Annotated in this window: 53 protein-coding genes (1 of these 53 only partly in view); 30 read left to right on the plus strand and 23 right to left on the minus strand. The window is 63.9% G+C overall.

Features of this window, described 5'->3' with window-relative positions; all coding sequences use genetic code 11:
- Positions 1 to 68: 68 nt before the first annotated feature.
- Entirely contained in the window at positions 69 to 536 is a 468-nt protein-coding gene (locus NX774_RS13605; RefSeq protein ID WP_370660434.1) for an Lrp/AsnC family transcriptional regulator, read from the minus strand.
- Between the two features lie 173 nt (positions 537 to 709).
- Here NX774_RS13605 and NX774_RS13610 point away from each other — a divergent pair, with 173 nt between their 5' ends.
- Positions 710 to 3520 (plus strand): TonB-dependent receptor, encoded by a 2811-nt coding sequence (locus NX774_RS13610; RefSeq protein ID WP_258822773.1) that lies wholly within the window; start codon positions 710 to 712, stop codon positions 3518 to 3520.
- Between the two features lie 190 nt (positions 3521 to 3710).
- Here the strand turns inward: NX774_RS13610 and NX774_RS13615 are convergent, their stop codons facing one another.
- On the minus strand, positions 3711 to 4685 hold the full coding sequence (locus tag NX774_RS13615) for a GlxA family transcriptional regulator (RefSeq protein WP_258822774.1): 975 nt from the start codon (positions 4683 to 4685) through the stop codon (positions 3711 to 3713).
- Between the two features lie 192 nt (positions 4686 to 4877).
- Between NX774_RS13615 and NX774_RS13620 the strand changes: the two genes are divergently transcribed.
- The gene (locus NX774_RS13620) at positions 4878 to 5516 is read left to right on the plus strand and encodes a cysteine hydrolase family protein (protein WP_258822775.1); all 639 of its coding nucleotides are present in this window, start codon (positions 4878 to 4880) and stop codon (positions 5514 to 5516) included.
- 48 nt (positions 5517 to 5564) lie between these two features.
- Positions 5565 to 6581: a zinc-dependent alcohol dehydrogenase family protein gene (locus NX774_RS13625; RefSeq protein ID WP_258822776.1), complete on the plus strand. Its 1017-nt coding sequence runs from the start codon at positions 5565 to 5567 to the stop codon at positions 6579 to 6581.
- A 23-nt stretch (positions 6582 to 6604) separates the two neighbouring features.
- Here NX774_RS13625 and NX774_RS13630 read toward each other — a convergent pair whose 3' ends face one another.
- The 6 genes from NX774_RS13630 to NX774_RS13655 form a co-directional block, all read right to left on the minus strand.
- Positions 6605 to 6826 (minus strand): retron Se72 family effector protein, encoded by a 222-nt coding sequence (locus tag NX774_RS13630; protein WP_258822777.1) that lies wholly within the window; start codon positions 6824 to 6826, stop codon positions 6605 to 6607.
- Between the two features lie 3 nt (positions 6827 to 6829).
- Positions 6830 to 8005: a reverse transcriptase family protein gene (locus tag NX774_RS13635; RefSeq protein ID WP_258822778.1), complete on the minus strand. Its 1176-nt coding sequence runs from the start codon at positions 8003 to 8005 to the stop codon at positions 6830 to 6832.
- Positions 8006 to 8037: 32 nt separating this feature from the next.
- A complete protein-coding gene (locus NX774_RS13640; RefSeq protein ID WP_258822779.1) occupies positions 8038 to 8232 on the minus strand; it encodes a hypothetical protein in 195 nt (64 codons plus the stop codon).
- Positions 8233 to 8596: 364 nt separating this feature from the next.
- A complete protein-coding gene (locus NX774_RS13645) occupies positions 8597 to 9370 on the minus strand; it encodes a glutaminyl-peptide cyclotransferase (protein ID WP_258822780.1) in 774 nt (257 codons plus the stop codon).
- 94 nt (positions 9371 to 9464) lie between these two features.
- Positions 9465 to 10904, minus strand: a complete 1440-nt coding sequence (gene hpnE / locus NX774_RS13650) for a hydroxysqualene dehydroxylase HpnE (RefSeq protein WP_258822781.1) — start codon at positions 10902 to 10904, stop codon at positions 9465 to 9467.
- A gap of 130 nt (positions 10905 to 11034) precedes the next feature.
- Positions 11035 to 11478, minus strand: coding sequence for an Lrp/AsnC family transcriptional regulator (locus tag NX774_RS13655; RefSeq protein WP_258822782.1), 444 nt, complete (start codon positions 11476 to 11478; stop codon positions 11035 to 11037).
- Between the two features lie 103 nt (positions 11479 to 11581).
- Here NX774_RS13655 and NX774_RS13660 point away from each other — a divergent pair, with 103 nt between their 5' ends.
- Entirely contained in the window at positions 11582 to 12613 is a 1032-nt protein-coding gene (locus NX774_RS13660) for a hypothetical protein (RefSeq protein WP_258822783.1), read from the plus strand.
- Positions 12614 to 12933: 320 nt separating this feature from the next.
- Positions 12934 to 14010 (plus strand): alpha/beta fold hydrolase, encoded by a 1077-nt coding sequence (locus NX774_RS13665; protein ID WP_258822784.1) that lies wholly within the window; start codon positions 12934 to 12936, stop codon positions 14008 to 14010.
- Positions 14011 to 14087: 77 nt separating this feature from the next.
- Here the strand turns inward: NX774_RS13665 and NX774_RS13670 are convergent, their stop codons facing one another.
- Both NX774_RS13670 and NX774_RS13675 read right to left on the minus strand, forming a co-directional pair.
- A complete protein-coding gene (locus NX774_RS13670) occupies positions 14088 to 15377 on the minus strand; it encodes a hypothetical protein (RefSeq protein ID WP_258822785.1) in 1290 nt (429 codons plus the stop codon).
- On the minus strand, positions 15374 to 17596 hold the full coding sequence (locus tag NX774_RS13675; protein WP_258822786.1) for a zinc dependent phospholipase C family protein: 2223 nt from the start codon (positions 17594 to 17596) through the stop codon (positions 15374 to 15376). The genes NX774_RS13670 and NX774_RS13675 overlap by 4 nt, the downstream gene beginning before the upstream one ends.
- Positions 17597 to 17947: 351 nt before the next feature.
- Here NX774_RS13675 and NX774_RS13680 point away from each other — a divergent pair, with 351 nt between their 5' ends.
- Entirely contained in the window at positions 17948 to 19015 is a 1068-nt protein-coding gene (locus tag NX774_RS13680; RefSeq protein ID WP_258822787.1) for a hypothetical protein, read from the plus strand.
- Here the strand turns inward: NX774_RS13680 and NX774_RS13685 are convergent.
- The 3 genes from NX774_RS13685 to ilvB form a co-directional block, all read right to left on the minus strand.
- Positions 18956 to 19741, minus strand: a complete 786-nt coding sequence (locus NX774_RS13685) for an alpha/beta fold hydrolase (protein WP_258822788.1) — start codon at positions 19739 to 19741, stop codon at positions 18956 to 18958. The genes NX774_RS13680 and NX774_RS13685 overlap by 60 nt on opposite strands.
- The gene (locus NX774_RS13690) at positions 19707 to 20366 is read right to left on the minus strand and encodes a dihydrofolate reductase family protein (RefSeq protein WP_258822789.1); all 660 of its coding nucleotides are present in this window, start codon (positions 20364 to 20366) and stop codon (positions 19707 to 19709) included. The genes NX774_RS13685 and NX774_RS13690 overlap by 35 nt, the downstream gene beginning before the upstream one ends.
- 83 nt (positions 20367 to 20449) lie before the next feature.
- A complete protein-coding gene (gene ilvB / locus NX774_RS13695; RefSeq protein ID WP_258822790.1) occupies positions 20450 to 22225 on the minus strand; it encodes a biosynthetic-type acetolactate synthase large subunit in 1776 nt (591 codons plus the stop codon).
- 75 nt (positions 22226 to 22300) lie between these two features.
- Between ilvB and NX774_RS13700 the strand changes: the two genes are divergently transcribed.
- Positions 22301 to 22786: an Lrp/AsnC family transcriptional regulator gene (locus tag NX774_RS13700; RefSeq protein WP_258822791.1), complete on the plus strand. Its 486-nt coding sequence runs from the start codon at positions 22301 to 22303 to the stop codon at positions 22784 to 22786.
- Between the two features lie 48 nt (positions 22787 to 22834).
- Here the strand turns inward: NX774_RS13700 and NX774_RS13705 are convergent, their stop codons facing one another.
- The 3 genes from NX774_RS13705 to NX774_RS13715 are packed head-to-tail and all read right to left on the minus strand — an operon-like array spanning position 22835 to position 24570.
- A complete protein-coding gene (locus NX774_RS13705; protein WP_258822792.1) occupies positions 22835 to 23626 on the minus strand; it encodes a hypothetical protein in 792 nt (263 codons plus the stop codon).
- Between the two features lie 37 nt (positions 23627 to 23663).
- Entirely contained in the window at positions 23664 to 24197 is a 534-nt protein-coding gene (locus NX774_RS13710; RefSeq protein WP_258822793.1) for an SRPBCC family protein, read from the minus strand.
- Entirely contained in the window at positions 24190 to 24570 is a 381-nt protein-coding gene (locus NX774_RS13715; protein ID WP_258822794.1) for an ArsR/SmtB family transcription factor, read from the minus strand. The genes NX774_RS13710 and NX774_RS13715 overlap by 8 nt, the downstream gene beginning before the upstream one ends.
- A 346-nt stretch (positions 24571 to 24916) precedes the next feature.
- Between NX774_RS13715 and NX774_RS13720 the strand changes: the two genes are divergently transcribed.
- Positions 24917 to 25294, plus strand: coding sequence for a DUF2750 domain-containing protein (locus tag NX774_RS13720; RefSeq protein WP_258822795.1), 378 nt, complete (start codon positions 24917 to 24919; stop codon positions 25292 to 25294).
- Positions 25295 to 25339: 45 nt separating this feature from the next.
- Here NX774_RS13720 and glmS read toward each other — a convergent pair whose 3' ends face one another.
- Complete coding sequence (gene glmS / locus NX774_RS13725; protein ID WP_258822796.1) at positions 25340 to 27169, minus strand: glutamine--fructose-6-phosphate transaminase (isomerizing); 1830 nt, start codon at positions 27167 to 27169, stop codon at positions 25340 to 25342.
- A 158-nt stretch (positions 27170 to 27327) separates the two neighbouring features.
- On the opposite strand from glmS, the gene NX774_RS13730 reads away from it, so the two are divergent.
- From NX774_RS13730 to NX774_RS13740, 3 genes are all read left to right on the plus strand, one after another.
- On the plus strand, positions 27328 to 27798 hold the full coding sequence (locus tag NX774_RS13730; RefSeq protein WP_258822797.1) for an Lrp/AsnC family transcriptional regulator: 471 nt from the start codon (positions 27328 to 27330) through the stop codon (positions 27796 to 27798).
- Positions 27799 to 27882: 84 nt separating this feature from the next.
- Positions 27883 to 28614: an ABC transporter ATP-binding protein gene (locus NX774_RS13735; RefSeq protein WP_258822798.1), complete on the plus strand. Its 732-nt coding sequence runs from the start codon at positions 27883 to 27885 to the stop codon at positions 28612 to 28614.
- On the plus strand, positions 28611 to 29435 hold the full coding sequence (locus NX774_RS13740) for an FtsX-like permease family protein (RefSeq protein ID WP_258822799.1): 825 nt from the start codon (positions 28611 to 28613) through the stop codon (positions 29433 to 29435). The genes NX774_RS13735 and NX774_RS13740 overlap by 4 nt, the downstream gene beginning before the upstream one ends.
- 27 nt (positions 29436 to 29462) lie before the next feature.
- Here the strand turns inward: NX774_RS13740 and glmU are convergent, their stop codons facing one another.
- Positions 29463 to 30839 (minus strand): bifunctional UDP-N-acetylglucosamine diphosphorylase/glucosamine-1-phosphate N-acetyltransferase GlmU, encoded by a 1377-nt coding sequence (gene glmU / locus NX774_RS13745; RefSeq protein WP_258822800.1) that lies wholly within the window; start codon positions 30837 to 30839, stop codon positions 29463 to 29465.
- Between the two features lie 30 nt (positions 30840 to 30869).
- On the opposite strand from glmU, the gene NX774_RS13750 reads away from it, so the two are divergent.
- From NX774_RS13750 to NX774_RS13765, 4 genes are all read left to right on the plus strand, one after another.
- Entirely contained in the window at positions 30870 to 31760 is an 891-nt protein-coding gene (locus NX774_RS13750) for a DUF6279 family lipoprotein (RefSeq protein WP_258822801.1), read from the plus strand.
- 131 nt (positions 31761 to 31891) lie between these two features.
- On the plus strand, positions 31892 to 32521 hold the full coding sequence (gene rsmD / locus NX774_RS13755; RefSeq protein WP_258822802.1) for a 16S rRNA (guanine(966)-N(2))-methyltransferase RsmD: 630 nt from the start codon (positions 31892 to 31894) through the stop codon (positions 32519 to 32521).
- 110 nt (positions 32522 to 32631) lie between these two features.
- A complete protein-coding gene (coaD, locus tag NX774_RS13760) occupies positions 32632 to 33120 on the plus strand; it encodes a pantetheine-phosphate adenylyltransferase (protein WP_258822803.1) in 489 nt (162 codons plus the stop codon).
- Positions 33121 to 33135: 15 nt separating this feature from the next.
- Complete coding sequence (locus NX774_RS13765) at positions 33136 to 33399, plus strand: YfhL family 4Fe-4S dicluster ferredoxin (RefSeq protein ID WP_258822804.1); 264 nt, start codon at positions 33136 to 33138, stop codon at positions 33397 to 33399.
- Here the strand turns inward: NX774_RS13765 and NX774_RS13770 are convergent, their stop codons facing one another.
- Positions 33400 to 33621 carry a ChaB family protein gene (locus NX774_RS13770; protein WP_258822805.1) on the minus strand — a complete coding sequence of 74 codons (222 nt, stop codon included), beginning with the start codon at positions 33619 to 33621 and terminating at the stop codon, positions 33400 to 33402.
- 14 nt (positions 33622 to 33635) lie between these two features.
- Between NX774_RS13770 and NX774_RS13775 the strand changes: the two genes are divergently transcribed.
- Complete coding sequence (locus tag NX774_RS13775; RefSeq protein WP_258822806.1) at positions 33636 to 34169, plus strand: DUF1003 domain-containing protein; 534 nt, start codon at positions 33636 to 33638, stop codon at positions 34167 to 34169.
- Positions 34170 to 34238: 69 nt separating this feature from the next.
- Here NX774_RS13775 and NX774_RS13780 read toward each other — a convergent pair whose 3' ends face one another.
- Positions 34239 to 34463 (minus strand): hypothetical protein, encoded by a 225-nt coding sequence (locus tag NX774_RS13780; RefSeq protein WP_258822807.1) that lies wholly within the window; start codon positions 34461 to 34463, stop codon positions 34239 to 34241.
- A gap of 153 nt (positions 34464 to 34616) precedes the next feature.
- Between NX774_RS13780 and NX774_RS13785 the strand changes: the two genes are divergently transcribed.
- On the plus strand, positions 34617 to 35570 hold the full coding sequence (locus tag NX774_RS13785) for a LysR family transcriptional regulator (RefSeq protein ID WP_258822808.1): 954 nt from the start codon (positions 34617 to 34619) through the stop codon (positions 35568 to 35570).
- 93 nt (positions 35571 to 35663) lie between these two features.
- Here the strand turns inward: NX774_RS13785 and NX774_RS13790 are convergent, their stop codons facing one another.
- Entirely contained in the window at positions 35664 to 36119 is a 456-nt protein-coding gene (locus tag NX774_RS13790; protein WP_258812939.1) for an Lrp/AsnC ligand binding domain-containing protein, read from the minus strand.
- A 214-nt stretch (positions 36120 to 36333) separates the two neighbouring features.
- Here NX774_RS13790 and putA point away from each other — a divergent pair, with 214 nt between their 5' ends.
- Positions 36334 to 39981 carry a trifunctional transcriptional regulator/proline dehydrogenase/L-glutamate gamma-semialdehyde dehydrogenase gene (putA, locus tag NX774_RS13795; protein WP_258822809.1) on the plus strand — a complete coding sequence of 1216 codons (3648 nt, stop codon included), beginning with the start codon at positions 36334 to 36336 and terminating at the stop codon, positions 39979 to 39981.
- 40 nt (positions 39982 to 40021) lie between these two features.
- On the plus strand, positions 40022 to 41137 hold the full coding sequence (gene ald / locus NX774_RS13800; RefSeq protein ID WP_258822810.1) for an alanine dehydrogenase: 1116 nt from the start codon (positions 40022 to 40024) through the stop codon (positions 41135 to 41137).
- Here ald and NX774_RS13805 read toward each other — a convergent pair.
- On the minus strand, positions 41107 to 41889 hold the full coding sequence (locus NX774_RS13805) for a 5'-methylthioadenosine/adenosylhomocysteine nucleosidase (RefSeq protein ID WP_258822811.1): 783 nt from the start codon (positions 41887 to 41889) through the stop codon (positions 41107 to 41109). The two genes, ald and NX774_RS13805, sit on opposite strands and share 31 nt — an antisense overlap.
- Before the next feature lie 661 nt (positions 41890 to 42550).
- On the opposite strand from NX774_RS13805, the gene NX774_RS13810 reads away from it, so the two are divergent.
- The 7 genes from NX774_RS13810 (at position 42551) to NX774_RS13840 (ending at position 49996) form a co-directional block, all read left to right on the plus strand.
- Positions 42551 to 44167, plus strand: coding sequence for a GMC family oxidoreductase (locus NX774_RS13810; RefSeq protein WP_258822812.1), 1617 nt, complete (start codon positions 42551 to 42553; stop codon positions 44165 to 44167).
- A gap of 142 nt (positions 44168 to 44309) precedes the next feature.
- Entirely contained in the window at positions 44310 to 45080 is a 771-nt protein-coding gene (locus NX774_RS13815) for an ABC transporter ATP-binding protein (RefSeq protein WP_258822813.1), read from the plus strand.
- Positions 45080 to 45787, plus strand: a complete 708-nt coding sequence (locus NX774_RS13820) for an ABC transporter ATP-binding protein (RefSeq protein ID WP_258822814.1) — start codon at positions 45080 to 45082, stop codon at positions 45785 to 45787. Before NX774_RS13815 ends, NX774_RS13820 begins: the two co-directional genes overlap by 1 nt.
- 42 nt (positions 45788 to 45829) lie before the next feature.
- A complete protein-coding gene (locus NX774_RS13825; RefSeq protein ID WP_258822816.1) occupies positions 45830 to 47035 on the plus strand; it encodes an ABC transporter substrate-binding protein in 1206 nt (401 codons plus the stop codon).
- Between the two features lie 131 nt (positions 47036 to 47166).
- Complete coding sequence (locus tag NX774_RS13830; RefSeq protein WP_258822818.1) at positions 47167 to 48051, plus strand: branched-chain amino acid ABC transporter permease; 885 nt, start codon at positions 47167 to 47169, stop codon at positions 48049 to 48051.
- 10 nt (positions 48052 to 48061) lie between these two features.
- Entirely contained in the window at positions 48062 to 49045 is a 984-nt protein-coding gene (locus NX774_RS13835; protein ID WP_258822819.1) for a branched-chain amino acid ABC transporter permease, read from the plus strand.
- A 114-nt stretch (positions 49046 to 49159) separates the two neighbouring features.
- Positions 49160 to 49996 carry an alpha/beta fold hydrolase gene (locus NX774_RS13840; protein ID WP_258822820.1) on the plus strand — a complete coding sequence of 279 codons (837 nt, stop codon included), beginning with the start codon at positions 49160 to 49162 and terminating at the stop codon, positions 49994 to 49996.
- Here NX774_RS13840 and NX774_RS13845 read toward each other — a convergent pair.
- Entirely contained in the window at positions 49978 to 51147 is a 1170-nt protein-coding gene (locus NX774_RS13845) for an iron-containing alcohol dehydrogenase (RefSeq protein WP_258822821.1), read from the minus strand. The two genes, NX774_RS13840 and NX774_RS13845, sit on opposite strands and share 19 nt — an antisense overlap.
- Positions 51148 to 51258: 111 nt before the next feature.
- Between NX774_RS13845 and NX774_RS13850 the strand changes: the two genes are divergently transcribed.
- The 4 genes from NX774_RS13850 to NX774_RS13865 form a co-directional block, all read left to right on the plus strand.
- Positions 51259 to 52020 carry a sulfite exporter TauE/SafE family protein gene (locus tag NX774_RS13850; protein WP_258822822.1) on the plus strand — a complete coding sequence of 254 codons (762 nt, stop codon included), beginning with the start codon at positions 51259 to 51261 and terminating at the stop codon, positions 52018 to 52020.
- A gap of 210 nt (positions 52021 to 52230) precedes the next feature.
- Positions 52231 to 54159, plus strand: coding sequence for a tRNA uridine-5-carboxymethylaminomethyl(34) synthesis enzyme MnmG (mnmG, locus tag NX774_RS13855; protein WP_258822823.1), 1929 nt, complete (start codon positions 52231 to 52233; stop codon positions 54157 to 54159).
- Positions 54159 to 54809, plus strand: a complete 651-nt coding sequence (gene rsmG, locus NX774_RS13860) for a 16S rRNA (guanine(527)-N(7))-methyltransferase RsmG (RefSeq protein WP_258822824.1) — start codon at positions 54159 to 54161, stop codon at positions 54807 to 54809. Before mnmG ends, rsmG begins: the two co-directional genes overlap by 1 nt.
- 118 nt (positions 54810 to 54927) lie before the next feature.
- Positions 54928 to 55497: the 5' portion of a ParA family protein gene (locus NX774_RS13865; RefSeq protein WP_258822825.1), read on the plus strand. The gene runs 201 nt beyond the window's last position; only the first 570 of its 771 coding nucleotides appear in the window; the start codon lies at positions 54928 to 54930; its stop codon lies beyond the right edge, outside the window.

Consider the following 55497-nt stretch of genomic DNA (forward strand, 5'->3'; position numbering starts at 1 on the left):
TCTCGAGCCCACGCTGTTGCACGTGCCGCGTGAAACCCGCGTGGGCTCGGGAGCCCCACCCTACAAAGTCACGCCGGTGGCAGAGGCGGGTTTGTGGTGGACTTCACCTCGCGCAGCACGAACGAGGTGTAGATCTCCTTGATGCCCGGCAGGCTGTTGATGTTCGCCTCGGCGAACTTGCCGTACGCGGCCAGGTCCTCGGCCACCACCACCAGCTGGTGGTCGTAGCGGCCCGAGATGCGGTGGCAGGCCAGCACCTGCGGAATGCCCATCACCGAGTCCTCGAACGCCTGCAGGCTCTGCGCGCTCTTCAGATCGAGCGAAATGTACACGAACGCCATCACCTGGTAGCCCAGCCGCTCGGGATCGATGCGCGCCTGGTAGCCGGTGATGACGCCTTCCTCTTCCAGCCGCTTGACGCGCCGCCAGCATGGCGAGGTGGTGAGCGACACCCGCTCGGCCAGCTCCGCGCTCGACAGCCGCGCATCTTCCTGCAGGGCCTCCAGGATTTTGCGATCGACCCGGTCCAATTTCACTCTTGGTGCATTCATCGCGTCTTTATCGAATTGGCGAAACGTTCATTGCATACATACGCGTATTTCTCATACAAATGTAGCAAAAATTTGCCGAGATGCATCGATATAATCGTCCGTTGTTGCCAGAAACGAACACTTTGTTCTTTTACCCACCAGCTAAGGAGCTGCAGTAGATGTCGTACCCCACCCTTAAAATCAAGAAATCCGTCATTGCCGTGTCAGCCGCCCTGGCGCCCATGCTGGTGGTATCGGGCCACGCTTTCGGCCAGGCGCAGGACGCGGACACGTCCAAGGTCCAGCGCGTGATCGTGACCGGCTCGTCGATCAAGCGCATCGATGGCGAGACCGCGCTGCCGGTCCAGGTGATGAAGCGTGAGGAAATCGAACGCACCGGCGCGACCTCGACCGAGGAACTGGTCAAGTCGCTGAGCTCGCTCTCGAGCGCCGGCTCCTCGACCACCGTGGCCAACGCCTCCGGTTACGGTGGCGGCAGCATCGCCACCGTGTCGCTGCGCGGCATGGGCAGCGCACGCACGCTGGTGCTGGTCAACGGCCGCCGCGTGGCGGTATATGGCGGCGGCTCGGCCGGCTCGGCCGGCTCGTCGGTGGACGTGAACAGCATTCCGCTGTCGGCCATCGAGCGCGTCGAGGTGCTCAAGGACGGCGCCTCGGCCGTGTACGGCTCGGACGCGATTGCCGGCGTGGTCAACTTCATCCTGCGCAAGGACTACCAGGGCGTCGAGGGCACCGCCAACTACGGCCAGACCAGCGACCACAAGGCGCGCGACCGCAAGGCCACCATCTTCGCCGGCTACGGCAGCATGGCCGAGCAGGGCTGGAACGTGACCGGCAGCGTGACGGTCCAGAACACCGACCCGCTGATGGGCATCGACCGCGACTATGCGCGCCGCCTGAACGCGGACCAGAAGAACGACATCACCTCGTCGATCGCCTTCCCGGCCAACGTGGTGCTGAACAACAAGGGCACGCTGGGCAACCCGGCGCTGCCGAACTGCGGCCCGGTGTCGGTGCTGTCGCCGTTCAACACCAGCCGCTGCAGCTACGACAACAGCCCGTTCGTGTCGCTGCAGCCGCACTTCGAGAAGGCCAGCCTGATGGCCAACGGCCGCCTGCGCCTGTCGGGCGAGACCGAAGCCTACTTCGAGTCCGGCTATACCAAGAACAAGATCACCTCGACCACGCAGCACGTTCCGCTCGCGTACAACTCGATCACCACCGCGACCAACCCCTACGTGCCGGCCTGGAACGCCCTGATCGCGCAGTATCCGGGCATGACCTCCAAGTACCCGGCCCTGGGCCGTGGCGGCTTTGTGCTGATCCCGAGCAGCCCGTACTACCCGGCGTCGTTCGCCGCCGCCAACGGCCTGACCGGCCTGCCGCTGCTGCTGAACTACCGCGACGTGGCCAACGGCCAGCGCAACACGCTGGACGTGTCGGAAAACGCGCGCTTTGTCGCTGGCGTGCGCGGCAGCTACGCGGGCTGGGATGTGGACTCGGCCTTCCTGTACAGCCAGAGCAAGGTGCATGAAGAGCTGTTGTCCGGCTACGCGCAGTACTCGAAGGTGCTGCCGATCTTCAATAGCGGCGTCATCAACCCGTTCGGCGCGACCACCGACCAATCGGCCATCGACGCGGTGCGCAACGCTGAATTCCGCGGCACCAGCTACGCCTCCAAGACCTCGACCACCTCGGTGGACCTGAAAGGTTCGCGCGAGATCTTCAACCTGCCGGCCGGCGCCGTTGGCCTGGCACTGGGCGCCGAACTGCGCCGCGAGAAGTTCGAATACAACCCGTCGGTGGCGATCCAGACCGGCGACATCGCAGGCCTGGGCGGCAACGCGTTCCCGGTCACCGGCGCGCGCAACGTCTCGTCGGTGTACGCCGAGACCAGCATCCCCATCCTGAAGAAACTGGATGGCGACGTTGCCGTTCGCTACGACAACTACCAGGGCGTGGGCCACACGGTGAACCCGAAGGCGTCGATCCGCTGGCAGCCGACCGAAACCCTGCTGCTGCGCTCGGCCGTTGGCAAAGGCTTCCGCGCACCGTCGCTGACCGACCTGTACACCCCGCAGGCAACCAGCATCACCGGCAACGGCACCCGCGACTACCTGCGCTGCCCGAACCTGGCCACCGGCGCCCCGCGTGACTGCAACAACCAGTTCACCACCGTCACCGGCGGCAACCCCAACCTGAAGCCGGAGAAATCGACCTCGATCACCGCCGGCATCATGTGGGAGCCGGTCAAGAACGCCTCGATCGCACTGGACGCCTTCCGCATCAACCTGAAGGATGCGATCGTGGTGGGCGGCCTGTCGTCGACCTACTTCATGGCCAACGCGGCGCGTGAGCAGCTGTACGCCAAGTTCATCAACCGCGGCGCACCGGACGGCAATGCCTCGGGCCTGGGTCCGATCGAGTCGATCACCCAGACCAACGCCAACCTGTTCAAGACCCAGGTGGCAGGCGTGGACCTGGACGCGATGTACCGCCTGCGCTTTGGCGACGGCAACCGCCTGAACTTCCGCCTGTCGGGCACCTACATGGCCAAGTACGACGTGCAGGGTCCGGACGGCAACTACACCAGCTCGCTGGACCAGGCGCTGTCGGCCTCGGGCGGCGTGGTGCTGCGCTGGAAGCATAACGCCAGCGCAACCTGGGAAAACGGTCCGTACGCAGTGACCCTGCTGCAGAACTACCAGAAGGGCTACACCGACGTGCTGGCCAACCTGATGCCGACCGGCTCCACGCCGCGCAAGGTTGACGCGTATGCCACCTACGACATGCAGCTGGCCTACACCGGCATCAAGAACACCAAGCTGTCGCTGGGTGTGAAGAACCTGTTCGACCGCGATCCGCCGTACACCAACCTGACCTCGAACTTCCTCGGTGGTTACGACGTCAGCTACGGCGATCCGCGCGGCCGCTACATCTACGTCACGGCGAGCTACGCCTACAAGTAACGCGGCCCCTCCCGCGCCGGCCCGGCATGCGCAAGCCTGCCGGGCTTTTTCTTTGGGTGTTCGTGGTGTGCGTGGTGTTCGTGGTGTGCGTAGGGTGGGCAGGGAGAGGCTGGGCAATGCCCAGCCGAGCGCCCACGCGTTCAAGCGGCGCCCGCACTGACTGAACGCGTGGGCGGGAGACCCGCCCACCCTACGCCCCCCGGAACTCGCGCCGGTAGGCCGACGGCGTCGTGTCCAAGCTCTCAGCAAAACGCAGCCGCAACGACAGCGCGCTGCCAAAGCCGGCCTGCTGCGCCACCTGCTCGATCGCCAGATCCGTGGTCTCCAACAAGCGCTGCGCCAACGCGATGCGCTGCCCATTGATCCACGCGTTGTAGCTGGTCCCGGTACGCTCGCGAAAGCGCCGCGTGAAGGTGCGCCGGCTCATCGCCGCCCGCTGCGCCAGCTGGTCGATCCCCGGTGCGTCGTCCAGGTGGCCGATCGCCCATTCCATTGCCTCGCCAAGCCGGTCGCCACGCGCCGCGCGCGGCAGCGGCTGCTCGATGAACTGCGCCTGCCCGCCCTGCCGGTGCGGCGACACCACCAGCCGCCGCGCGACGCGGTTGGCCAGCTCCGGCCCGACCTGCGCGCGCAGCAGGTGCAGGCAGCAGTCCAGGCTGGCGGCGGTGCCGGCGGAGGTCACCAGGTTGCCGTCCTCGACATACAGCACGCCCGGGTCCAGCGCCACCTTGGGAAAGGCCTCGGCAAACGCGCGCGCCCAGCGCCAGTGCGTGGTGGCCCGGCGCCCGTCGAGCAGCCCCGCCTGCGCCAGCACGAACGCGCCCAGGCACAGGCCAACCACGGTGGCGCCACGCGCGTGCGCGGCGCGCAGCGCCTCGAGCAGGGCCGGCGGCGCCGGTTCCAGCGGATCGCGCCACGAGGGCACGATCACCGTGTGCGCGTCGGCCAGGCGTTCCAGTCCATGCGCCACGGCGATCGAAAAGCCGGCCGTGGTGGGCAGCATGCCGGGCGTGTCCGCGCACACCAGCACGTCTGGCCGGGGAATGCCGTCCTCGCGCCGATCTTCCCCGAAGACGAGGCAGGGCACGGACAGGTGGAACGGGCTGATGCCCGCGAAGGCCGCAATGGCCACCCGCTGCGGCGCGGTGTTGGATGTGTTTTTCATATTGGCCCGATTTTAACGAAAGCAGGCTCGCGGGCCAATGGCCGGCCAGCCCGCCCGGCGCAACAATGACGGTCACGACAACCGGAGAACCGCATGCAAACCGCAAAAATCTTCGCCTTCGCCGCCGCCCTGCTATTGAGCGCCTGCGCGGCGGCCCAGTCCAGCAACTTAACCATTGAAAGGAAAACGACCATGAACAAACCGCACCGCGCGCTGATCGTCATCGATGTGCAGAACGAATACGTGACCGGCGGCCTGCCGATCGAATACCCCGGCGTCGATGGTTCGCTCGCCAACATCGGCAGGGCCATGGACGCGGCACGCGCGGCCAAGGTGCCGGTGGTCGTGGTGCAGAACACGGCGCCGGCTGGCGCGCCGATCTTCGACAAGGGTTCGCATGGCTGGGCGTTGCACGAGGTAGTGGCGAGCCGTCCACGCGAGCACTTCATCGAAAAACGCCTGCCGAGCGCGTTCACCGGCACCGACCTGGCAGCCTGGATCCGCCAGCACGGCATCGACACGCTCACCGTCGTCGGCTACATGACCCATAACTGCGTGGCCTCGACCGTGTTCGAGGCTTTGCATGCCGGCCTGGCCGTGGAGGTGCTCGATGATGCGACCGGCTCGGTCCCCTACGCCAACCGCGCCGGCGCCGCGAGCGCGCGCCAGATCCACGACACCTTCATGGTCGTGTTCCAGTCGCGCTTTGCGGCGGTGCTGCCGACCGCGGAATGGATCGGCGTGCTCGCCACCGGCGCGGCCCCGGAACGCGATACGATCTACGGCTCGAACCAGCGCGCCCGCTCGGCCAAACCGGGCGCTGCGCTTTGACGGCGGCGCGGTAGAATCGCCGTGCGCCGGCGATTCTAGGAGAAAACAATGCTCAGCTATCAGATACTTCCTGGTGAAAACATCGACGGGCTGCGCTGCGTCGATCTGCCCGACCGGTCCCTGGGCACCGGCGAAGTGCGCGTGAAGATGCACGCGGTGGCGCTGAACTACCGCGACCTGATGGTTGCGAGCGGCAATTACCTGGTCAACGTGGACGACCCGATCATCCCATGCTCCGATGGCGCCGGCGAAGTGGTGGAGGTGGGCCACGGCGTGACGCGCGTGAAGCCGGGCGACCGCGTCGTCGCGTCGTTCTTCCCCTGCTGGCACGACGGCATCACCTCGCAGGACAAGATCAAGCACGCGCTGGGCGGCGACGTGGACGGCATGCTGGCGCAGCAGGTGCTGCTCGACCAGGAAGCGCTGGTCAAGATTCCGCCGCACATGGAGTACGTGGACGCGGCGACGCTGCCGTGCGCCGGCGTGACTGCCTGGAACGCGATTTTCGTCTCCAGCAACCGGCCCAGGCCGGGCGACACGGTGCTGCTGCTGGGCACCGGCGGCGTGTCCGTGCTGGGCCTGCAGATGGCGTGCGCCGCCGGCATGCGCACCATCATCACCTCATCCAGCGACGAAAAGCTGCGACGTGCGCACGAGCTGGGCGCGCACCACACCATCAACTACCGCACCGTGCCCGAGTGGCACGAGGAAGTGCTGCGCGTGACCAACGGCAGCGGCGCCAACGTCGTGCTGGAGGTGGGCGGCAAGGGCACGATCAACCGCTCGCTGTCGGCCGCGAGCATGGCCGGCACGGTGGCGATCATCGGCGGCGTGAGCGGCTTTGGCGGCGAGGTCAATCCGGCGGCGCTGCTGTCGGGCGCCAAGCGCATGGTCGGCATTTTCGTGGGCAGCCGCGCCATGCTCGAGGATGTGGTGCGCTTCGTGGACGCGGCGCGCATCGAACCGGTGGTGGACCGCGTGTTCCCGTTCCACCAGGCGCAGGAAGCCTATCGCTACATGGAATCGGGCTCGCACTTCGGCAAGGTGGTGATCGCGGTCAGCTAAGCCCAGAGATCATTTTGTATTGACTAGTGAGCACTTCCCACTTTCTTGATAGTTATCGCCTTCGGCCCCTTCTTCCCTGGGACAGTCGAAAAGGTCACTCTATCACCCACATCAACCTTGGCGTCCCCTTCCGCGAGGTCGTTGTAGAAAAAGAAAACGTCGCGACCCTTGCTTCTGCGAATAAAACCATAACCTTTTAGGGCGAAATATTCGTTAACGACACCCTCTTCAACAATTGCTTCCATTTTTTAGCTCCAATACTCTTTTATCGTAGGTAAAAAAGCATGTTTTTCCGCGAGCTCTCGCCTTAGTGACTTAGCAAGACGCGTTTCCGTCCTTGCCAATATGCCAAGTGAATAATGCGCACGGTTTACCCGCTCTATAAAGCCAATACGCTTTGATGACGCAGTTGGTTTTGCGCACAGTGTTTTAATCTCCTTGATGAGGAGATTTTTGTCGTGTTCATCGAAAACAGGAAGAATATTATGCAACCTCTTCCGCAAATCAAGTGCTTCTGCGTGCTTAAGTCTGGTCAGCTTGGCCACCTTTCCTGAAACCATGTTCCAGAATTTGTGATATTCCTGAGAGCAGCGGTCGGTATCGAATTTCTTCTCGCATACGTAGACCAATTGCCGGACGTACCGCCGCTCGTGTCGCCGTAGCTTTGGGACCCCATGTGCGACCCATACACCGGTTACGTGTAAATTTGCGATCCCGTGATCGCGATGGCTGACCCTCGTTTTCTTATTGTTTAGCTTGAGACCATATTTAGTGCACATGGCCGCGATTTCCTTGATCGGGGAGACAAGGTCGGCCATCGCGACCGACGACGAAAGCGTAATGTCGTCCAAAAGCCGAGAATAGCGCCATCCGTTTTTTCTCAATTTTTGTACAAGTTTGTACTCGTCCGCGTAAAATACCAAATTGGCAAGGTAAGAGGAACAGCAGCCCCCTTGAGGAACCCGTCCATTCAGCGTGGTTAGATCAGCGAGGAGATTAGAAACCCCAGGTTCAAACGCGAATAAGTTTTGGAACACGTCGACAACTAAATCCCTCTTAATGTTGGGGTAAAAGTTTTTTATGTCGAGGTTCACTAATACTTGGGGTTTGGCGTGGATGCCGGAATTGTTGATATAATCCCGGCTATTTTTCTTGTCTTTGATTCCGCCTTGTAGATATATCGGATACTGGACGTGTTCGAGGAAGCGAGAGTTTATTTTCTTCTGCAGCTTCTTAAGCTCATGCTTTGGCTCACAAACCGTGCGGCTAGAAGCCGGGTCGCTCTTCTTCGGAATCGCAAACGAGGTGTAAGAGCTTTCAACCTTCGACGCAATATCCACAAGCAAATCGCGATGTACGTCTAACGCCTTTGCGAGCGACTCGATCGAGCCGATACCGGGATTGGGATAAAACGGTTTATCCATGAAGGGATGAAATGCAAAGTACTAGGGGTCAGTTACAGCCAATGGTCCAGCACTACTGCGCTGAACCGTACAACCGCTGCAACCAAGGAGATAACAGCCAAATACATGGTCAGTTTCTTACCTTTGTCCATTCCAACTTGCTTATCAGTTTCACCCAGACCGCTCTGGATGTCTTGATTGCTCTTCTTCTCAAACGAGAACGTCAGTTTGTAACGCGTGCTGCTCATGGTACTTCTCCTTTCGCTGGTGGTAAATGCCAGACCAAGCTGAGGGAGAGTGGGGATATTTTGGATCAGAATGGACAGACCCCTTAGTACTAACGCCAGACAACGGTCGCTAATTAGCAGTCGATGTCAGCGGCGCGCCGTTGACGTTCCGCGAACGCGGAACAACGGGCAGCGTGCCGGTCAAGACCCTCTCGGGTCGCCTCGTACGAAGCTTCGATTCCCCAAATGACGGAAATAAAGAGCAAAAGCAAACAGGCGAAGTACACCTGCCGAACGGAACTTTAGCTCAAAGTTTTCCATCCGACAAGATACCAAAAGAAATATTTTGGTTTTGATGAACTAGGACAATAAGGGGGAGAAATCTCTAGTTCCGGATCTGCACGAGCTCGATCTCGAACAGCTTGGGCCACAGCTTGCCGGTCACGAACAGGCGGTGGTGCTTGGCGTCGTACGCGATGCCGTTCAGCACCGCGTCCATCGAATCGGTGCCGCGCTGCGCCGGCGGCAGCAGGTTGGTCAGGTCGATCCAGCCGACCACGTTGCCGGTGGTGGGGTCGATGCGAGCGATGATGTCGGTGCCCCAGACGTTGGCGTAGATCTGGCCGTCCACCACTTCAAGCTCGTTGAGCCGGTTGACCGGCTTGCCCTCGGCCGTCACCTGGATGCGGCGCACTTCTTCCAGCGACTTGGGATCGAGCACGCGGATCGCGTTGCTGCCATCGCTCATGTACAGGCGCTGCGCGTCGCTGGCCAGGCCCCAGCCTTCGCCGGCGTAGTTGAAGCGGCGCTTCAGGCCGAAGGTCTTCTGGTCGTACACGAAGCCCACGTGCGAGGTCCAGGTCAGGCTGACGATCTCGTTGCCGACGGCCGCCGATCCTTCGCCAAAGAATTCGCTGGCCAGCTCCTTCTTCTGCAGCACCTTGCCCGTGTTAAGTTCCACCTTGCGCAGCGTGGAGCGGCCCTGCAGGCCGGTGGTCTCGTACAGGTGGCCGTCCTTGAAGAACAGGCCCTGCGTGAAGGCCTGCGGGTCGTGTGGATAAGTGTTCTTGACCACGAAACCGTACACGGGAATGGCCGCCTGCGCGGCACTGCATGCCAGCAGCGCGGCGCCAAGGGCCAGGCTAGCGATCTTCTTCAACGTATTCTCCTGTTCGAAAGCGGCGCGGGGACGTTAGCCCGGCACGCCAGCCGAAACGCTATCACATCGGCGCTGTACGCGGTGTAAAGACCGGTCAAGGCCGGCGCGGGAACGTGCGCCGGGGCGCGGCCAGCGGCCGCACGATCGCGCCCAGCCCATCGTAAGCGCGCGGGGGGACCGCAATGGCGGCAGGGCGCCCGAGGTCCGCCAGCACCTCCTGCGCGGCCGTAAAGCCGGACTTGACCGCGCCTTCCATGGAACAGGGCAGGTGGGTACGCGTCCAGTCGCCGGCCAGGTACAGCCCGTGCACGGGCGTGCGCGCGGCCGGGCGCAGGCGCTCGAAGCCGACGATCGGGCAGGGAATCGCCATCGGGATGTGGTGCACGGCCGAATGGACCACGCGCGCCGCTGCGGCCTGCGGCGCGATCTCGGCCAGCTCGCGCACCGTGGCCTGGACGATCTGCTGGTCGCTCATGCCCTTGGCGCGGTGGCTGTAGATGATGTTGCTGGCCGTGATGGTCGGGCGTCCTTGCCAGCCGTGGCGTATTTGCGTCAGGTCGTAATAATCGTAGTTGAGCCGCGCGGGCGTGCACAGGTGCGATGCAAAGCGCGGCATGTCGATGTGGCGGTCGAACCAGAGGTACACCGATACGTAGGGGCTGGGCTCGATGGTGGCAAGGATCTCGAACGCGCTGTCGCCGCGCCAGTGGTCCGGCAGCAGGGGCCCGAGCGCCTGCGGGGGCACGGCGCACACCACGCGGCCAGCAGGCAGCTCGGCGCCATCCGCCAGGCGCACGCCCTGCATGGCGCTTTGGCCGAGCAGCAGCGTGGCCGGCCTGCCCACCAGCACGCGCCCGCCCGCAGTCTCGATCGCGCGCACGGCCTGGCTCGCGTACAGCTCGCACAAGCCGACGCTGGCAAAGCCGAAGTGCAGGCCGCGGTAACTGCTCAATTGGGCGTGGATGCGCATCAGCGACGCCGCGGAGGAGCGGTCGAGCGGCACGTTGGTCACAACCATGGCGGCAAAGCGCCACCACCAGTCGATCATGCGTGGGCTGACGCCCTCGCGGCGCAGGAAATCGTAGGCGGAGATCCTGTCGAGCTCGTCGATTTCTTCCTCGCCAAAACGCATCACGTGCAGGGACAGGCGCGACATTGACATGAGGTCCGCCAGCGACAGCCCGGGCGCCCCGACCATCGACGGCATCAGGCTCAAGGGCGGCGGCAGGGGGCCATGGCGCAGGTGCACCGGCGCCGGTTTGCAGGCAATCGTCAGTAGCGGATCGCGCTGCCAGCACACCAGGCGGCTGGTGCCCAGGCGCTCCAGCAGGGCGAGCATGTTGCGGTATTCGGAGTGCAAAACGTGGGGGCCGATGTCGACCGTGTCGCCGGTGGCGGCGTCGGTCCAGCTGGCGGCGCGGCCGCCCAGGCGCTCGCCGCCCTCCACCACGGTGACGCGCACACCGCGGTCGGCCAGCGCCACGGCGCACGCAAGGCCGGCAAGGCCACCTCCGATGACCACGATGTCGCTCACGTCTTCGCTTTCGTCAAGGCGCCAGCGGCGCGGTCGTGAACGGGCGCTGGCGGCCCGCGCGAAAGCAATCTTCGGTCACGCCGGCGCGTGCATCGGTGCGCACGCGCACGCTGCCACGGTCGCCGTGGCGTCAGCGCAGCGCGCCGCTGCTCAGGTCGATTTCCTTGAGCACCATGCGGCTCTGGGTGTCCTGCACGTGGCCGCTGGCGCGCAGCGATTCCATCACGCGCACGAAGTGCTCCTGGTCCTTGCAGGCCACGCGCAGCAGGTAGTCGTGGCTGCCGGTGAGCAAGGTGGCCGAGACGATGCCGGGGATCGAACGAAGCATCGCCTCGAAGTCGAGCGCACTCACGCCCGGCTTGAGCTTGACGTCGGCCAGCGCCTGGAAACCCATGCCCAGGGCCGCCATGTTGACGGCGGCATGAAAGCCGACCAGCACGCCCTCGGCCACCAGCCGCCTGACCCGATCGGCTACGGCGTTGGCGCTGAGAAACACGCGCTCGCCCAGCTCCTTGTAGCTGAGCCGGGCGTCCTTGGCGAGCAATTCGACAATTTCTCGGTCAATCCGGTCCATGGCTGCGTTTTTCGCTGTAAATACCCGATGTTAGCACGCAGATCAGGAGAAACGGATGTGCCCGGTTTGATAGCATCAGGTTGTTATTGTCTTTACTGCAACCATGAAAGCACGCACCGTACTCTTTGCCGGCCTGTGCGCCGCCGCGCCCGCATGGGCTGCCGACCCGTTTGGAAACCTGCTCAAACAGAGTGTCAACAGCGCGCTCCAGCAGGCGGCCAACCGGGCCATCAACCCTTCCACCGCGCCCGCGGCCCCTGCAGCGCCAGTTGCCCGGCCCGACAGCCAGCCGCAAACGCAGGGCGGCGCCGAGCTGCGACAGGCAGCGCAGCCCGTGGCCAGCGGCATGCCCTACAAGGCTGGCACCTACAAGTTCGACTACGACTTGCCGTTCTACGCGGATTACATCGCCAATTACTGGCGCGATCCCAACGCCTCCACCCGCGGCGACACGCCGTCGGAAGATGCGCCCGGTGTCGTGGTCACCAAGCTGGTGTTCACCGGCAACCAGAAGGAGCCCGGCGTGCCCGAAATGCGGCGCAAGCTGGAAGCCTTGTTCCCGATGGTGCTGGCGCATCCCGCGCTGAAAGATATCCGCGGCTCGAGCCTGACGGTGGGCGGCAGCTTTGGCAACGAGCTGGGCCAGCAAATCGACCCGGTCGTGGTCGGCCGGCTGTCCATCGGCGCCGAGCCGATCCACCTGGACAACCCCAAGACCATCCGGCTCAAGGACGGCACCTATGCCACCTACATGCACGACCGCCTGCCGCTGGAGATCTCGGTGAACGATACCCGCGTGCTGGAAGGGCGCAGCCCGATCGGCACGTGGAACGGCATGACCGTGGTCTCGCGCGGCGGCGGCTACATGCTGGTCATCCCCAATACCGACCGGCCGCTCTACCTGGCCCAGGGCAGCGGCAGGAGCACCATGTACACCGTCAACCCGCAGCTGATCGATGCCAGCCGGCCCAAGTCCGACATCCAGTTCATGACGGTCTATGCCGGTGCCCCTTCGCACATCTCGTCGGCGATTGCGCACGGCAAGGAAAAGCCGACCAGCGCGATCGGCAGGCTGCTCGGGACGGAATTCACCATGGACTGGCCCGCAGTGTTGAAAGAAATCAACAACAAATAGAAACCCCGAAAGTACGGGATGAAAACAGAATATACGGTTTATAAGGTATAAAATATTTATACTGAATAAACCGTATAAACCTGTGTGTTCATGCTGGATTTTTAAGCGCGGAAAGTTCGCCCATTTTTCCCGGCCAGACAGCCGTTTTTTACCGCTTTTCCACCCTATCCGCATGCTCGTTTTTCCCTTGCGCCATTAGCCCTCGGAAAACACCCGCCTAACATTGATCCCGGCCAATTGGCTGCCAAAGCACGATTGGAAACGCTGGTTGATCGGCGTACAGTGGCTCGTCATTCGCATTCGACCAACCACCGATCGCCATGAACGCCCACACCTTCCACGCCACCAATCCGTTCAACGTGTACGCGCTCAAGCAAATGGACCGCATGCGCCAGGCGCGCGGCAAAATGCTTGACCGCCTCGGCTACGGCCCGCAGGAGACCCCGTACACCGTGCTGCACACCGAGCCCGGCCTCATCCTGCGCAAGTACGACCAGGCCAATGCCGACGCGCCCGCCGTGCTGCTGGTGCCGGCGCCCATCAAGAAGGCCTACATCTGGGACCTGCTGCCGCAGGTGAGCGTGGTGCGGCGCTGGATGGAGCACGGCTACAAGGTGTACATGGCCGAATGGACGCCCGACACCGGCCCCAACTATGGGCTCGAGGATTACGGCGACCGCTTGCTGTCGGCCTGCAGGCAGGCCATCGAAGAGGACAGCGGGGAGGAGCAAGTCACGGTGGCCGGCCACTCGCTGGGCGGCATCCTGGCGGCGATTTTCGGCTGCACCAACGCCGACGCGGTGCGCGCCGTGGTGCTGCTGGAGTCCCCGCTGCACTTCCGGCACGACCTGGGCTGCTTCGCCAACCTGGTCCACACCACGCCGGACGCGCGCCCGATCGCGCAGGCGTTCAGCGAAGTGCCGGGCGTGTTCCTCAACATCGTCAGCGCCATGGCCGCGCCGCACGCCTTCCAGATGGAACGGCTGATCGACCGCGCCATGTGCATGGGCAACCCGGAGGCCCTCGGCACCCACATGCGCGTCGAGCGCTGGACCCACGACGAATTTCCGCTGCCGGGCAAGCTGTTCACGGAGGTGGTGGAGTCCCTGTACCGCCACGACGAACTCATGCGCGGCAAGCTCAGGGTGGGCGAGCGCGAGATCGGGCCGCAGGACCTGAAGGCGCCGCTGCTGACCGTGGCCGACCCGCGCAGCGCCGTGATCCCGCTGCATTCGATGCAGGCGTTTTACGACGCGGCCGCAAGCGAGCACAAGCAGATGCTGCACTACGAGGGCGACATCGGCGTAAACCTGCAGCACGTTGGCGTGCTGGTGGGCAAGAGCGCGCACCAGCGGCTGTGGCCGGCCATCTTCGACTGGCTCAATTCAGTCGAATAAACGAACGGCTGTCGTCCCGGCGAACGCCGGGACCCATGCCGAGCCAGCAGTACCGCGCACGGTACGGGCAGCCGCGATCAGCTGCCAATCAACACCACCGTGTAGCCACCCACCACCGTGCCGTTCATACGCTGCCGCACACGCAGCACGGCCGCCTCGCCACGCTTGATGTCCGCAATGCTGGCGTGGAACGGGATGGCTTGCGGATCGCAGCCACGGCGCACCTTTTCCACCCGCTGCAGCAAGCCCTGGCGCAGCTCGAATGGCAGCGCCGCCAGCTGCTGCAGGCGGCTTTCCGCCACCACCGCGGGCGACAGGCCGTAGCTGACCGGATTGGCAGGCAGTTGCAGCCCGGGATCGGCACGGCCGGTGTACAGCTTGAGCCACTGCATCGCGTCCGGCGCGTCGAGCACCGCCTCCACCTCCGCATTGCCGGGCTGGCCAACATAGCCCAGCTGCAGGGCCAGGTCGATCGCCGCCGGGGACGCCGAAGGCACCACCGCAATGTTGCGCTGGGCGACATGGCGGTCGGCCGCGGCCGAGAACTGGTCCGGGGGGACCGCATCGAGCATCGGTTCGTGCACGCGCACCACCAGGCACTCGTGGCCGCCGTTGACCACGCTTGGCACCCAGGTTTCCGGGCACTTGACGATGGCGTGGCAGCCGTGGCTCAGGTAGCGCCCGCTCGGGCCATCCACTTCGCGCCATTCGGTGGCGTTGTTGAAGCGGTTGCCCAGATCGACCCAGGTCGCGCCGATGAAGTTGGCGTCCGCCCGCGAGATCCCGAGCGAGGGATTGAACCAGTAGAACTCGACCCGCACGCGGTAGGCGGGCGCCTTGCCCAGGTTCCAGACGTGCGCGTACAAGGTGTTGGGCCCGTTGGCGCGCGCCACGCCGCCGGTGCTGGCTGGCTGCAGCGGCGCAGTCGATGCCTCCTGGCCGGGCACGACGTAGATGTCGGGCGACTCCCAGAACACGTCGTTCAGCGGCCGGGCGCCGCTGTCGCCGGCGTTGGCACGCACGAACAGGAAGGGCAGGAACTCGTCCTTGCGCGGCCCGAAGGTCGGCCCGTCGCGCAGGATGCCGCCCAGCTGGCCGCGGAACCACGGGATCTCGCCGGCGCTGCCCAGCGGCGGCCGGCCGACCGTTTCGGGCCGCTGGGGCGCCGTCTTCACCTTCGGCGGCGGCTCCTGCTGCGGCAGCTCCACGGTGCCCGGGAACGGGCAGTGCTCGGGCGGCGGGCAGGTCGGCTGGCGCGACGGGCCGCAGCCATGGGCATCGCAGCAACGGTCGCATGGCTGGTGCGCGTGGCCGCCCTGGTCGTGGCAGCTGCAGCGGCAGGGGTGGGCTTTGCCTGGCGTTTTCATGCTGTCCCCTTGTCGGTATCGGGTTGAACCACAGGCTGCGCGGGTTTGCGTTTGGCGCGCGCAAGGGACGCCTGGATCCCGGCCAACCCGATCACACCGCCGCAGCCGGGGTCGGGCAGGCCCAGGCCGGTCCAGTGCAGCTGCAAGGGCAGGTTCGGGTTGTAGAGCGCGTCATACGGCGGGTCGGCCTGCGACGGCCAGGTGCACGGCGGCTGGAACTTGTAGCCTTCGGGATCTTCCACGCCCTCCGCATTGGCGTTGCGGTTCCAGTCCCAGCAATGGTAGCCGTAGCCGCGGTCGGCATCGAGGTTCCAGTCCACCAGCGGCACCGGCGTACCCTGCGGCTGCGGGTTGGTGCGCGATTCGAGCCAGATCAGGTAGCTGGAAAAGCCGACCGCATCGCCCAGGTGCCGGTTGGCGCGCAGCAGCGGCCCGACCGCGTTGACTGCGTCCTGGTCGGGCGCGGTTTCCAGCCGGTCGCGGATGTCGGCATCGGTCGGCGTGTTCTGGAACAGCACGTCCGGGTTGGCGCGGCGCGGGTAGGGGCCGGACCAACTGGCCGGCAGTTCGCCTTTCTGGTCGAACGGGTACTTCCACGGATGCTTGTATTCGTCCTTGGGGTGCAGGCGCGGGAAGCTGGGGTCGCGGAACGGCCGCTGGTCGAGCGCAATCGGCTCGAAGCCCGGGAAGATGTTGCCCACATCGTCGAGCGCGCTGCGGAAGGCCTGCGCGTCCGGAATGCCGACGGCCACCAGCCCGATCGCGATCTCGTCCTTCATCGGCACCAGGTAGCCGGACATGACCAGCACGGCGCGGAAGTTCTTCAGCAGGTGGAACAGCGGCAGCTCCAGCGCGTAATACAGGCCCAGGCGCAGCGGATAGGTGACGAGGTCGGCCAGGATCGCCCACGGCAGCGTGGCCAGGTAGATCGCCACCTCGACAATGTAGGCCAGCACCTTGATGACCGACAAGATGAAGTCCAGCACATCGTCCCACCAGCTGCCGTCGTCGCTGCCGCTGCCCGGCGCACCCTCCTGCGGGTCGCTCATGGTCGGGAACTGCAGGTTGGGGAACACCTCGGGCGGCTCGGGCGGTTCGTGCGCAAAGCCGTCCACCGTGGTCAGCTTGAGGAACTGGTACAGCAAGCGGTAGGTTTCGGCGATCAGCTGGGCGTTGGGCTTGCCGTCGTCGTCGCGCAGGATGCGTGGGTGCTTGCCTTCCTTGTAGTACACCGCCGTGATGGTGTTGTAGAGCAGATCGCCGATCGGGTCGGCCAGCTCGGAATCGAGATCGAGCAGGCGGCGCCGCGTCCAGTTCTCGCGCAGCGTGCCGCCGGTGGGGTAGGCCGGGCGCGGCACGGCGGACTGGTCGTCCTCGTTGAAGGCAATGTCGTAATAAAGCGCCGACTCGGTCAGTTGCGGGTACTGGTCGCCGTGGCGCGGGCCAGTCTGGTCGCGCAGGTAGCGGAACGCGTCCATGTGGTTTTCGACCAGGTGGTGGCGTTGCCAGTGCAGCCGGAACGGGCCGCCCGAGATGGCGTTCACCAGTGCGTGGCCGGTGACGTCGGTCGCCACGTGGGTCATGTAGCCCAGCGCGTATGCGCGCGCCCGGTCGCGCTGGTCCCCGTCTTCGAAGGTGCCGGCCTGGTTCCACAGCTCGCGGCCGAACTGGCCGGTCTGGCGGTAGTGCAGCATGTCCGACCACAGGAAGGCCTGTTCGTCGAAGCCCTTGTTCAGGCCCAGCGAAAAGTACTCGAAGATGTCGCCCTGCTGGGTCACGAAGTCTTCCAGTGCCGTGATCAGGATGCCGGACAGCTCGCCCGCGATGTCGCCCACGATCTCGGACAGGCCCCCCGTCAGGCGGCTCATCTCCTCGGCGGTGTCCTCCGAGATCGGCCCCAGGTAGCGCTCGTACTTGCTGATGTAGGGGTCGATCGCGTCGTAGATCTTCTGCAGGTAGTGCGACACGTTGACCAGCACGCTGGACAGCGGCAGCGGCCCCTGGTCGCGAAAGTCGGGCAGGAAGAAGAACAGGTCCGGCCCGATCGCGCCAAGGCTGGCGAAATTGGGGTGGCGCTGCATCAAGCGCGCCAGTTCCGCGGTGTCCGCGCCAACCCACTGCGGGTCGATGCGCTCGCTGCGCACCGGCGTGAACTTGCCACGGCTAAGGGCCAGCGCGGTGGCGCGCATGGCATTCAGGTGAATGTAGGGTCCCGGCATGGCGCCTCCGACAATGGCGAGCAGTTGTGCTCGCTCCATTGCTCACGATAAGCGCGGGAACTGATGGGTGTTTGATTTATGTCAATACATCGGCGGGTGGGGTGAACTTTCGAGGCTGCGCTGTGACGCTGCAGTGCCCACGTCAGCGACCGGGTTCCAATCGCCCTTGCATATCGCAGAGACACCGAGTTGATATTCCTCAACGTCTGTTCAATATCCGGTCTGCAACTCCACCGATCACGCTAGCATGCGCTCTCGTAGACGTGGGCACAGCTTGATTATCACTGGGGAGGGAGAGGAATGGCTACCGGAACTGGCTCGATAGCATCATGGTTACACCCGACAATCGTCATGGCTTTCGCAACAGTCGTGACCGGCTGCGGCGGCGGGGAGCGTGCAGCGGTAACGGCCGGCACACCCCAACTGAAATCGCTACTGGTCGCCTGCGACCAGGCGAGCAGTCAACGGTACCAGCTGACCCTGCTCGATTCGCTGGGCGGTCGAGGTGATTGGGCGAACGCGATCAATAATGACGGGCAGGTGGCAGGAGCGTCGAGCACCCCCGATGGCAGTGGCTGGCACGCGGTGGTGTGGAATGGCACAGCCCTGACGGACCTTGGCGCCGCCGGCGTGGGCAACAGCATCGCCTATGACATCAACGAGGCAGGGCAGGTCGTTGGCCTGCAGGACACGGCTTTCGGCTGGAGCGCGATACGCTGGTTCCAGGGCGGCGCCACCTATCTCCAAACCCAGCCGGGCGGGACCAGTTTTGCATCCGGCATCAATAACGCGGGCCTGATTGTCGGGGAGAGCGAACCGACCATGAACAGCCTGTCCCACGCCAGCGTCTGGAAGAACGGCGAGCTGGCGACGATGAGCACGGTGGGCGGAACGGGCCTGGGAGTTGCCATGAGGATCAACGACGCAGGAGAAATCGTCGGCAAATCCGCAAATGCCAAGGGCGAGGAGCGCCCGACCTTATGGAAAAACGGCAGCCCGGTCGACCTCGGCACCTTGGGTGGACCGAACGGAACCGCCGGCGCGATCAATAGCCGCGGACAAATTGTCGGCGCCAGCGACGCGGTGTATGGGAGTGGCTTTGCGATCCGTGCAACACTCTGGGATGGCGGCAAGGTGACCGAACTGGCCACGCTGGGCGGGCCGTTCAGTGCGGCTAACGCGATCAACAATTCCGGCCAGATCGTCGGGTGGAGCGCCGACGCCGGCGAGCACTACTACCCGGTCGTCTGGCGCAGTGCCAGCGCAGCGCCAGTGGCCATCAGTTCGCTGGTCGATGTTCCCGCCGGCTTGCAGGTCAAAGAACTAACCGCCATCAATGACCGCGGACAGATCGCCGGATCAGCGATGCAGGGCGGAACGACTCGCGCAATCGTGTTGACGCCCACCGGTTGCAATTGAGCCAGCGAGGGAGCCCAGCCACTGGCTGATGGTCTCGGCCAGCAGTTCAGGCTGCTCCAGCGGGAGCATGTGGCCGGAATGCGCAATCGTCTTCAAGGTTGAATGGGGGATCGCTGCGGCCAGCTCTTGCGCTTCCTCGGCGCTTCGCAGCGGGTCGTCGGCAGCGGCAATGACCAGGGTGGGGCAAGTCAGTGTGGCTGCGGCAATCCCGCCTCGGTCAAGATTCGACTGCACCACCATCGCCTGGTAGCCAAGGCGATTGCCCATTTCCCTGATCCGGGCAACCAGTTCCTTGTCGCCCCGGCGGTCCGGGTGAAGCGAATGGGCAATCGAGTGCATGCTCAACCCGCGGAAGGTGGCCGGGTTCAGGGCTGCGATCACGTCCTGCCTGGCCTTGGCGCGCTCCTCGCTGTCGACCCGCAACGAGGTGGCAATCAAGACCAGCGCCACCACGCGCTCCGGGAACAATTCCGCCACTTTGCGGGCAATGTAGCCGCCAAGCGAAAAGCCGATCAGGACGAAGCGCTCGGGCGCGGCGTGCGCCACCCCGGCCGCGATCTCCTCGGTGGTGGCGCCGGGCGCAAGCGGCAGGCAACAGATGGGGGCGTCGTACCGGAGCCGGCTGAGGACATCGTCCCACAAGGACTGATCCAGCATGAAACCCGGGAGCAGAACCAGCGGGAATGTCGAATCAGCCACCGCGGGCTTGTCGGCGCAAGACGACATGCGTCGCCTTCTCCGACCCTACACATTGCACGCATTGGTATCCCAGGGCCGGCAAGTCGATCCCTTCGAACAGCGGTTCGCCCCGGCCAAGCAGGATCGGCGCGATGGCAATGTGCAGTTCATCGATCAGGCCCTCGCGCAGATACTGGCGGATTGTGTTCGCGCCACCGCCGATCCTTACGTCCTTGCCGGCGGCGGCTTCGCGTGCACGGTCGAGCGCCTCGCGAATACCGCCTGTGACGAAATGGAAGGTCGTACCGCCTTCCATCTCGATGGGGGGACGAGCATAGTGGGTCAGGACAAAGGTGGGAACATGATACGGCGGATTGTCCCCCCACCAGCCTTTCCAGTTCTTGTCCGGCCAGTCCCCGCGATTGGGGTCGAACATGTTCCTGCCAAGGATCCAGGCTCCCATGTTCTCGAACCCACGGGCGGCGAACTCATCGTCCACCCCGGTCGTACCGCCGTCCTTGCCGAACAGGGTGCGTTGGAACGTGCGTGTGGTGACCAGCCATTGGTGCAAATCTCTCCCGCCCACGCCGAGCGGGTTGTTGATGTCCTGATTGGGTCCCGCCCCATAGCCGTCGAGCGAGACGGTAAAGCCCTCAACGCGAACTCGTGTCATCGTTTGCCTCCAGTTAGACGCCTGACTTCCCAGCTGGCCGGTCCAGCTGCTGTTCATTATGCCGGGTTTTTCCAGGCTCGCCATTATCGATCGAACATCCGATCTTTCGACAGCATGACCTCATCGTGCCCCCTCCCGGCCGGGATCATGGGGAAGCAGTTCTCGGTCCGTTCGACGGCCACGTCGAGCAAATACGGCCCGCGGCTCGCCAGGCATTCCTCGAGCGCGCCATCCAGATCGCCGGGTTGGTCAATCCTGCGCGAACGCCACCCGAATGCACGCGCTAACGCAACGAAATCGGGGAGCGCTTCCAGCCAGCTGTGGCTATACCGGCCGCCGTGGTGGAGCTCTTGCCACTGGCGCACCATGCCCATGCAGCCATTGTTGGACAAGATGAGCTTGACCGGGCAGTCATGCTGGATCGCCGTCGCTAGCTCCTGAATATTCATCAGGATCGAAGCGTCGCCGCTGATGCAGATCACTGGTCGATCCGGATGGGCGATCTGGGCGCCGATCGCGGCCGGCAGGCCGTAACCCATCGTGCCGGCGCCGCCGGATGTCAGCCAGCGGTTAGGCTTGTCGAAGCGCAGGTATTGGGCTGCCCACATCTGGTGCTGGCCCACGTCGGTCGATACGATCGGATCCTTGCCGGCGAGCTGCAACGCGATTGCATGCATCAACATTTGAGGCGAAATGGCCGGCGCAGCAGACGGGAAGCGCAGGCAGTCGACGCTTCGCCACTGGTCGATCTGGCGCCACCATTCCTCGGTCGGGGCCGGGGGTGCGCCCGAGGCGTCCAGTGTCCTCTTCAACTGGGACAGGATCGCAAAACAATCGCCGCGCAGTCCCACATCCGCTTTCACCAGCTTGCTGATCGACGCCGGGTCGACGTCGATATGAATGATTTTTGCCTGCGGAGCGAATCGGTCGAGGCGTCCCGTCACCCTGTCGTCGAAGCGGGCGCCGACGCAGACGATCAGGTCAGCCGCGTGCATCGCCATGTTTGCTTCAAGTGTTCCGTGCATGCCCAGCATGCCCAGCCATCGCGGATCGGAGGCAGGGAAGGCACCCAGCCCCATCAAGGTCAGGGTACACGGAGCGTTCCTGTCCCGCACTATGCGGGTGAAGATGTCGCAGGCCGCGCCGCCCGAGTTGATCAAGCCGCCGCCGCCATAGAAGACCGGGCGCCGCGAAGCCTGGATCAATGCTGCTGCCTCCTCCAGCTGCAGCGCCAGCGCTGGCCCAACCGCATGAGGAAGCGCCGCGGACGGCGGTGCGGCCGTCGTGTTGCAACGCACAGCGCATTGTCCCGCTTGAATATCTTTTGGTATATCGACCAGCACCGGGCCGGGTCTTCCTTGGGTCGCCCGCTGGATTGCCTCGCGGACAATGTCCGCGATCTCGCTCGCATTTCTGATCTGCGCATTCCATTTGGTGACCGTGCGCGAGATCCCCAGCGCGTCGCATTCCTGGAAGGCGTTGGTGCCAATGAGGTTCGAGGCCACCTGCCCGCTGATGCATAACACGGGGATCGAGTCACACAAGGCGTCGAGCAGGCCCGAAGTCGTGTTCGCAATGCCAGGCCCCGACGTCACGAACACAACGCCCAGCCGGCCTGTCGAGCGGGCATACCCTTCAGCGGCATGTACAGCGGCTTGTTCATGCCTGACCAGCACGTGGCGCAGGCGCGGCTCATCGTACAGCGCGTCGTACAGCGGAAGCATGGCGCCGCCGGGGTAGCCGAACACGGTATCAACACCTGCCTCGATCAGCATATGAAGCAAAACCTGTGCTCCCGTGAGGACGCTACCGGTGTCGGGAGAAACGATGGGAAAATCTGGATCGGTGCGGGTATTCATGGGGAAATGTTATCGGCAAACCCGCTGAAAGTGCTTCATAATTTCATTCTTATACGCGCCAATTCTGAAAAATTTATGCAGATAATCGATGACCAAGGAAAATTGTTCGACCATCAGGATCTGGCGATACTTCGCATCTTGCTGGCGGACTCGCGCACGCCGTTGCAGGAGATCGGCAAGGCGGTCGGATTGTCCACGACCTCCTGCTGGAACCGCATCAAGCGTATGACGGATGCGGGGGCGATCGAAGGCTATACGGTGAAGGTCGACCTCGCAAAGATTGGCTACCAGGACTCGGTGATCGTTCAGGTCACGCTCGGTAGTCATAACCAGGAGACACTGGATGCGTTCGGACAGGCGCTTCAGTCGATTCCCGAAGTCCTGGAGGCCTTTCTCATTTCCGGGGACTATGACTACTTCATCAGAATCGCGGTGAAGGACACCCGTGACTATGAACGCCTGCTGCGGGAAAAGCTCTACATGATCCCAGGCATTCGCCACAGCAAGTCCAGCTTCGTCCTGCGCACCCTCAAGAAAGAAGACACCCCGCTCACTTGCTAACGCGCACCCGCCGCGACTTGCCTTCCGGGCGGCCTGGGGTCGAGGTCCTCAGTGCTGCTTGTGCTCAAGGCAAAGCAGCTTTCGATAGGCGCACAGGTCCTCGATGAGTTGCTTTTCGCTAGCCAGGATCTTGGCCTTTTCCGCATCCCCGACCATGTGGATGATGTAGCTCTGCTCGGGAATGCCTTGTTGATCGATGAACGGATACCTCAAGCTATCTGGCTGGGCAAGGTCAGGAGCCGCACCAATATCGCTGTTCGTGACGCCAGGCGCGTAGTACATCAGGTGTGGCATCACCATGGTGTGCACCTTCATGTCCGGTGGGCCGACCGTGCGCATGACAGGAGCAACCATATACGACACGCCTGGCTTCTCCGGCACCTTGTACGTCTTGTCCCGGAAGCGGCGCGCGATTTCCGCATGCACCTGCGCCGCGCTCTTGCCCTGCGCGCGCAGCGCGGCCGTATCCATGATCACCTGCAAATAGGTCCTGGTCCCGGCGGCGTCGTAGCACAAGGGGATGTAGATGTCGTTTCGGAAGTCGGCCAGCTCCCACGCGGTGCGCTCGACGAGGCATGCGACGCCGCTGCTTCCTTGGCGCGACAGTTGATACCCGTTGCCCGGTTCCAGCAGATACACGGTCGCACGGTCCCGCAATGCCGGCGGCAATGCGCTCAGCGCGAACCGGGTTTCGAGCTGGGGTGGCATCCGGTCGACGCTCGTCTCGGCCGCGCGGGCCAGCTCCCCTCGCGCTCCCGCGAGTGCGCTGACACCGAGCATAAAGGCCAGCAGCGCGAGCGAGCGGCCGCGGCGCCGGTTGATTGAAGTGCGGTTCAGCATTTGTGCTCCTCCTTGCAAAAGGGGTATCGCAGATCCATCAGGCCGGCAGGCGCTCGTCGTATTCCTTACGCAGGCGGGTCCAGCCGTCCCAGAACGGCGCGGGCTCCTCGCCGGTGACGCGGGCCACAAGGATGTCCAGATGCATATGCCAGCCGGCACCCACCATGACAGTGACGTCACGGTTGGGCAGGCGACGGTGGATCACCTTGAGCAGCACCTTGTCGCCCGCCGGCTTCAGTTCGAACACGACCTCGCCGCCGCCGTCCCAGGTGATCCCGAGCTTGCGGGGCGGGTCGAGCTCCGTAATCTGGCTTAGCATGCGATTTTCTTCCGGGAAGCCGTCGGGGCGCCGCCCGGACATCGGTGTCAACTCGTCGTTTCGCCAAACGAGCTCTACCGGCGTTCCGACTTGCATCTGCATGTGCCCCGCAGCCAACCACTGGCGTCGCAACTCGCTGTCCGTGAGGTAGGCCCAGACGCGTTCGATCGGGCCGGGCAAGAGGCGCTGGATTTCCAACGTCGCAGGTTCCGTCAACACGCCGAACGCGTTGAGATTGGCAAGATCATTCATGCGATTTCCCTTTTTTTGAGGTGGGCGAGGGGACGGTTGTATGGCGCGCATCCTCGCGCAGCAGTTGGTCGAGCACATCCAGGCGGCTGGTCCAGAAGCGCTCGTAGAAGGCCAGCCATTCTTTCGCGCTCGCGAGAGGGCCGGGATCGAGGCGACACAGATGGGTGCGCCCGCGGATTTCGCGCTGGATCAGGCCGGCATTCTCCAGCACCTTGACGTGCTTGGAGGCAGCCGCGAGCGACATGTCGAAGGGCTCGGCCAACTGGCTCACCGTTCTTTCGCCGGCGGCGAGTTCACGAAGCATCTGCCGGCGGGTCGCATCGCCAAGCGCGTGAAAGACCTGATCAAGAGGGGTGGATTCATATTTAACCATGTGGTTGATTATCGGCTTCCAAATCCGAAAAGTCAACCGATTGGTTGAATTATTTGCGGTGCTGCTTGGCAGGTCGAGCTCAAAGGGCGAGTCAACCCAGTCGCCCTGTGAATAACCGTGTAGAAAACCAGTGAACACAGGCGGGAAAACCGGTTGAGAAGGTGCCGGGAACTGTGGATATCCTGCTGCGGGCCAGCCATCGGCGCAGCAAGATTCCTGATTCCGCTACTTGATGCGCTACAGAAGGCCAGTCAGCGGCATCCGGAAGGCGTTACAGTGACAAGCACTCGAACTTAGCAACTGTTCAACTGCGGGATGACATGTGGGAAAGGAAGTGGGGACAATAATGCATCCGAAACAACTTGCGGCAGTATTTGCCCTGCCGGCTAGCGAACGCTTCGAACACTTCGTGAAGGTGGTTGCAGATCGCGAGAAAGCGTGGGGTCTCTACCGGGATGGTTGGGCCATGGCAGGAACAGATGGAGGAAGATCAGTTCTTCCGGTTTGGCCCTACAAGGAATATGCCGAGGCATGCGCGGTACGCAATTGGACCGGATGCGAGCCCAAGGAAATCTCACTGGACGACCTGATGACAGTGGTGCTTCCACAGTTAAAAGCTGAGGGCTCTTTACTGGGTGTCTTACCAACACCCGAGGGCCACGGTGCGACGCCACCAATCGACGAGGTGATAGCGGCCTTAGTCGAAGAACTGAAGCGATATTAACCGCTCGTGGAGCGAAGGTCAGCCGCACCTCAGGCCCGATTCACATCACTCCACCGTCACCGACTTGGCCAGGTTGCGCGGCTTGTCCACGTCCGTGCCGCGCGCCAACGCCGTGTGATACGCCAGCAGCTGCAGCGCGGCCACGTGAAGGATCGGCGACAGCAGGCCGTAATGCTCCGGCAGGCGGATCACGTGCACGCCGTCGCTCGAGGTGATGCGGGAGTCCACGTCCGCGAACACATACAGCTCGCCGCCGCGGGCGCGCACTTCCTGCATGTTGGACTTGAGCTTTTCCAGCAGCGCGTCGTTGGGCGCGATCGTCACCACCGGCATCTCCTCGGTCACCAGCGCCAGCGGGCCGTGCTTCAGTTCGCCCGCCGGGTAGGCCTCGGCGTGGATGTACGAGATTTCCTTGAGCTTGAGCGCGCCTTCCAGCGCGATCGGGTAGTGGATGCCGCGGCCCAGGAACAGGGCGTTTTCCTTGCGCGCGAATTCTTCCGCCCAGGCGATGATCTGGGGCTCCAGCGCCAGCACGGCCGACAGCGCGACCGGCAGGTGGCGCATCTGCTTCAGGTAGATGGCTTCCTGCGCGTCGTCCAGGCGGCCGTTGACCTGCGCCAGCGTCAGCGTCAGCAGGAACAGCGCGGCCAGCTGGGTGGTGAAGGCCTTGGTCGACGCCACGCCCACTTCCACGCCAGCACGGGTGATGTACGCAAGTGAGCACTCACGTACCATGGCGCTGGTGGCCACGTTGCAGATGGTGAGGGTGTGGTGCATGCCAAGGCTGCGGGCGTGCTTGAGCGCGGCCAGGGTGTCGGCCGTTTCGCCGCTCTGCGAGATCGTCACCACCAGGGTCCTGGGGTCCGGCACGCTCACGCGGTAGCGGTATTCGCTGGCGATTTCGACATTGACCGGCACCTGGGCCACCGATTCGATCCAGTACTTGGCGGTCAGGCCGGCGTAGTAGCTGGTGCCGCAGGCCAGGATCAGCACGCGGTCGATCTGCTTGAACACCTGGTAGGCGCCGTCGCCGAACAGCTCGGGCATGATGCCGGTGACGCCTTCCAGCGTATCGCCGATCGCGCGCGGCTGCTCGAAGATTTCCTTCTGCATGAAGTGGCGGTACGGGCCCAGCTCGGCCGCGCCGGTGTGGGCGTGCACGGTCTTGACCTCGCGGTTCACCTGGCGCCCTTCCGCATCCACGATCCAGTAGCGCGCCAGCTGCAGGTCGACCACGTCGCCTTCTTCCAGGTAGATGATCTGGTCGGTGGTGCCGGCCAGCGCCATGGCGTCCGAGGCGACGAAGTTTTCGCCGTTGCCCACGCCCACCACCAGCGGCGAGCCCTGGCGCGCGGCCACCACGCGGTGCGGCTCGTCGCGGCAGAACACGGCGATCGCATACGCGCCGTGCAGGCGCTTGACGGCCTGCTGCACGGTCTCGAACAGGTCACCGTTGTACATGTGGTCCACCAGGTGGGCGATCACCTCGGTGTCGGTCTGGCTCTGGAATTGGTAGCCCAGCTCCGTCAGCTCGCGGCGCAGCTCGTCATGGTTTTCGATGATGCCGTTGTGGACAAGTGCGATGCGGGCGTTGTCTTCGCTCGGGGAAAAATGCGGGTGCGCGTTGTGCGAGGCCGGCGCGCCGTGCGTGGCCCAGCGGGTGTGCGCGATGCCGGTGAAGCCCTCGAGCTCGGCACTCTTGACCTGGGTTTCGAGGTCGGCCACGCGCGAGGTGCTGCGCGAGCGGCGCAGCGCGCCGTTGACGTACAGCGCCACGCCGCAGGAATCGTAGCCGCGGTATTCCAATCGTTTCAGGCCTTCAATCAGAATTGGTGTAATGTTGCGTTGCGCTACGGCTCCGACGATTCCGCACATAATCTGTCCTCGTGAATAGGTTGTGATGCGCTTACTGTAGAGCAGAGCCAATGAAATATGCGTTCAGTGCGCGCCGTTTTTTGTTATATTATTTCAAGCAGCATCGAAGCTGAAATCTTATTTCATATCCTCCAAGATTCTTTTCGAATCTTCCAAAAATGGCCGCCGAGTACCCTTTGGACGATCTCGATCGTCGCATCCTGCAAGCGCTTCAGCTTGACTCATCTCACACCAACGCCGAGCTGGCCGAACTTGTTCATGTGTCACCACCAACCTGCCTGCGCCGGGTCAAGCACCTGACCGACAGCGGCGTGATCCAGAAACAAGTTGCCATCCTCGATCCCGTCAAAGTCGGTTCCAGCCTCACGGCTATCGTCGAGATCACGCTCGACGTGCAGGCCGCCGAGCGCATGGACGAGTTCGAGCGCCTGGTGGCGCAGGAGGCCGCCATCCTGCAGTGCTACCGGACGGCGCCGGGACCGGACTTCATCCTGGTGCTGCAGGTAAAGGACATGCCGGCCTACCACGAACTGGCGCACCGGATATTCGCCACCCACGCCAACGTGCGCAACGTGCGCACCTATTTCTCGACCTTCCGCAGCAAATTCGACACGCGCATCCCGATCTAAAAGTTGCCGTTGAGTAACGTCAACCGTGCCGCCTGCGAATAGATGTCTACTGGAAACATCCAGCGACTTCATAGCGAGGCGGAAGTGGTTGCGAATGCTCATAGCGCACTTGTAGAACTGTCCGGCGTCCATCGCCGCTTCCGGACCGGGAAGGTACTGGTCCACGCCCTCTACGACATCAGCCTGCGGGTCCAGCCGGGCGAGATCCTCGCCATCTGCGGCCCCTCGGGGCACGGCAAGACCACGCTGGCCAGCCTCATCGGCCTGCTGGACCCGCCCAGCGAAGGCAGCCTCTGGTTCGACGGACTGGCCACCGAATCGCTGGCCGAGGGCGCACGCAGGCAACTACGCACGGAAAAGATCGGCCTCGTCTTCCAGCACTGCACGCTGGTGCCTGTCCTGTCTGCACAGGAAAACGTGATGCTCCCGCGGCTGCTCAATGGCAAACGGCCCGACGACGCCGGCGAGCTGGCCGCCGAACTGCTGGCGCGCCTTGGCCTGGCCGCGCAGGTCCGCCAGTTGCCGACTGCGCTGGACGCGAGCCAGCGCCAGCGCGTCTGCATCGCGCGCGCGCTCGTCACCCGCCCGGCGCTGGTGGTGGCGGACGAGCCAACCTCGCGCCTGGACAGCGGCAGCGTGCGCATGGTGATGGACCTGTTCAGCGCCTTGCAACGCGAACGCGGCACCACGTTCGTGATCGCCACACGCGACCAGCGCCAGTTGCTGCGCGCCGCGCGGACCTTGCAGCTGAGCGAAGGCCGCCTGCTGGGCGCCCCGGCCGACACGCCCCGTCTCGCTTGCCGGGCGCTGGCATGAACAGCCTGCAGCTTGCGCTGCGCAACCTGCTGCGGGCACGTCGACGGACGCTGGGGCCGGTCCTGCTCATCGCGCTGGCCCTGTGCGGGCTCGACCTGTTTTTCGGCTGGGAGGGCGAAGCGCTGCGGCAAGCCGAGCAGGAAGCGGTGTTTGGAGAACGCCTGGGACACCTGGCCATCCTGCCGCAAGACGCGCCTGCCTTCACGACTCGCCAGGCGCAAAGCCTGCGCGAGCTCGCGCAGCGAACACCCGGCGTGGTCCTGGTGGCGGACGCCCCGGCCGCCATCGCCGTCTATCTTGCCAACCCAATCGACTGGCAAACGCGCAGCGCCGCACTGGACGCGGGCCTGCGCGCGGCCGGCCTGCGGGCAAGCCTGCATCGCGGGGCAGACTTGTCCCGCACCTACCGCGCCGCCCGCGCCACCCATCGCTGGGCGCTTGCCGGCGTTACCGTCGCGGCGCTCGCGGCCATCATGGTGGTGGTTTTCTCCACAGCCACACTCAACCGCGTGGAGCGCCGGCGCGAGTTTGCGCTGCTACGCGCCCTCGGGCTGGCGGACAGGGCCGTGCTGGCGCACATGCTTGCCGAAGCGCTGCTGGTGACGCTGTGCGCCGTGGTGCTGGGCATGGCCGCCAGCACGCTGCTCTGGTCGATTGCGCAGGCGGTCCCCGGCTGGCACCTGGTGCTCGAGCCGGCCCCGCGGCGCCAGCTGGCCGCGCTGCTGCTGGTGTTCTTGGCGGTATCGGTGGCGGTGCTGGTGCCGGCCCTGCAAACGCTGCGGGACGATGTGGCGGAAGGATTGGCGGGCGCCGGGCACTAGCGCGCCCGCCTGTGGAGAAGCTGTGGATTACTTCTTGACCTTGACCGGGCGCTGCCAGCCTTCGATGGTCATCTGCTTGGGACGGGAAATGGTCAGCTTGCCGGCCGGCGCGTCCTTGGTCAGCGTCGTGCCGGCGCCGAGCGTCGCGCCCTTGCCCACAGTCACCGGCGCCACCAGCTGGGTATCGCTGCCGATGAACGCGTCGTCCTCGATGGTGGTGCGGAACTTGTTGGCGCCGTCATAGTTGCAGGTGATCGTGCCCGCGCCGATGTTCACGCGCGAACCCACGTCGGCATCGCCCACATAGGCCAGGTGGTTGGCCTTGCTGTGCGCCGCCACCTTGCTGTTCTTGATCTCGACGAAGTTGCCGACATGGACATCCTCGGCCAGCTCGGTGCCCGGACGCAGGCGCGCGTACGGTCCGATGATCGATTTCCCGCCCACCACCGCGTCCTCGATGTGGCAGAACGGCTTGATCTGCGCCCCGGCCGCCACCTTCGCGTCCACCAGCACGTTGTGCGCGCCCACGTTCACGCCATCGCCCAGCTCGACACGGCCCTCGAACACGCAGCCGACGTCGATCGTCACGTCGCGACCGCAGATCAGTTCGCCGCGCACGTCGATCCGCGCCGGATCCAGCAGGGTGACGCCTTTTTCCAGCAGCGCATTGGCGATGTTGAGCTGGTGGCGGCGCTCGAGCTCGGCCAGCTGCACCTTGCTGTTCACGCCCGCCACTTCCCATTCCGCCGACGGCTGGGCCGACACGACCTCGACCCCGTCCGCCACCGCCTGCGCCACGATATCGGTCAGGTAGTACTCCCCCTGCGCATTGTTGTTCGACAGCGCAGCCAGCCATTTCTTCAGGTGGCGGGTGGGAATGACCATGATGCCGCTGTTGATCTCGCGAATCTGGCGCTCGGCCTCGGTGGCATCCTTTTCTTCCACGATGCGCACGATGCGCCCGTTGTCGCGCACGATGCGGCCCAGGCCGAACGGGTTGGCCATCTCCACCGTCAGGATGCCCAGCTTGTCATCGCCTGCCGCCTCCACCAGCTTGCGCAGCGACGCGCTGGACGTGAGCGGCACGTCGCCGTACAGCACCAGGGTCGGCACGCCGTCGTCCAGTTGGGGCACCGCCTGCATCACCGCGTGGCCGGTGCCCAGCTGGGGCTCCTGCAAGGCGGTGTCGATCACGGCATGGGTGCGCTCGGCCAGTTGCCCGACCATGGCAGGCACCGCTGCGCCGCCGTGCCCGTAAATCACGCATAATTTGCGTGGTGCAAGGCCACGCGCCGTCTCGATCACATGCTGCAGCAGCGGCTTACCGGCCAGCGGATGCAACACCTTTGGCAGCGCGGACTGCATGCGCTTTCCCATGCCGGCGGCGAGGATGACTACGTTCATATGCCGTTTTTCGCAAAAAGAGTTGAAGAGATGAAAAAGTTTAGCACGCACCCCTGGTGGTACCGCGTACGCTTGCTGTTCCTCATTGCAATGGTCGCGGCCGCCGCAGGGTGCAGCACCATCAAATTCACGTACAACCACGGCGACACTCTACTGTACTGGTGGCTGAACGCGTACGTCGATCTGGACAGCGACCAATCGACCTGGGTCAAGCAGGACATCGACAAGCTGTTCCTGTGGCACCGGCAGACCCAGCTGCGCGACTACGCCGGCCTGCTAACCAACATGCAGCGCCAGCTCGCCGGTAACCCGACCCAGGCCGACCTGCTGTCGGACTACCGCGACATCAAGGCGCGCACCGAGCTGCTGGCGTTCAAGGCCCTGCCCGAGCTGGCCGACCTGGCAATGTCGATGCGCCCGGACCAGATCGAACAGATGCAGAAGAAATTCAACAAGAACAACGCGGATTTCCGGCACAAGTACATGAGCGGCGATGTCGAGCACCAGCACAAGGTCCGCTTCGACAAATCGATGGACCAGTTCGAGCTGTGGTTCGGGCACTTCTCGCGCGACCAGGAAGCCGTGCTGCGGCGCGCCTCGGACGCCCGGCCGCTGGACAACGAGATCTGGCTGCAGGAACGCATGATGCGGCAGCAGAAGATCGTCAAGCTGCTGCGCCGGGTGCAGCAGGAAAGGCTGAACAAGGAACAGACGATGGCGGCGATCCACACCCTGCTGCGCGATTTCTTCGACCGCTTCGACGCGCCGGACCGCAAGGCATTCTTCGACGCCTATGTGGACAGCACATCGAAATACATCCTGACCGCGATCCGCCTGGCCACGCCGGAGCAGAAGGCGCATGCGCACAAGCGGATGCAGGGGTGGATCAACGACTTCAACGCGCTGGCCGCCGGCCGCTAGAACCGTCGTCCCCGCGAAGGCGGGGACCCCATAGGTCGCCTGAATGGCCATGGCGTAGACCGCAGGTACCCAAGCTCGGCATGGGTCCCCGCCTTCGCGGGGACGACAGGCCGCGTGATATAGTGCGCGCCATGCAAAACAAGCACGCCAAACGCTACAACCGTCCCCAGGCACAACAGGTCCGCATCATCGGCGGCGCCTGGAAACGCACCCCGCTGCCCGTGCTGGACGCGCTGGGCCTGCGCCCGACTCCCGACCGCGTGCGCGAAACCGTGTTCAACTGGATCACCCACCAGATCGACGCCGGCTGGGACGGCATCGACTGCCTCGACCTGTTCGCCGGCAGTGGCGCGCTGGGCTTCGAGGCGGCCAGCCGCGGCGCCCGCTCGGTCACGATGATCGACACCCACCCCGCCGTGATCCGCCAGCTCGAACAAAACAAGGAAAAGCTCAAGGCCGGCAACATCAGCGTGCAACGCGCCGACGCGCTGGCCAGCGCGCGCGACCTGGGCCTGCGCGGCCAGCGCTTCGGCCTGGTCTTCCTCGACCCGCCTTACCAGCAAGATTTCCTGAGCCAGAGCCTGCCTCTGTGCAAAACCCTGCTGGCCTCAAACGGCCTGGTCTATGCGGAGTCCGGCATGCCGCTGCCGTTTGACGAGGCCGAACGTCCCGACTGGCTGGCCGGCTGGGAACCGGTCAGGCAGGACAAGGCCGGCATGGTCCACTACTACTTGCTCAAGCTGCACGAAAACGAAGCCTGACGCGACAAAACCGCCCATAAACCGTGCAATCCTTGCCCTGACTTAGGGCGGCAGACTGGATTTCAGGCATAATGCGCGTTCTGTAAGCACGTCATCTCGCAGGAGCCGCAATGGTTGTAGCCGTTTATCCAGGGACCTTCGATCCGCTGACCCGCGGGCACGAGGATTTGGTGCGCCGCGCATCGGGTCTGTTCGACACGCTGGTGGTCGGGGTCGCGGACAGCAAGAACAAGCGGCCCTTCTTCTCGCTCGAAGAGCGGCTGGAGATCGCCAACGAGGTGCTGGGCCACTACCCCAACGTGAGGGTCGAAAGCTTTTCCGGCCTGCTCAAGGATTTCGTGCGCCAGCACGACGCGCGCGTGATCGTGCGCGGCCTGCGCGCCGTGTCCGACTTCGAATACGAGTTCCAGATGGCGGGCATGAACCGCTACCTGCTGCCCGACGTCGAAACCATGTTCCTGACCCCGTCCGACCAGTACCAGTTCATCTCCGGCACCATCGTGCGCGAGATTGCCCAGCTTGGCGGCGACGTGTCCAAATTCGTTTTCCCCTCGGTGGAACGCTGGTTGCACAAGAAACTGGCAGCGCCGAAAGCATAGGTCCCAGGCAGTACCATGGCTTTATTGATCACCGACGATTGCATCAACTGCGACGTGTGCGAGCCCGAGTGCCCGAACGAAGCGATTTCGATGGGCGAGGACCACTACCTCATCGACCCGAACAAGTGCACCGAATGCGTCGGCCACTACGACGAGCCGCAGTGCCAGCAGGTGTGTCCGGTTTCGTGCATTCCGTTCAACCCCGAATGGCGCGAAACGCGCGAAGAGCTGCAGGCCAAGTACGAACGGCTGATGCGGGAAAAGAAGGCCGCGGCCTGATCAGTCGACCGGCTCCCATTTGCCGGTTTTTTCGTTCTTGCGGTATTTCTTCTTCACCGCCGCCCACGCGACCTTGAAGGCGGTCTCCTCGCGCCCCTCCGGCCCGCGCTCGGCATATTCGTCGAAGGCGCTGTTGAACGCTTCCTGGAAGATCTCCTGTGCGTGACGGGGCAAGACGTCGCGCACGTTATCGGGCAAGTCGTTAATCGATTTATAAGCCATGCTATGCTGTCCTTATGAGCGCCGACGCCGACCAGAACGCCAAGCTTCCGGATTCCGTCCACGAAAACATCGGAACGATTGCGGAGTTCTACGCGCGCCACGAAGAACGCTTGTCGCTACCGCAGGCGATAGTCGAACGGATCAGCCTGTTCTTCGGCAGCCCGGGCTACGTGGCCGGCAGCGTCGTGTTCGTAGTATGCTGGATCGTCGCCAACCTTGTCGCACCCAAGTACGGCGGGCCGCAGATCGACGAACCGCCGTTCTTTTGGCTGCAGGGCATCATCACCCTGAACGCCTTCATCATCTCCACCACGGTGCTGATCCGCCAGCACCGCATGTCCAAGCTGGCCGAACACCACGCCCACCTCGACCTCCAAGTCAACCTGCTGGCCGAAGAAAAGAGCAGCAAGATCATCGCCATGCTCGAGGAACTGCGGCGCGACCTGCCCACCGTGCGCAACAAGACCGACCATGAAGCCGAGGAAATGGCCAGGCCAGCCGACCCCAAGGCCGTGCTGTCGGCCATCGAGCGCGAAAACCAGGAGTAACAGGTAAAAGAAAACGCGGCGCCGGATCACCGGACACCGCGTTTTGGCGGGGGAGGGGTATAAACTGGATCAGCCGCGGGCAGCCAGGGCGCGCTCGGCGTGAAGCGTGCGGCGCTGCGCCAATTCGGCGCGGGCCAGAATGCGCTGCTGCACCAGCAGGGCAGCCGCACGGCCAATGCCCTTGAGCAACGGACGGAAGACCAGCAGCGTGCCGACAACGATCGACACCACCAGCAAGCCGCGCAGGGCTTCGGCGATCGACAGGCCGTGGATCATGGTTTCAGTAAAAGACATTTCTCACACTTTATTCGCTAGTTGACAGTCGGCACTATAGTGCGTTGCAACATATAAATCTAATTCTGTTTCCTAATGGTGATCATTTCGTTTGTGAATGGAAATCGAGTACACTTCCGGTAACTCCATAAATGCCCCTGCCGAACAGTTCCGATGAGCTTCCTCACGCTTGACCTCAACCTGCTGCGCGTGTTCGACGCAGTGATGACCGAACAAAACCTCACGCGCGCGGCCGGCCACCTGGCCATGACCCAGCCGGCCGTGTCGAACGCGATCAAGCGCCTGCGCGAGAGCCTGGGCGACGAGCTGCTCATCCGCACCGCCTACGGCGTCAAGCCCACCCCGCGCGCCGAGGCGATGTGGCCGTCGGTGCGCGCCGCGCTGGCGTCGATGGAGGCGGCGGTGATGCCCGAGACCTTCGACGTGTCGAAGGCGCAGGCCACCTTCCGCATGGCGATGGCCGACGCCACCGCCGCGTACTGGCTGCCCTCGCTGATGCGTTCGATCGAGCGCGAGGCGCCGGGCGTGAACATCCGCATGGTGCCGCTGACCACGCGCGAGCCGCGCCCGCTGCTGCTGCGCGGCGACATCGACCTGGCGGTCGGCTTCTTTCCTGGCGTGGCGGCGCAGCTGTCGTACGAAGTCGGCTCGCCGATCCGGCACGAGCGGCTGTACTCGGGCGAATACGTGTGCGTGATGCGCAAGACCCACCCGCTGGCCAAGGCCAAGCTCGACATCGACGCCTATTGCAGGGCCAACCACCTGCTGGTGAGTTTTTCCGGCCGCGCGCACGGCCTGGTGGACGAAGCGCTGGCCCAGCTGGGGCGCGAGCGGCGGATTTTGCTGACGGTGAACCAGTTCTTCACCGCGGGACGGGTGGTGGCCAACTCGGACCTGGTGACGGTGCTGCCCAAGCACCTGATGGTCGCCACCGGCATGACCGATGCGCTGGTGTGGCGCGAACTGCCGTTCGCGATGCCGGCCGTGCACCTGGACATGCTGTGGCACGAACGCGACGGCCGCAGCCCGGCACACCGCTGGCTGCGCCAGAACCTCGAAAGCATGGCTGCCAACGCGCAGCCGAAGCCGGAAAAGAAAGTCGCCTGATCCGTAGGGTGGGCTCTTGAGCCCACGCGCCTCACACGTGCCGCGTGCGCACCGCGTGGGCACAAGTGCCCACCCTACGAAATGGTAGCTCGGCTACTTGATCGGCAACTTGGTCGTGTTCTTGACCTCTTCCATCACCGCATACGTGTGCGTTTCGCGCACGCCCTTCTGCAGCAGCGTCTTGCCCAGGAATTCGCGATACGCGGCCATGTCCTTGACCCGCGCCTTGACCAGGTAGTCGAACCCGCCCGCCACCATGTGGCACTCGAGCACTTCGGGAATCAGCTGCACGCTCTGTTTGAACGCATCGAACACCTCCGGCGTGGTGCGGTCCAGCACCACCTCGATGAACACCAGCAGCGACACATCCAGCAGCTGCGGATTGAGCTGCGCCGTGTAGCCCATGATGTAGCCGGCCTCGTGCAGCTTGCGCACCCGCTCCAGGCAGGCCGCCGGCGACAGGTTCACCCGCGCCGCCAGCTCGACGTTGCTGATCCGCCCGTCACTCTGCAGTTCGGCGAGGATCTTCTTGCTAATCTTGTCCAGCATCCCGTTCTCTCTCGGCTTGTAAATATTATTTGGCCAAATTCTCTCACCAAAAACTATCTTTAGCCAGTCTTCTGTAAAAACAGAATTAATCCAGACAATTTCCCTCTACAATCCAAATCATCTATTAGCGCTTGACATCGCGCCTGGCAGCCACAAGCAGCCCGGCGCGTTTTTGCGCCGTGTTCCATCCGATCATTCTTTTTGAAGAGTCCACATGCAGATTGCCGCTTCCCCGGGAGCCCTGTTCGTCCCGTTCGATGCACTCCAGGCTGAAATCAAGCGCGAGCAAAGCCCGCTGCGCGCTGCCATCACCGCCGCCTACCGCCGCGACGAGGGGCAAGCCGTCGAATGGCTGCTGGCGCAGGGCGCACGCCCGAGCAGCGATGCCTACATGCTGGCACACCGGCTGGTGTCGAGCGTGCGCGAAAAGCGCACCCGCGCCTCTGGCGTGGACGCGCTGATGCACGAATTCTCGCTGTCGTCGGAAGAAGGCGTGGCGCTGATGTGCCTGGCCGAGGCGCTGCTGCGCATCCCGGACACCGCCACCGCCGACCGCCTGATCGCCGACAAGATCAGCAAGGGCGACTGGAAGCGCCACCTGGGCGAGTCGCCGTCGCTGTTCGTGAACGCGGCCACCTGGGGCCTGCTCATCACCGGCAAGCTGGTGTCGACCAGCAGCGAAGGCGGCCTGGGCACCGCACTCACGCGCTTGATCGCCAAGGGCGGCGAGCCGCTGATCCGCAAAGGGGTGGACGTGGCGATGCGCATGCTGGGCAACCAGTTCGTGACCGGCCAGACCATCGACGAAGCGCTCAAGAACAGCCGCGAGAACGAAACCCGCGGCTACCGCTATTCCTACGACATGCTGGGCGAGGCGGCGCTGACCGAAGCGGACGCGAAGCACTACTACGCCGCCTATGAAATGGCGATCCATGCGATCGGCAAGGCATCGAACGGGCGCGGCATCAAGAACGGGCCGGGCATCTCGGTCAAGCTGTCGGCCCTGCACCCGCGCTACAGCCGCGCGCAGCTCGACCGGGTGATGGGCGAACTGCTGCCGCGCCTGAAAAGCCTGCTGCTGCTGGCCAGGCAGTACAACATCGGCCTGAATATCGACGCCGAGGAAGCGGACCGCCTGGAAATCTCGCTCGACATGATGGAGGCGCTGGCCTTCGATCCCGAGCTGGCGGGCTTCGACGGCATCGGCTTCGTGGTGCAGGCCTACTCCAAGCGCTGCCCGTTCGTGATCGACTACCTGGTCGACCTGGCGCGCCGCAGCGGCCGCAGGTTCATGATCCGCCTGGTGAAGGGCGCCTACTGGGACGCCGAAATCAAGCGTGCGCAGGTCGACGGCCTGCCCGGCTTCCCGGTCTATACGCGCAAGGTGTACACGGACGTGTCGTACCTGACCTGCGCGCGCAAGCTGCTGGGCGTGACCGACGTGATCTACCCGCAGTTCGCCACCCACAACGCGCACACGCTGTCGGTCATCTACACCTGGGCGCGTGCAGAGAACATCGACGATTACGAATTCCAGTGCCTGCACGGCATGGGCGAAACGCTGTACGACCAGGTGGTCGGCAGCGAGAACCTGGGCCGCGCATGCCGCATCTACGCGCCGGTGGGTTCGCATGAAACGCTGCTGGCCTACCTGGTGCGGCGCCTGCTGGAAAACGGCGCCAACACCTCGTTCGTCAACCAGATCGTGGACGAGAACGTGCCGATCGATACGCTGCTGGCCGATCCGTTCGAGACCGCGCGCGCCTACAAGGGCAAGCCGCATCCGTCGATCGCGCTGCCGCCGGCGCTGTTCGGCAAGGAGCGCAAGAATTCGGCCGGTACCGACCTGTCGAACGAGGACAGCCTGCGGCTGCTCGCGGTCGAACTGGGCAAGCAACGTTCATACAACGCCGGCCCGCTGGTCGCAGGCAGCACCGAAGCGGGCGCGCCGCTGAACGTGGTGAACCCGGCGCAGAACGCCGACGTGGTCGGCCAGGTGCGCGAAGCATCGCGCGCGGACGTCGAGACCGCGCTGGCCGCCGCCGCGGCGTTTGCGCAGGAGTGGCAAGACACGCCGGCCGCAAAGCGCGCCGAGCTGCTCGAGCGCGTGGCCGACCTGTACGAGCGCGACCACGCCGAGCTGATGGCGCTGGCCGTGCGCGAGGCCGGCAAGTCGCTGCCCAACGCGATCGCCGAAATCCGCGAGGCAGCGGACTTTCTGCGCTACTACGCCCAGCAGGTGCGCGCCACGGCGCCGGCACAGGCGCTTGGTCCCGTCACCTGCATCAGCCCGTGGAACTTCCCGCTGGCGATCTTCACCGGCCAGGTGGCGGCAGCACTGGCCGCCGGCAACGTGGTGCTGGCCAAGCCGGCCGAGCAAACCCCACTGATCGCGCACCGGGCCGTGGAGCTGTTCATCGAAGCGGGCATTGCGCCGGCCGCGCTGCAGCTGCTGCCGGGCCGGGGCGAAGTGGTGGGCGCCGCGCTCACGGCCGATGCGCGCATCAAGGGCGTGATCTTCACCGGCTCGACTGAAGTGGCGCAACTAATCAACCGCACGCTGGCCGAACGCGGCATCAAGGAAGGCTGCGACATTGCACTGATCGCCGAAACCGGCGGCCAGAACGCGCTGATCGTCGATTCGTCGGCGCTGCCCGAGCAGGTGGTGAACGACGTGCTCACCTCCGCCTTCGACAGCGCCGGCCAGCGCTGCTCGGCGCTGCGCGTGCTGTTCCTGCAGGAGGAAATCGCCGACAAAACGATCCGCATGCTCAAGGGCGCAATGAGCGAACTGCGCGTGGGCTGCCCGGACCGGCTGTCGACCGACATCGGCCCGGTCATCGACGCCGAAGCGCAGCGCAACCTGCTGGGCCACATCGAGCGCATGAAGGCCTCGGCCAGGGACCACTTTGCGCTCGAGCTGCCGGAAAGCGTGAACGCGCAGGGCACCTTCGTGCCGCCGACGGTGCTGGAAATCGATTCGCTCGCGCAGCTGACGCACGAGGTGTTCGGCCCGGTGCTGCACGTGGTGCGCTATCGCCGCGACGACCTGGGCAAGGTGGTCGACTCGATCAACGCAACCGGCTACGGCCTGACGCTGGGCGTCCATTCGCGCATCGACGAGACGATCGATTTCATCACCGCGCGCGCCCACATCGGCAACATCTACGTGAACCGCAATATCGTCGGCGCCGTGGTTGGCGTGCAGCCGTTCGGCGGCGAGGGCAAGTCCGGCACCGGGCCCAAGGCGGGCGGGCCGCTGTACCTGAAGCGCCTGCAGCGCCAGGCGGCACCGCTGCTGCAGCACGAACGCCAGGCCGATCCGGGCCTGGCCGCGCTGCTGCAATGGATGCATTCGAACGGCCACACCGAGGCCGAGGCGCTCGGCGCGCAATACGCGAAAGTGGCGCTCACCGGCATCACGCTGGAACTGCCGGGGCCAACCGGCGAGCGTAACCGCTTGTCGTTTGCGCCGCGCGGCAACGTGCTCTGTGTCGCGGCAACGGTGCAGGGCATGCTCAACCAGCTCGCGGCGGCGCTGTCGACCGGTAATCGCGCCGTGGTGCCGCTCGCCGGCCGTGACCTGATTCCGGGCGAACTGCCACAACAGGCGCGCGACCGCGTCCGTTTCATAAAGGACGAAGAAATCGCAGGCACCGAATTCCATGCAGCATTGCTCGAAACCGGCGCGAACGCGAATGTACGCATGCAGCTGGCGGCCCGCCCGGGTGCCATCGTTGCAATCGTTGATACCGATGGGCAATCAGCGATCCCGGTCTGGCGCCTGGTTGCCGAGCGGGCAGTGTGCGTGAACACGACTGCGGCTGGCGGTAACGCAAGCCTCATGACTTTGGGTCTGTAATGATGACGTAGCAGTTGTTTTTTTCCCTTTGGAGGTAGACATGTTAGTTGGCGTTCCAAAAGAAATAAAAAACCACGAATACCGAGTCGGCTTGACGCCGCCATCCGTTCACGAACTGGTGGCGCGTGGCCACAAGGTCATGGTGCAGCACAACGCGGGCGCCGACATTGGCTTGTCCGACGACCAGTACCTGGCGGCCGGCGCCACGATCGTCGAGACCGCCAAGGAGATCTTCGCGCGGGCCGAGATGATCGTGAAGGTCAAGGAGCCGCAGCCGGTCGAATGCGCCATGCTGCGCGAAGGCCAGATTCTGTACACCTACCTGCACCTGGCGCCGGACCCCGAGCAGACCGCGGCGCTGGTCAAGTCGGGCGCAATCTGCATCGCCTACGAAACCATCACCGGCCCTGGCGGCGGCTTGCCGCTGCTGGCGCCCATGAGCGAAGTGGCTGGCCGCATGGCGATCCAGGCGGGCGCCAGCCACCTTGAAAAGTCGAAAGGCGGCATGGGCTTGTTGCTGGGCGGCGTGCCGGGCGTGGCCGCAGGCCATATCGTCATCATCGGCGCCGGCGTGGTCGGTACCAATGCGCTGCAGATGGCTGTGGGCACCGGGGCACGGGTGACGGTGCTGGACAAGAACATTGACCGCCTGCGCCAGCTCGACCTGGTCTATGGCAATCGCATCTCGACCCTGTTCTCCAACGCGCACGCGATCGAAGAAGCGGTGCTGTCGGCCGACCTTGTGATCGGCGGCGTGCTGGTGCCCGGCGCGGCGGCGCCCAAGCTGGTCACCCGCAGCATGATCTCGCGCATGAAGAAGGGCGCGGTGGTCGTGGACGTGGCGATCGACCAGGGCGGCTGCTTCGAAACCTCGCATCCCACCACCCATGCCGAGCCGACCTTCGTGGTCGACGGCGTCGTGCACTACTGCGTGGCCAACATGCCGGGCGCCGTGGCCCGTACGTCGACCTTTGCCCTGAATAACGCCACCATCGGCCACGCCGTCGCGCTGGCGGACAAAGGCTGGCGCAAGGCACTGGCTGACGACGTGCACCTGCGCAATGGCCTGAACGTCTGCCAGGGCAAGGTAACCTATGCCGCCGTGGCGAAGGACCTGGGTTACGACTACGTGTCGGCCGAGTCGATGCTAGGCTGACCAATCTGGTAGCAAAAACGCCTGACGATGTGAAAGGCGTATTGCGCGGCCACTGACTTCACGAAACGCATGAAGTCGGTGGCCGCGTTTTCATTGGCGTTGTCCGAAATGGCTCGGATGACGGCGCATGGCACGCCAAGTTCATGGCACACCTGGGCAACTGCCGCCCCTTCCATTTCAACCGCTACCAGACCGGGCAAATCGTCGTTCAGCTGCGCCAGGCGTGCTTTGTCGTTCATGAACTGGTCACCGCTCGCCACCAGTCCGTGGTGGACGCGTGGTTGCGCCAGGCTGAAGACATTGCGTTCAGTCTCGCTGATGGCGTCCTCCAGGCCATGATCGAGAAACCATTGTGCTGCCGTCACCAGCTGTTGGCCGAGATGATGGTCGCCCAGGAAGTGGGTTTGCCCGGTGAGCGGCACTTCAAAGCGCGGAAATAGCGGACTGGCATCCATGTCGTGCTGGACCAACGATTCGGCCACCACGATGTCGCCAACACGGATGCTTTTGTCACCAGCACCAGCCACGCCGGTAAAGACGATGTGGGTAACTCTGAATTTTTCCACAAGGGTTGTCGCTGTCATGGCCGCAGCAACCTTGCCTATACGCGATAAAACGCATACAGCGTCGATTTTCCAGAGTCGACCGACAAAGTACTCGCGCTGCCCATGGACGAGCCTGGAGGGGCCTTCCATGGCTTCCACGAGACCCTGCTGTTCGTCAGCCAAGGCGCTGATGATGCCTAATCGCATATTTTGGACGCTTTCTTAGTGGTGGCGTTGGCAGGAAAACCCGTTCAAGACATGCTGGCATGCGCTGTCGACGCCTGAACCAGTTTTCCATATATAAGTTAGAAGATGAGTATACGAAGTTGATAGTGATAGTAAACAGGCAGACTTCTGTGGATAAGTTCGATTTTCTCCACAACGTCAATTGTTTACGTGCGCCTGAACTCGCTGGACAACGCTTGCATCTGGCGCGAACGTAAACTGGACAAAAAAGTCCGTTGCCGGCAAACCCTTGCTTTTGCACATCTGATCCTGTGGATATTCAATGGGTTGTCCACAAACACCTTGCCTCAACCTCATTTCTGGCCCTTTTTCAGCACTCATCTGTGGAAAACACTCTGGATATCCACAGCACGAGATGTGAAGAAACCAGCTTCTGTTGAGCAAGCAAATTTTTGTTCAGTTTACGTTCCTGCCTGGTCCAGCGTTTGTCCAGCGGCTTTTCTGTGCCGTAAACCACTGATCCTGTGGAAAAAACTCGTCTTATCCACAATTCCAGTCGCGTTTACTATCACTACTATCTTCGTATACTCACTCGTTAACTCATATATGGAAAACTTCAGGCCGGGTGTATGCTTGCCAGAACACAAACCCTGGAAGCGCACGACCTGAAAGGACGAGCAGCGTGGAATCGGCTGGTGAATACGACTACATCATCATTGGTGCCGGCACTGCTGGCTGTGTACTTGCAAACCGGCTCACGCGGAACAAGGACTTCCAGGTTCTCCTGATCGAAGCCGGTGGCCGTGACGACTACGTCTGGATCCACATTCCCGTCGGTTACCTGTATTGCATCGGCAATCCACGCACCGACTGGCTGCTCAAGACCGAACCCGACCCTGGACTGGCTGGTCGCGCCCTGATTTACCCTCGAGGCAAAGTTCTCGGTGGCTGCTCATCCATCAATGGAATGATCTACATGCGCGGCCAGAGCAGCGATTACGATCGTTGGGCCGACATCACCGGCGATGCGTCCTGGCGTTGGGATAAGGTCCTGCCAATCTTCATGAAAAGCGAGGACCATCACGGCGGTGTGAATGCGATCCACGGAGCGGGTGGCGAATGGCGCGTCGAGAAGCAACGCCTTTCGTGGGAAATCCTGGACGCATTTCGCGATGCAGCCGAACACGTCGGCATCATGAAGGTGGACGATTTCAACGGTGGCGATAACGGCGGCTCCGCCTATTTTGAAGTCAACCAGCGCCGCGGCATTCGGCTTAACACGGCCAAGGCCTTCCTGCGCCCTGCCTCCAGGCGAACCAACCTGACGATCATGACCGGGTGCCATGTTGAAAAACTGCTGGTCGAAGAGGGCGCCAATGGCAAAGTCTGCCGCGGCGTCCAGTTCAGCGGCGGTGGCCGCATGTTCACGGCAACGGCAAGGCGGGAAACACTGCTGAGCGCGGGAGCGGTCAATTCCCCCCAGATCCTGCAGTTGTCGGGAATTGGCCCGGCCGCCATGCTGCACCAGCATGGCATCGAGCCACTCGTCGATGCCCCCGGCGTTGGTGAAAACCTGCAGGACCACCTGCAGCTGCGCATGGTGTTCAAGGTGAAGGGTGCCAAAACGCTCAACACGACGGCAGCGAACTGGTTCGGCAAGATGCGTATCGGCCTGCAATATGCGTTATTCCAGAGCGGACCGATGTCGATGGCCCCGTCGCAGCTCGGCGCGTTCGCCCGTTCGGACGACAGCCAGGCGACGGCCAACCTCGAATACCACGTACAGCCGCTGTCGCTGGAAAAATTCGGCGATCCCTTGCATTCGTTCCCCGCATTTACCGCAAGCGTCTGCAACCTGCGCCCCACATCGCGCGGGCATGTCCGCATTGCGTCCAACAACAGCTTTGCGCCGCCAAAAATCACACCCAACTACCTGAGCACGGCGGAGGACAGGAAAGTGGCCGCGCAATCGCTCCAGCTGACACGCCGGATTGCCGCCGCTCCTGCACTGGCCAGATACCAGCCCGAAGAATTCAAGCCCGGCATCCATTACCGGACCGAAGAGGAACTGGCCGAGGCAGCTGGCCTGATCGGCACCACGATCTTTCATCCGGTGGGCACCTGCAAGATGGGAAGGGCGGAAGACCCGATGGCAGTTGTCGACAGCAACCTGCGCGTAAAAGGCGTGGACAGGCTGCGCGTGGTCGACGCCTCGGTCATGCCCTTTATCACTTCTGGCAACACCAATTCGCCGACCCTGATGATCGCGGAGAAGATCGCGGCGCAAATAATGGCCTGACAGCCCTGCGAAAATTCGCACAAACGGTCTGCGCCAAAGCCCCCGTCACGCTAACCGTGCTGTATTGTGACCACCTGCCGATATGTGTATTATTTATTAAATATTGCAAAAAATAGTATAAAAACCACGCAGAGGAGACGCGATGGCCGACGTCATTCTAGAGACGCGGAACCTGACGAAATCGTTCAAGGGTTTCACCGCCGTCAATGACGTGAACCTGCAGGTGCAGCGCGGGCATATCCACGCCCTGATCGGTCCGAACGGCGCCGGCAAGACCACGTGCTTCAACCTGCTCACCAAATTCCTCGTTCCCAGCTCCGGGCACATCCTGTTCAACGGCCACGACATCACCCGTGCCAAACCGGCGCAGATCGCCCGCAAGGGCATCATCCGGTCATTCCAGATATCGGCGGTATTTCCGCACCTGACGGTGCTGCAGAACGTACGCGTGGGCCTGCAGCGCGAACTGGGCACGAGTTTTCATTTCTGGCGAAGCGAGCGCACGCTGGACGAGCTCAACGACAGGGCGCTGGCGCTCCTGGCCGAGGTGGACCTGGCGGGCTTTGCCGACACCCTGACCGCCGACCTGCCCTATGGCCGCAAGCGCGCGCTGGAAATTGCGACCACGCTGGCCATGGAGCCGGAACTGATGCTGCTGGACGAGCCGACCCAGGGCATGGGGCACGAAGACGTGCACCGGGTGACGGAACTGATCAAGAAGGTCTCGGCAGGGCGCACCATCCTCATGGTCGAGCACAACATGAGCGTGGTGTCGGGCATTTGCGACCGCATCTCGGTGCTGCAGCGGGGCGCGCTGCTGGCCGAGGGCACCTATGCCGAAGTATCGAAGAACCAGCAGGTGATGGAGGCCTACATGGGCACCGCCGGCGGCGAACTGCAAGGAGCGCACTGATGGCGGCCGCGCTCGAAATTTCGGATCTGCAAGCTTGGTATGGCGAATCGCACATCCTGCACGGCATCAATGTGTCGGTGAACGAGGGCGAGGTGGTCACCCTGCTCGGCCGTAACGGCGCCGGGCGCACCACCACGCTGCGCGCGATCATGGGCCTCACGGGCCGGCGCACCGGCTCGATCAAGATCCACGGCGTGGAGTCAATCGCCCTGCCGACCCACAAGATTGCCCACCTGGGCGTGGGTTATTGCCCGGAGGAGCGCGGCATCTTCTCGTCGCTGTCCACCGAAGAAAATCTGATGCTGCCGCCCATGCTGGCCGACCGCAGCGCCGCCATGCCGCTGGATGAGATCTACGCCATGTTCCCCAACCTGCTCGAGCGCCGCCACAGCCAGGGCACGCGGCTCTCGGGCGGCGAACAGCAGATGCTGGCGGTGGCGCGCATCCTGCGCACCGGCGCGCGATTGCTGCTGCTGGACGAGATATCGGAAGGCCTGGCGCCGGTGATCGTGCAGGCGCTGGCGCGCATGATCACGACCCTTAAGGCCAAGGGCTACACGATCGTGATGGTGGAGCAGAACTTCCGCTTTGCCGCGCCGCTGGCGGACCGTTTTTACGTGATTGAACACGGGCAGGTGGTCGAAACGATCGCCGCGCCCGAACTGAACTCGAAAATGCCGGTGCTCAACGAGCTGCTCGGCGTGTAACAAGAAGCTGGCCCAACAACTCACCCTTAGAACGGAGACGTCATGAAACGCAAAGCTCTCGCCCTCGCCGCCGCCGCGGCCTGCGCCGCCGGTTTGTCGCCGGCCCAGGCCCAGATGTCCAACGACACGATCAAGATTGGCTTCCTGACCGACCTGTCCGGCGTGTACGCCGACGTGGACGGGAACGGTGGGGCCGAGGCGATCAAGATGGCGATTGCCGACATGGGCGGCGCCATCAACGGCAAGAAGATCGAGTTCATCGTGGCCGACCACCAGAACAAGGGCGACATCGCCGCCACCAAGGCACGCGAGTGGTTCGACCAGCAGGGCGTCGACCTGTTGATCGGCGGTACCAACTCGACCGCCAGCCTGGCCATGGCCAAGGTGGCGGCGGAAAAGAAGAAGGTATTCATCGCCATCGGCTCGGGCACCGCAACGCTGACCAACGAGCAGTGCAGCCCGTACACGGTCCACTATGCGTATGACACGGTGGCGCTGGCGCGCGGCACCGGTTCGGCGATGGTGAAGCAGGGCGGCAAGTCATGGTTCTTCCTGACGGCCGACTATGCGTTCGGCCAGTCGCTGGAAAAGGACACCGCCGACGTCGTGAAGGCCAATGGCGGCACGGTGGTGGGCAGCGTCAAGCACCCGCTGGGGGCGTCGGACTTCTCGTCCTTCCTGCTGCAGGCGCAATCGTCCAAGGCGCAGGTGCTGGGCCTGGCCAACGCGGGTGGCGATTTCATCAACGCAACCAAGGCGGCCAACGAATTCGGCATCACCAAGAAGATGAAGCTGGCGGGCCTGCTGGTGTTCATCAACGATATCCACACGCTCGGGCTGAACACCACCCAGGGCATGTACCTGACCGACGGCTGGTACTGGGACCAGACCCCGGAAAGCCGCACCTGGGCCAAGAAGTACTTCGCCAAGATGAAGAAGATGCCGTCGATGGTGCAGGCGGGCGACTACTCGGCGGCCATGAACTACCTGAACGCGGTGAAGGCCGTGGGCACGGATGACGCCGACAAGGTGATGGCGCACATGAAGAAGACCAGGATCAACGACATGTTCACCAAGAACGGCGTGATCCGCCCGGACGGGCGCATGGTGCACGACATGTACCTGATGCAGGTGAAGTCGCCGAAGGAGTCGAAAGGGCCGTGGGATTACTACAAGCTGGTCGCGACCATTCCGGGCGACCAGGCCTATACCACCAAGGCCGAAAGCAAGTGCACGGCGTGGAAGTAATCATCACCGCCAGCCCAAAGACCGTCATTCCCGCGCAGGCGGGAATCCATACTGAGCATGCCGGGACGCGCTCTATGGGTTCCCGCCCCCGCGGGAACGACGGGGTGTAGCAAACACTCCGTTTCGAGATTATGGAAATCTTCGGCGTCCCCCTGCAGGCCATGATGAGCCAGCTGCTGCTCGGCCTGGTCAACGGTTCGTTCTACGCAATGCTGTCGCTGGGCCTGGCCGTGATCTTCGGCCTGCTCAACGTCATCAACTTTTCCCACGGCGCCCTGTACATGACCGGCGCCTTCCTTGCCTACATCGGCGTGACCTCGTTCGGCCTGAACTACTGGGAAATGCTGGTGCTGGCCCCGCTCCTCGTCGGCGTGTTCGGCATCGTCATCGAAAAGACGATGCTGCGCTGGCTGTACAAGCTGGACCACCTGTACGGCTTGCTGCTCACCTTCGGCATCACGCTGCTGCTGGAAGGGCTGTTCCGCTCGTTCTTCGGCGTATCCGGCCAGACGCTGGACGTGCCCGAGCAACTGGCCGGCGCCACCGACCTGGGCTTCATGATCCTGCCGAATTACCGCGCCTGGGTGGTCGGCGCCTCGCTCGCCGTGTGCCTGGCAACCTGGTTCGTGATCGAAAAGACCCGGCTGGGCGCCTACCTGCGCGCCGGCACCGAGAACCCCAAGCTGGTCGAAGCCTTCGGCGTGAATGTGCCGCTGATGGTCACGCTGACCTACGGCTTTGGCGTCGCGCTGGCGGGCTTTGCCGGGGTGCTGGCGGCGCCCGTCATCAACGTCACGCCACTGATGGGCTCGAACCTCATCATCGTGGTGTTCGCGGTCGTCGTCATTGGCGGCATGGGCTCGATCCTCGGCTCGATCCTGACGGGCCTGGGCCTGGGCGTGATCGAGGGCCTGACGCGGGTGTATTACCCCGAAGGCTCCGAGGTGGTGGTGTTCGTCGTGATGGTCATCGTGCTGCTGCTGCGGCCCGCCGGATTGTTTGGCAAAGAGAAGTGAGAGGGAAGGGATGAACAAGAAGCTTGGTTACGCCATCGCACTGCTCATCGCCCTTGCCGCGCCCTTTGTCGGCTATCCGGTGTTCCTGATGAAGCTGCTGTGCTTTGCCCTGTTCGCTTGCGCCTTCAACCTGCTGATCGGTTATACCGGGCTGCTGTCGTTCGGGCATGCGGCCTTCCTCGGCACGGCAGGCTATGTCACCGGCCATGCGCTGGGCGTGCTGGGCCTGCCGTTCGAGGCCGGCATCGTGCTGGGCGTGCTGGCGGCGGCCCTGCTGGGGCTGGTGATGGGCCTGCTCGCGATCCGCCGGCAGGGCATCTACTTTGCAATGATCACGCTGGCGCTGGCGCAGATGGTGTACTTTGCGGCGCTGCGACTGCCGTTCACGCATGGCGAGGACGGCCTGCAGGGCGTGCCGCGTGGCAAATTACTGGGCGTGGTCGACCTGTCCAACGACCTGGCGATGTACTACGTCGTGCTGGCCATTTTCGTGGCCGGTTTCGCGCTGATCGTTCGCACCGTGCACTCGCCGTTCGGGCAGGTGCTCAAGGCCATCCGCGAGAACGAGCCGCGCGCGGTGTCGCTTGGCTACGATGTGGACAAGTACAAGCTGCTCGCCTTCGTGCTGTCGGCCGCGCTGGCCGGGCTGGCGGGCGCCACCAAGACCGTGGTGCTGGGCTTCGAGACGCTCACGGACGTGCACTGGACCCTGTCCGGCCTGGTCATCCTGATGACGCTGGTGGGCGGCATGGGGACGCTGGCAGGCCCGATCCTGGGCGCCTTCCTCATTGTCGCGCTCGAGAACAAGCTGGGCGACTGGGGTACCCTGCTGGCCGGCCTGACCGGCATCGACTGGTTCTCCACGCTGGGTGAATCGGTCGGCATCGTCACCGGCCTGATTTTCGTGGCTTGCGTGCTGCTGTTCCGGCGCGGCATCGTTGGCGAGATCGGCGCTGCCTGGGCCGCCTCGTCGCGCCGGCGCCGGCCCTCCTGACAACTGGCCGGCGGCTTGGTTCCGCCGGCCGCGCCGTTCCTGCTGGGCGCGCGTCAATGATCGCTTCGTCGGGCCACGCAATACTGGAGCCGTCCATTCGACGCGGGGGCGCCTGTGCTTGAAGAATCGGTCATTCTCGACGTAAACGGCCTGCACATGCACGTGGTGAGCGCGGGGCAGGGGCCGCCGGTGCTGTTGCTGCACGGCTTTCCCGACACGCACATTGTCTGGCGCAAGCAAATGGGCCCGCTGGCGGAGGCCGGCTTCCGGGCCATCGCGCCCGACCTGCGCGGCTATGGCAAGACCGATGCGCCAGCAGCGGTGGAGGCGTATGCGCTGGACAACCTGCGCAACGACGTGCTGGCGCTGCTCGACGTGCTTGGCCTGGACAAGGTGCGGCTGGTGGGGCACGACTGGGGCGCGATCATCGGCTGGTCTTTGTGCATGCATGCGCCGGGCCGCTTGGAGCGGTTTGTGGCGCTTTCTTCGGGCCATCCCGCGGCGCTGGAGCACGCCGGCTTCATGCAGCGCCTGCGCATGTCCTACGTGTTCGGCTTTGCCATTCCTGGCCTCGCCGAGCACGCCCTCAAGGCCGGCAACTGGTTCTTTGTGCGCAAGTTCACGCGCGACCGTACCCAGATCGGCCATTGGCGGCGCAACCTGCGTCCCCCGGGGCGGCTGACCGCTGCGCTGAACTACTACCGGGCCAACCTCAAGCTTGGGTTGCCGCATCACTGGCCGCCAGTGCAGGTGCCGGTGATGGGCGTGTGGAGCGACCACGACCCGGCGCTGGGAGAGGCCCAGATGCGCGATTCGGCCCGCTACGTGCAGGCCGATTTTCGCTACGAGCGGATCGAGGGCGCCGACCACTGGCTGCAGCTGACCGCGGCGGACCAGCTCAATGCCCTGCTGCTGGCCTACCTGCGCGAGCCCTACAGCGCAGCGGCGTAGATGGCCCGCGCGTGCTCGCGGGTGACTTCGCGCGGGTTGTTGCCCAGCAGGCGGGTCTGGAGCATGGCGTCGTCCGCCAGCCGGTCGAGATCTGGTTCCCCGATCCCAACCTCGCGCAGGCGCGTGGCGATGCGGGTTCGCGCGGCAATATGTTGCAAAGCAGCAATTAATCCCTCTGCGCGCGCCTCGTCGCTGCCCTTTACGTCGGGCGCAACGATCTCGGCCAACTCGGCATACAGTGCGCACGCGGCGGGCATATTGAACCGCAAGACGTGCGGCAGCACGAGCGAATTGGACAGCCCGTGCGGTACGTGGAAGATCCCGCCGACCGGGTAGGCGAGGGCGTGCACGGCGGCCACCGGCGCGTTCGAAAATGCCTGGCCGGCCAGGCAGGCGCCGAGCAACATCGCCTGTCGCGCATGCAGGTCCTGGCCGCCCTCGCAGGCTGTTAACAACTGTGTGGATAACAGCGCCAGCGCTTGCCGGGCGAGCATGTCCGATATCGGGTTTTTCTTGTGCTTGCTGGTGTAGGCTTCGATCGCGTGGACCATCGCGTCAATACCGGTCGCCGCGGTCACGGCCGGCGGCAGCCCGAGCGTGAGCGTCGCGTCCAGGATCGCCAGGTCGGCATACAGCTGGGGCGCCACCACGCCCATCTTGGTGGTCGCACCAGTGGTCACGATGGCGATGTTGGTCACTTCCGAGCCCGTCCCGGCCGTGGTCGGGATTTGCGCCAGCAGCAGCCGTTTTCCCTCGACCTTCCCTATTCCGTAGGCTTCCTTCAGCGCCTGGCCGTTGCTGGCCAGTGCCGCCGCGAGCTTGGCGACGTCCATCGAGCTGCCGCCGCCCAGGCCGATGACGAGGTCGGCGCCATGGGCGCGCGCCCTGGCGACGGCGGCCTCGACCACGGCCTCGGGCGGGTCGGCGCTCACTTCCGAGAAGACCTCCACCGCCAGCCCAGCCTGTTGCAGGGAGCGCTGCGGCGCATCCACCAGGCCGGCCTTGAGCAGTCCAGGATCGGTGACGATGAGCACACGGCGGGCTGTGGGTAACTGTGTGGATATCACCTCGCCGAGGCGGTTCGAGGCAGCGCCGGGCTCGCAAAGAATGTTGGGGACGGTGCTGAAATTGTAGGCAGTATTACCGTGCATATGTCTCCACCTCGGTCTTGGGTTTGTCGGCAAATCTTACACTGAAGAGGATGCCTTCGCCCCAGCTTTCCATGCCGTACAATTGCCGCTTCCGTTCGTTGAAAGTTGTTGATGATTGATTTTGCCCTGCTCGGCGGGGCCGCCTTCCTGGCCGGCCTTGTCGATTCCGTCGTCGGTGGCGGCGGCCTGATCCAGATACCCGCCATCTTCTCCGTCTTGCCCAAGGAAGTCCCCGCTACCCTGTTGGGTACCAACAAGCTGGCCAGTGTGTTTGGTACAGGCTCCGCCGCGATCAGTTACGCACGGCGGGTGCCGGTGGCGTGGAGCACGGCAGCGCCCGCCGCGATCGCCGCATTCATTGCCTCGTTCGCGGGCGCCTGGACGGTGAGCCGGGTGCCGCCGGATTTCGTCCGTGGCCTGCTTCCGTTCATCCTGGTCGCGGTGGCGATCTATACCTTCCGCAAGAAGGACTTCGGTTCGGTCCACGCACCGCTGCACCAGGGTTGGCGCGAGGCAGCGCTGGCGATGACGCTGGGGTCAGCAATCGGCTTTTACGATGGCTTCTTCGGACCCGGCACGGGCAGCTTCCTGTTGTTCCTGTTCGTGCGGTTTTTTGGCTTCGATTTCCTCAGTGCATCGGCGGCCGCCAAGATTGTCAACGTGGGCAGCAACCTCTCGGCGCTGATCTGGTTCGGCTACAGCGGGCACCTGATCTGGCAGCTGGGCGCGTTGCTGGCGGTGTGCCAGGTCGGCGGCTCGCTGGTCGGGACGCGGCTCGCGCTGAAGCACGGAACGGGTTTCGTCCGCAAGCTCTTCCTCGTTGTTGTGTCCGTGCTCATCGTCAAAACCGCCTACGCCGCCTTCGTCAGCTGAGTGGTTTGTTCCACGTGAAACAGCCCCGGTCAGCGCACCGGGGCTTTTTTTGTCCATTCGAAACTGTTTCACGTGGAACATCGCCAACTGGTTTCGCGTTCGAAACCTGTTCCACGTGGAACATTTTTCAGCCGATTTCCTGCCAACCCGGCATTTAGGCATGCAAAAGCCCTATAATCCGTTCTCGTACTCCTCGCATCACATTCCACCATGCTATTTCCTACTGAATTCGACGTGATCGTCGTCGGTGGCGGCCATGCCGGTACCGAAGCCGCGCTTGCTTCCGCCCGCACCGGGCAGAAGACGCTGCTGCTCACGCACAACATCGAAACCCTCGGGCAGATGTCCTGCAACCCGTCCATTGGCGGCATCGGCAAGGGCCACCTGGTCAAGGAGGTTGACGCCCTCGGCGGCGCGATGGCGATCGCGACGGACGAGTCCGGCATTCAGTTCCGTATCCTGAACTCGTCCAAGGGCCCGGCCGTGCGCGCCACCCGTGCCCAGGCCGACCGCTTGCTGTACAAGCAGGCCATCCGTTCGCGACTGGAAAACCAGCCCAACCTGTGGCTGTTCCAGCAGGCCGTGGACGACCTGATGGTGGAGGGTGACCGTGTGGTTGGCGCGGTGACGCAGATCGGCCTGCAGTTCCGTGCGCGCGCCGTGGTCCTGACCGCAGGTACCTTCCTTGACGGGAAGATCCACGTGGGCCTGCAGAACTACTCGGCAGGCCGGGCAGGGGATCCGCCGGCGGTGTCGCTGTCGGCGCGCCTGAAGGAGCTCAAGCTGCCGCAAGGACGCCTGAAGACCGGCACGCCGCCGCGCATCGATGGGCGCAGCATCGACTTCTCGGTGCTCACCGAGCAGCCGGGCGACCTGGATCCGGTGCCGGTGTTCTCGTACATGGGTAACGCCGCCATGCACCCGCAGCAGGTGCCGTGCTGGGTCACGCACACCAACGCCCTGACGCACGAGATCATCCGCAACGGCCTGGACCGCAGCCCGATGTACACCGGCGTCATCGAGGGCGTCGGCCCGCGCTATTGCCCGTCGATCGAGGACAAGATCCACCGCTTCGCGTCCAAGGAGTCGCACCAGATCTTCCTGGAGCCGGAGGGTCTGACCACCAACGAGTTCTATCCGAACGGGATCTCGACCAGCCTGCCGTTCGACGTGCAGATCAACCTGGTGCGCTCGATGCTCGGCCTGGAAAACGCGCACATCCTGCGCCCCGGCTACGCCATCGAATACGACTACTTCGACCCGCGCGGCCTAAAGGCTTCGCTTGAAACCAAGGCCATCAAGGGGCTGTTCTTTGCCGGCCAGATCAACGGCACCACCGGCTATGAGGAGGCCGCCGCACAGGGCCTGCTGGCCGGCCTGAACGCCGCACTGCAGACGCAGGGCCGCGACGCCTGGACCCCGGGCCGCTCGGAAGCCTACCTTGGCGTGCTGGTGGACGACCTGACCACGCAGGGCGTGGCCGAGCCCTACCGCATGTTCACCAGCCGCGCCGAGTACCGCCTGTCGCTGCGCGAGGACAACGCGGACATGCGCCTGACCGAAACCGGGCGCAAGCTCGGCGTGGTGGGTGACGCCCAGTGGGCCGCGTTCGAGGCCAAGCGCGAGGCGGTGGAGCGCGAGCTGCAGCGCCTGCGCTCGACCTGGGTCAACCCGCGCATCCTTGCCGCCGCCGAATCGGAGCGTGTGGTGGGCCAGGCCATCGAGCGCGAATACACGCTCGCCGACCTGCTGCGCAGGCCCGGCGTGCAGTACGAGCAGCTGATGACGATGCAAGGCGTGGACGGCGGCCAGCTCGCCGGTCCCGGCGTCGAGGATCCTGCCGTGAAGGAGCAGGTCGAAATCCAGCTCAAGTACGCCGGCTACATCGACCGCCAGGCGCGCGAAGTGGAGCGCCACGACCACTACGAGAACCTGCGGCTGCCGCAGGAGGTGAACTACCACGACATCGCCGCCCTCTCGATCGAGGTGCGCCAGAAGCTGGACAAGCAGCGTCCCGAGACGCTGGGCCAGGCTTCGCGCATCTCGGGCGTGACGCCGGCCGCCATCTCGCTGCTGCTGGTGTACCTGAAGAAGCACGGGTACAAGGGCTTCACCACGCAGGGCGAGGAGGCTGCCTGATGCGAGGAAGTTTTGACCGTGCCGCGCTGGCGGCAGTGCTGGCCGATGGCATCAAGGAGCTGGGGCTTTCGCTCTCCGAAGCGCAACAAGGCCAGCTGATGGACTACCTGGCCCTGATGGCCAAGTGGAACTCGGTGTACAACCTGACCTCGCTGCGCGACCCGATGCAGATGGTGACCCACCACCTGCTCGACTCGCTGGCCGCGGTCCCGGCGTTCGCGGGCGCTAGCAACGTGCTGGACGTCGGGGCAGGGGGCGGGCTGCCCGGCATCGTGCTCGCGATCGCCCGGCCCGACATGAAAGTGTCGATGGTGGACACGGTGCACAAGAAAACCGCATTCCTCACCCAGGTGAAGGCCGAGCTGGGCCTGGCCAACGTGACCGTGTACACGGCGCGGGTGGAGCAGCTGCAGGTGAGCGACAAATTCGATGTGATCACCTCGCGCGCTTTTGCCGACCTGTCCGATTTCGTGAACTGGTCGGGACACCTGCTGGCGCAGGGCGGGCGTTTCATTGCGCTCAAGGGGGTGGCCCCGGCAGAGGAGCAGCAACGGCTGCCACGGGAATGGAAGGTAACCGAGCTGCGGCCCCTGCGGGTGCCAAGGCTGGGAGCGGAGCGGCACCTCGTTTTCATCGAGCGAGCGCAGTAGAAAAGAATAAACCGTATAAACAGTTTATACCGTTTATTTCATATAAACCGTGAAAATGGTTTTGTTAATATAAACGGTTTAAACCTATAAGACAGTTGCGTCCAGGGATTAGGGATACATGGCCAAGATATTTTGCGTTGCAAACCAAAAGGGCGGCGTAGGCAAAACCACGACCACCGTCAACCTGTCGGCGGGCCTCGCCAAGCTGAACCAGCGGGTACTGCTGGTCGACCTTGACCCGCAGGGCAACGCGACCATGGGCGCGGGCATCAACAAGGCGGGGCTGTCGGCCTCCACCTACGAGGTGCTGCTCGGCAGCGCCGACGTGGCCGCCGCGCGCCAGCGCTCCGAGTCGGGCCGCTTCGACGTGCTGCCCTCCAACCGCGAGCTGGCCGGCGCCGAGGTCGAGATGGTCGCGCTGGAGAACCGCGAGCGCCGCCTGAAGGACGCGCTGGCCGCGGTGGACGGCGACTACGACTTCATCCTGATCGACTGCCCGCCCGCACTGTCCATGCTGACCCTGAACGGCCTGTGCTCGGCGCACGGCGTGATCATCCCGATGCAGTGCGAGTACTACGCGCTGGAGGGCCTGTCGGATCTGGTCAACACGATCAAGAAGGTGCACGCCAACCTGAACCACGACCTGAAGATCATCGGCCTCTTGCGCGTGATGTTCGACCCGCGCGTG

The sequence above is a fragment of the Massilia agilis genome, assembly GCF_024756255.1.
GTDB classification, from domain to species: Bacteria; Pseudomonadota; Gammaproteobacteria; order Burkholderiales; family Burkholderiaceae_D; genus Telluria; species Telluria agilis.

Excerpts from the sequence above, each read along its gene's own strand:
- NX774_RS13610 (WP_258822773.1), top strand. The coding sequence starts at position 710 with ATGTCGTACCCCACCCTTAAAATCAAGAAATCCGTCATTGCCGTGTCA.
- NX774_RS13615 (WP_258822774.1), bottom strand. The coding sequence starts at position 4,685 with ATGAAAAACACATCCAACACCGCGCCGCAGCGGGTGGCCATTGCGGCC.
- NX774_RS13620 (WP_258822775.1), top strand. The coding sequence starts at position 4,878 with ATGAACAAACCGCACCGCGCGCTGATCGTCATCGATGTGCAGAACGAA.
- NX774_RS13625 (WP_258822776.1), top strand. The coding sequence starts at position 5,565 with ATGCTCAGCTATCAGATACTTCCTGGTGAAAACATCGACGGGCTGCGC.
- NX774_RS13630 (WP_258822777.1), bottom strand. The coding sequence starts at position 6,826 with ATGGAAGCAATTGTTGAAGAGGGTGTCGTTAACGAATATTTCGCCCTA.
- NX774_RS13635 (WP_258822778.1), bottom strand. The coding sequence starts at position 8,005 with ATGGATAAACCGTTTTATCCCAATCCCGGTATCGGCTCGATCGAGTCG.
- NX774_RS13640 (WP_258822779.1), bottom strand. The coding sequence starts at position 8,232 with ATGAGCAGCACGCGTTACAAACTGACGTTCTCGTTTGAGAAGAAGAGC.
- NX774_RS13655 (WP_258822782.1), bottom strand. The coding sequence starts at position 11,478 with ATGGACCGGATTGACCGAGAAATTGTCGAATTGCTCGCCAAGGACGCC.
- NX774_RS13660 (WP_258822783.1), top strand. The coding sequence starts at position 11,582 with ATGAAAGCACGCACCGTACTCTTTGCCGGCCTGTGCGCCGCCGCGCCC.
- NX774_RS13665 (WP_258822784.1), top strand. The coding sequence starts at position 12,934 with ATGAACGCCCACACCTTCCACGCCACCAATCCGTTCAACGTGTACGCG.
- NX774_RS13670 (WP_258822785.1), bottom strand. The coding sequence starts at position 15,377 with ATGAAAACGCCAGGCAAAGCCCACCCCTGCCGCTGCAGCTGCCACGAC.
- NX774_RS13675 (WP_258822786.1), bottom strand. The coding sequence starts at position 17,596 with ATGCCGGGACCCTACATTCACCTGAATGCCATGCGCGCCACCGCGCTG.
- NX774_RS13680 (WP_258822787.1), top strand. The coding sequence starts at position 17,948 with ATGGCTTTCGCAACAGTCGTGACCGGCTGCGGCGGCGGGGAGCGTGCA.
- NX774_RS13685 (WP_258822788.1), bottom strand. The coding sequence starts at position 19,741 with ATGTCGTCTTGCGCCGACAAGCCCGCGGTGGCTGATTCGACATTCCCG.
- NX774_RS13690 (WP_258822789.1), bottom strand. The coding sequence starts at position 20,366 with ATGACACGAGTTCGCGTTGAGGGCTTTACCGTCTCGCTCGACGGCTAT.
- ilvB (WP_258822790.1), bottom strand. The coding sequence starts at position 22,225 with ATGAATACCCGCACCGATCCAGATTTTCCCATCGTTTCTCCCGACACC.
- NX774_RS13700 (WP_258822791.1), top strand. The coding sequence starts at position 22,301 with ATGCAGATAATCGATGACCAAGGAAAATTGTTCGACCATCAGGATCTG.
- NX774_RS13705 (WP_258822792.1), bottom strand. The coding sequence starts at position 23,626 with ATGCTGAACCGCACTTCAATCAACCGGCGCCGCGGCCGCTCGCTCGCG.
- NX774_RS13710 (WP_258822793.1), bottom strand. The coding sequence starts at position 24,197 with ATGAATGATCTTGCCAATCTCAACGCGTTCGGCGTGTTGACGGAACCT.
- NX774_RS13715 (WP_258822794.1), bottom strand. The coding sequence starts at position 24,570 with ATGGTTAAATATGAATCCACCCCTCTTGATCAGGTCTTTCACGCGCTT.
- NX774_RS13720 (WP_258822795.1), top strand. The coding sequence starts at position 24,917 with ATGCATCCGAAACAACTTGCGGCAGTATTTGCCCTGCCGGCTAGCGAA.
- glmS (WP_258822796.1), bottom strand. The coding sequence starts at position 27,169 with ATGTGCGGAATCGTCGGAGCCGTAGCGCAACGCAACATTACACCAATT.
- NX774_RS13730 (WP_258822797.1), top strand. The coding sequence starts at position 27,328 with ATGGCCGCCGAGTACCCTTTGGACGATCTCGATCGTCGCATCCTGCAA.
- NX774_RS13740 (WP_258822799.1), top strand. The coding sequence starts at position 28,611 with ATGAACAGCCTGCAGCTTGCGCTGCGCAACCTGCTGCGGGCACGTCGA.
- glmU (WP_258822800.1), bottom strand. The coding sequence starts at position 30,839 with ATGAACGTAGTCATCCTCGCCGCCGGCATGGGAAAGCGCATGCAGTCC.
- NX774_RS13750 (WP_258822801.1), top strand. The coding sequence starts at position 30,870 with ATGAAAAAGTTTAGCACGCACCCCTGGTGGTACCGCGTACGCTTGCTG.
- rsmD (WP_258822802.1), top strand. The coding sequence starts at position 31,892 with ATGCAAAACAAGCACGCCAAACGCTACAACCGTCCCCAGGCACAACAG.
- coaD (WP_258822803.1), top strand. The coding sequence starts at position 32,632 with ATGGTTGTAGCCGTTTATCCAGGGACCTTCGATCCGCTGACCCGCGGG.
- NX774_RS13765 (WP_258822804.1), top strand. The coding sequence starts at position 33,136 with ATGGCTTTATTGATCACCGACGATTGCATCAACTGCGACGTGTGCGAG.
- NX774_RS13770 (WP_258822805.1), bottom strand. The coding sequence starts at position 33,621 with ATGGCTTATAAATCGATTAACGACTTGCCCGATAACGTGCGCGACGTC.
- NX774_RS13775 (WP_258822806.1), top strand. The coding sequence starts at position 33,636 with ATGAGCGCCGACGCCGACCAGAACGCCAAGCTTCCGGATTCCGTCCAC.
- NX774_RS13780 (WP_258822807.1), bottom strand. The coding sequence starts at position 34,463 with ATGTCTTTTACTGAAACCATGATCCACGGCCTGTCGATCGCCGAAGCC.
- NX774_RS13785 (WP_258822808.1), top strand. The coding sequence starts at position 34,617 with ATGAGCTTCCTCACGCTTGACCTCAACCTGCTGCGCGTGTTCGACGCA.
- NX774_RS13790 (WP_258812939.1), bottom strand. The coding sequence starts at position 36,119 with ATGCTGGACAAGATTAGCAAGAAGATCCTCGCCGAACTGCAGAGTGAC.
- putA (WP_258822809.1), top strand. The coding sequence starts at position 36,334 with ATGCAGATTGCCGCTTCCCCGGGAGCCCTGTTCGTCCCGTTCGATGCA.
- ald (WP_258822810.1), top strand. The coding sequence starts at position 40,022 with ATGTTAGTTGGCGTTCCAAAAGAAATAAAAAACCACGAATACCGAGTC.
- NX774_RS13805 (WP_258822811.1), bottom strand. The coding sequence starts at position 41,889 with ATGCGATTAGGCATCATCAGCGCCTTGGCTGACGAACAGCAGGGTCTC.
- NX774_RS13815 (WP_258822813.1), top strand. The coding sequence starts at position 44,310 with ATGGCCGACGTCATTCTAGAGACGCGGAACCTGACGAAATCGTTCAAG.
- NX774_RS13820 (WP_258822814.1), top strand. The coding sequence starts at position 45,080 with ATGGCGGCCGCGCTCGAAATTTCGGATCTGCAAGCTTGGTATGGCGAA.
- NX774_RS13825 (WP_258822816.1), top strand. The coding sequence starts at position 45,830 with ATGAAACGCAAAGCTCTCGCCCTCGCCGCCGCCGCGGCCTGCGCCGCC.
- NX774_RS13830 (WP_258822818.1), top strand. The coding sequence starts at position 47,167 with ATGGAAATCTTCGGCGTCCCCCTGCAGGCCATGATGAGCCAGCTGCTG.
- NX774_RS13835 (WP_258822819.1), top strand. The coding sequence starts at position 48,062 with ATGAACAAGAAGCTTGGTTACGCCATCGCACTGCTCATCGCCCTTGCC.
- NX774_RS13845 (WP_258822821.1), bottom strand. The coding sequence starts at position 51,147 with ATGCACGGTAATACTGCCTACAATTTCAGCACCGTCCCCAACATTCTT.
- NX774_RS13850 (WP_258822822.1), top strand. The coding sequence starts at position 51,259 with ATGATTGATTTTGCCCTGCTCGGCGGGGCCGCCTTCCTGGCCGGCCTT.
- mnmG (WP_258822823.1), top strand. The coding sequence starts at position 52,231 with ATGCTATTTCCTACTGAATTCGACGTGATCGTCGTCGGTGGCGGCCAT.
- rsmG (WP_258822824.1), top strand. The coding sequence starts at position 54,159 with ATGCGAGGAAGTTTTGACCGTGCCGCGCTGGCGGCAGTGCTGGCCGAT.